Source organism: Pseudomonas sp., assembly GCF_033723075.1.
Classification (GTDB): domain Bacteria; phylum Pseudomonadota; class Gammaproteobacteria; order Pseudomonadales; family Pseudomonadaceae; genus Aquipseudomonas.
In genome coordinates this window covers 285,390-340,229 of sequence record NZ_JAWVXU010000003.1, presented here as the reverse complement: position 1 = coordinate 340,229, position 54,840 = coordinate 285,390, and the positions used below count along the sequence as shown (strand labels likewise).

The 54,840-nt window shown below is 64.5% G+C and carries 56 protein-coding genes and 1 riboswitch (2 of these 57 running past the window's edge); of the genes, 38 read left to right on the top strand and 18 right to left on the bottom strand.

Annotation, left to right across the window (positions count from 1 at the left end; all coding sequences use genetic code 11):
- From ttcA to R3355_RS05870, 3 genes are all read left to right on the top strand, one after another.
- Positions 1–676, top strand: partial view of a tRNA 2-thiocytidine(32) synthetase TtcA gene (ttcA, locus tag R3355_RS05880; protein WP_318960449.1) — the 3' portion only. It extends 149 nt beyond the left edge of the window; the window shows 676 of its 825 coding nt (coding positions 150–825); its start codon lies off the left edge, out of view; its stop codon occupies positions 674–676.
- A 170-nt stretch (positions 677–846) separates the two neighbouring features.
- Positions 847–1,518, top strand: coding sequence for a DNA-3-methyladenine glycosylase I (locus R3355_RS05875; protein WP_318947493.1), 672 nt, complete (start codon positions 847–849; stop codon positions 1,516–1,518).
- Positions 1,519–1,609: 91 nt separating this feature from the next.
- Positions 1,610–2,380 (top strand): NAD-dependent deacylase, encoded by a 771-nt coding sequence (locus R3355_RS05870; RefSeq protein WP_318960448.1) that lies wholly within the window; start codon positions 1,610–1,612, stop codon positions 2,378–2,380.
- 9 nt (positions 2,381–2,389) lie between these two features.
- Here the strand turns inward: R3355_RS05870 and R3355_RS05865 are convergent, their stop codons facing one another.
- From R3355_RS05865 to R3355_RS05850, 4 genes are all read right to left on the bottom strand, one after another.
- On the bottom strand, positions 2,390–4,144 hold the full coding sequence (locus R3355_RS05865; RefSeq protein ID WP_318960447.1) for a hypothetical protein: 1,755 nt from the start codon (positions 4,142–4,144) through the stop codon (positions 2,390–2,392).
- Positions 4,145–4,219: 75 nt separating this feature from the next.
- Complete coding sequence (locus tag R3355_RS05860) at positions 4,220–5,263, bottom strand: hypothetical protein (protein WP_318960446.1); 1,044 nt, start codon at positions 5,261–5,263, stop codon at positions 4,220–4,222.
- Between the two features lie 5 nt (positions 5,264–5,268).
- A complete protein-coding gene (locus R3355_RS05855; RefSeq protein ID WP_318960445.1) occupies positions 5,269–7,095 on the bottom strand; it encodes a hypothetical protein in 1,827 nt (608 codons plus the stop codon).
- A 13-nt stretch (positions 7,096–7,108) separates the two neighbouring features.
- Complete coding sequence (locus tag R3355_RS05850) at positions 7,109–7,981, bottom strand: SH3 domain-containing protein (RefSeq protein ID WP_318960444.1); 873 nt, start codon at positions 7,979–7,981, stop codon at positions 7,109–7,111.
- Between the two features lie 323 nt (positions 7,982–8,304).
- Between R3355_RS05850 and R3355_RS05845 the strand changes: the two genes are divergently transcribed.
- From R3355_RS05845 to R3355_RS05835, 3 genes are all read left to right on the top strand, one after another.
- Positions 8,305–8,919 (top strand): C40 family peptidase, encoded by a 615-nt coding sequence (locus R3355_RS05845; RefSeq protein ID WP_318960443.1) that lies wholly within the window; start codon positions 8,305–8,307, stop codon positions 8,917–8,919.
- 133 nt (positions 8,920–9,052) lie between these two features.
- Positions 9,053–9,571, top strand: coding sequence for a C40 family peptidase (locus tag R3355_RS05840; RefSeq protein WP_318947496.1), 519 nt, complete (start codon positions 9,053–9,055; stop codon positions 9,569–9,571).
- A gap of 33 nt (positions 9,572–9,604) precedes the next feature.
- On the top strand, positions 9,605–10,267 hold the full coding sequence (locus R3355_RS05835) for an O-methyltransferase (protein WP_318960442.1): 663 nt from the start codon (positions 9,605–9,607) through the stop codon (positions 10,265–10,267).
- A 239-nt stretch (positions 10,268–10,506) separates the two neighbouring features.
- On the opposite strand, the gene R3355_RS05830 is transcribed toward R3355_RS05835, so the two are convergent.
- Positions 10,507–10,854 carry a GFA family protein gene (locus tag R3355_RS05830; RefSeq protein WP_318960441.1) on the bottom strand — a complete coding sequence of 116 codons (348 nt, stop codon included), beginning with the start codon at positions 10,852–10,854 and terminating at the stop codon, positions 10,507–10,509.
- A 215-nt stretch (positions 10,855–11,069) separates the two neighbouring features.
- Positions 11,070–11,310, top strand: a riboswitch (cobalamin riboswitch).
- 204 nt (positions 11,311–11,514) lie between these two features.
- Here R3355_RS05830 and cobO point away from each other — a divergent pair.
- From cobO to R3355_RS05745, 17 genes are all read left to right on the top strand, one after another.
- A complete protein-coding gene (gene cobO, locus R3355_RS05825; protein ID WP_318960440.1) occupies positions 11,515–12,126 on the top strand; it encodes a cob(I)yrinic acid a,c-diamide adenosyltransferase in 612 nt (203 codons plus the stop codon).
- Between the two features lie 124 nt (positions 12,127–12,250).
- Positions 12,251–13,558, top strand: coding sequence for a cobyrinate a,c-diamide synthase (locus R3355_RS05820; RefSeq protein ID WP_318960439.1), 1,308 nt, complete (start codon positions 12,251–12,253; stop codon positions 13,556–13,558).
- Positions 13,555–14,208 (top strand): 5,6-dimethylbenzimidazole synthase, encoded by a 654-nt coding sequence (gene bluB, locus R3355_RS05815; protein ID WP_318960438.1) that lies wholly within the window; start codon positions 13,555–13,557, stop codon positions 14,206–14,208. The genes R3355_RS05820 and bluB overlap by 4 nt, the downstream gene beginning before the upstream one ends.
- Before the next feature lie 18 nt (positions 14,209–14,226).
- Positions 14,227–15,135, top strand: a complete 909-nt coding sequence (gene cbiB, locus R3355_RS05810; RefSeq protein ID WP_318960437.1) for an adenosylcobinamide-phosphate synthase CbiB — start codon at positions 14,227–14,229, stop codon at positions 15,133–15,135.
- Positions 15,128–16,144, top strand: coding sequence for a threonine-phosphate decarboxylase CobD (gene cobD, locus R3355_RS05805; RefSeq protein ID WP_318960436.1), 1,017 nt, complete (start codon positions 15,128–15,130; stop codon positions 16,142–16,144). Before cbiB ends, cobD begins: the two co-directional genes overlap by 8 nt.
- Positions 16,132–17,583: a cobyric acid synthase gene (locus R3355_RS05800; RefSeq protein ID WP_318960435.1), complete on the top strand. Its 1,452-nt coding sequence runs from the start codon at positions 16,132–16,134 to the stop codon at positions 17,581–17,583. The genes cobD and R3355_RS05800 overlap by 13 nt, the downstream gene beginning before the upstream one ends.
- 107 nt (positions 17,584–17,690) lie before the next feature.
- A complete protein-coding gene (cobU, locus tag R3355_RS05795; RefSeq protein WP_318960434.1) occupies positions 17,691–18,212 on the top strand; it encodes a bifunctional adenosylcobinamide kinase/adenosylcobinamide-phosphate guanylyltransferase in 522 nt (173 codons plus the stop codon).
- On the top strand, positions 18,209–19,264 hold the full coding sequence (gene cobT / locus R3355_RS05790) for a nicotinate-nucleotide--dimethylbenzimidazole phosphoribosyltransferase (protein WP_318960433.1): 1,056 nt from the start codon (positions 18,209–18,211) through the stop codon (positions 19,262–19,264). The genes cobU and cobT overlap by 4 nt, the downstream gene beginning before the upstream one ends.
- A gap of 13 nt (positions 19,265–19,277) precedes the next feature.
- Positions 19,278–19,853, top strand: a complete 576-nt coding sequence (gene cobC / locus R3355_RS05785; RefSeq protein ID WP_318960432.1) for an alpha-ribazole phosphatase family protein — start codon at positions 19,278–19,280, stop codon at positions 19,851–19,853.
- Positions 19,850–20,587, top strand: a complete 738-nt coding sequence (locus tag R3355_RS05780) for an adenosylcobinamide-GDP ribazoletransferase (protein ID WP_318960431.1) — start codon at positions 19,850–19,852, stop codon at positions 20,585–20,587. The genes cobC and R3355_RS05780 overlap by 4 nt, the downstream gene beginning before the upstream one ends.
- A 297-nt stretch (positions 20,588–20,884) precedes the next feature.
- On the top strand, positions 20,885–21,181 hold the full coding sequence (locus tag R3355_RS05775; RefSeq protein ID WP_318960430.1) for a MarR family transcriptional regulator: 297 nt from the start codon (positions 20,885–20,887) through the stop codon (positions 21,179–21,181).
- A gap of 43 nt (positions 21,182–21,224) precedes the next feature.
- Entirely contained in the window at positions 21,225–22,433 is a 1,209-nt protein-coding gene (locus tag R3355_RS05770; protein ID WP_318960429.1) for an MFS transporter, read from the top strand.
- The gene (locus R3355_RS05765; RefSeq protein WP_280140427.1) at positions 22,430–22,555 is read left to right on the top strand and encodes a hypothetical protein; all 126 of its coding nucleotides are present in this window, start codon (positions 22,430–22,432) and stop codon (positions 22,553–22,555) included. The genes R3355_RS05770 and R3355_RS05765 overlap by 4 nt, the downstream gene beginning before the upstream one ends.
- Before the next feature lie 94 nt (positions 22,556–22,649).
- Positions 22,650–23,201, top strand: coding sequence for a glutathione peroxidase (locus R3355_RS05760; protein ID WP_318960428.1), 552 nt, complete (start codon positions 22,650–22,652; stop codon positions 23,199–23,201).
- Between the two features lie 122 nt (positions 23,202–23,323).
- Positions 23,324–24,250, top strand: a complete 927-nt coding sequence (locus tag R3355_RS05755) for a triacylglycerol lipase (protein ID WP_318960427.1) — start codon at positions 23,324–23,326, stop codon at positions 24,248–24,250.
- 48 nt (positions 24,251–24,298) lie between these two features.
- A complete protein-coding gene (locus R3355_RS05750; protein ID WP_318960426.1) occupies positions 24,299–25,363 on the top strand; it encodes a lipase secretion chaperone in 1,065 nt (354 codons plus the stop codon).
- 48 nt (positions 25,364–25,411) lie between these two features.
- A complete protein-coding gene (locus R3355_RS05745; RefSeq protein ID WP_318960425.1) occupies positions 25,412–27,169 on the top strand; it encodes a hybrid sensor histidine kinase/response regulator in 1,758 nt (585 codons plus the stop codon).
- Between the two features lie 65 nt (positions 27,170–27,234).
- On the opposite strand, the gene R3355_RS05740 is transcribed toward R3355_RS05745, so the two are convergent.
- The 3 genes from R3355_RS05740 to R3355_RS05730 all read right to left on the bottom strand — a co-directional run bounded on the left by R3355_RS05740 (position 27,235) and on the right by R3355_RS05730 (position 29,636).
- Positions 27,235–27,852, bottom strand: coding sequence for a response regulator transcription factor (locus tag R3355_RS05740; RefSeq protein WP_318960424.1), 618 nt, complete (start codon positions 27,850–27,852; stop codon positions 27,235–27,237).
- Positions 27,853–28,039: 187 nt separating this feature from the next.
- Positions 28,040–28,519, bottom strand: coding sequence for a hypothetical protein (locus R3355_RS05735; RefSeq protein ID WP_318960423.1), 480 nt, complete (start codon positions 28,517–28,519; stop codon positions 28,040–28,042).
- A gap of 262 nt (positions 28,520–28,781) precedes the next feature.
- Entirely contained in the window at positions 28,782–29,636 is an 855-nt protein-coding gene (locus tag R3355_RS05730) for a sulfurtransferase (protein WP_318960422.1), read from the bottom strand.
- A gap of 195 nt (positions 29,637–29,831) precedes the next feature.
- Between R3355_RS05730 and R3355_RS05725 the strand changes: the two genes are divergently transcribed.
- Both R3355_RS05725 and R3355_RS05720 read left to right on the top strand, forming a co-directional pair.
- Positions 29,832–30,548, top strand: a complete 717-nt coding sequence (locus R3355_RS05725; RefSeq protein ID WP_318960421.1) for a divalent cation transporter — start codon at positions 29,832–29,834, stop codon at positions 30,546–30,548.
- Between the two features lie 52 nt (positions 30,549–30,600).
- On the top strand, positions 30,601–31,281 hold the full coding sequence (locus R3355_RS05720) for a hypothetical protein (protein WP_318960420.1): 681 nt from the start codon (positions 30,601–30,603) through the stop codon (positions 31,279–31,281).
- Positions 31,282–31,325: 44 nt separating this feature from the next.
- Here the strand turns inward: R3355_RS05720 and R3355_RS05715 are convergent, their stop codons facing one another.
- Together R3355_RS05715 and R3355_RS05710 are read right to left on the bottom strand one after the other, a co-directional pair.
- Positions 31,326–32,387 carry an SMP-30/gluconolactonase/LRE family protein gene (locus tag R3355_RS05715; RefSeq protein WP_318960419.1) on the bottom strand — a complete coding sequence of 354 codons (1,062 nt, stop codon included), beginning with the start codon at positions 32,385–32,387 and terminating at the stop codon, positions 31,326–31,328.
- 82 nt (positions 32,388–32,469) lie between these two features.
- Entirely contained in the window at positions 32,470–33,366 is an 897-nt protein-coding gene (locus R3355_RS05710) for a LysR family transcriptional regulator (protein WP_318960418.1), read from the bottom strand.
- A 169-nt stretch (positions 33,367–33,535) separates the two neighbouring features.
- On the opposite strand from R3355_RS05710, the gene R3355_RS05705 reads away from it, so the two are divergent.
- The 9 genes from R3355_RS05705 to R3355_RS05665 all read left to right on the top strand — a co-directional run bounded on the left by R3355_RS05705 (position 33,536) and on the right by R3355_RS05665 (position 42,091).
- Entirely contained in the window at positions 33,536–34,279 is a 744-nt protein-coding gene (locus tag R3355_RS05705; protein WP_318946728.1) for an SDR family oxidoreductase, read from the top strand.
- 70 nt (positions 34,280–34,349) lie between these two features.
- Positions 34,350–35,483 carry a ribonuclease D gene (gene rnd, locus R3355_RS05700; protein WP_318960417.1) on the top strand — a complete coding sequence of 378 codons (1,134 nt, stop codon included), beginning with the start codon at positions 34,350–34,352 and terminating at the stop codon, positions 35,481–35,483.
- Positions 35,480–35,773, top strand: a complete 294-nt coding sequence (locus R3355_RS05695) for a YcgL domain-containing protein (protein WP_318946731.1) — start codon at positions 35,480–35,482, stop codon at positions 35,771–35,773. The genes rnd and R3355_RS05695 overlap by 4 nt, the downstream gene beginning before the upstream one ends.
- A gap of 5 nt (positions 35,774–35,778) precedes the next feature.
- The gene (locus tag R3355_RS05690) at positions 35,779–36,711 is read left to right on the top strand and encodes a D-2-hydroxyacid dehydrogenase (RefSeq protein WP_318960462.1); all 933 of its coding nucleotides are present in this window, start codon (positions 35,779–35,781) and stop codon (positions 36,709–36,711) included.
- 235 nt (positions 36,712–36,946) lie between these two features.
- Positions 36,947–37,396, top strand: a complete 450-nt coding sequence (locus tag R3355_RS05685; RefSeq protein WP_318960416.1) for a YcgN family cysteine cluster protein — start codon at positions 36,947–36,949, stop codon at positions 37,394–37,396.
- Between the two features lie 213 nt (positions 37,397–37,609).
- Complete coding sequence (locus R3355_RS05680) at positions 37,610–38,842, top strand: hypothetical protein (RefSeq protein WP_318960415.1); 1,233 nt, start codon at positions 37,610–37,612, stop codon at positions 38,840–38,842.
- A gap of 49 nt (positions 38,843–38,891) precedes the next feature.
- The gene (locus R3355_RS05675) at positions 38,892–39,776 is read left to right on the top strand and encodes a LysR substrate-binding domain-containing protein (RefSeq protein ID WP_318960414.1); all 885 of its coding nucleotides are present in this window, start codon (positions 38,892–38,894) and stop codon (positions 39,774–39,776) included.
- A 99-nt stretch (positions 39,777–39,875) separates the two neighbouring features.
- A complete protein-coding gene (aguA, locus tag R3355_RS05670; protein ID WP_318960413.1) occupies positions 39,876–40,985 on the top strand; it encodes an agmatine deiminase in 1,110 nt (369 codons plus the stop codon).
- Positions 40,986–40,996: 11 nt separating this feature from the next.
- Positions 40,997–42,091 (top strand): extracellular solute-binding protein, encoded by a 1,095-nt coding sequence (locus R3355_RS05665; RefSeq protein WP_318960412.1) that lies wholly within the window; start codon positions 40,997–40,999, stop codon positions 42,089–42,091.
- Positions 42,092–42,285: 194 nt separating this feature from the next.
- Here the strand turns inward: R3355_RS05665 and R3355_RS05660 are convergent, their stop codons facing one another.
- The gene (locus R3355_RS05660) at positions 42,286–42,756 is read right to left on the bottom strand and encodes an RNA methyltransferase (protein ID WP_318960411.1); all 471 of its coding nucleotides are present in this window, start codon (positions 42,754–42,756) and stop codon (positions 42,286–42,288) included.
- A gap of 263 nt (positions 42,757–43,019) precedes the next feature.
- Positions 43,020–43,394, bottom strand: coding sequence for a YajD family HNH nuclease (locus R3355_RS05655; protein WP_318946739.1), 375 nt, complete (start codon positions 43,392–43,394; stop codon positions 43,020–43,022).
- Positions 43,395–43,526: 132 nt separating this feature from the next.
- On the opposite strand from R3355_RS05655, the gene R3355_RS05650 reads away from it, so the two are divergent.
- Positions 43,527–43,853, top strand: a complete 327-nt coding sequence (locus R3355_RS05650; RefSeq protein WP_318960410.1) for a hypothetical protein — start codon at positions 43,527–43,529, stop codon at positions 43,851–43,853.
- A gap of 120 nt (positions 43,854–43,973) precedes the next feature.
- Here R3355_RS05650 and R3355_RS05645 read toward each other — a convergent pair whose 3' ends face one another.
- Together R3355_RS05645 and R3355_RS05640 are read right to left on the bottom strand one after the other, a co-directional pair.
- A complete protein-coding gene (locus R3355_RS05645) occupies positions 43,974–44,447 on the bottom strand; it encodes a cyclic nucleotide-binding domain-containing protein (protein WP_318946741.1) in 474 nt (157 codons plus the stop codon).
- A gap of 221 nt (positions 44,448–44,668) precedes the next feature.
- The gene (locus tag R3355_RS05640) at positions 44,669–46,714 is read right to left on the bottom strand and encodes a S9 family peptidase (protein ID WP_318960409.1); all 2,046 of its coding nucleotides are present in this window, start codon (positions 46,712–46,714) and stop codon (positions 44,669–44,671) included.
- Between the two features lie 153 nt (positions 46,715–46,867).
- Between R3355_RS05640 and R3355_RS05635 the strand changes: the two genes are divergently transcribed.
- The 3 genes from R3355_RS05635 to R3355_RS05625 all read left to right on the top strand — a co-directional run bounded on the left by R3355_RS05635 (position 46,868) and on the right by R3355_RS05625 (position 48,968).
- Positions 46,868–47,356: an MFS transporter gene (locus tag R3355_RS05635; protein ID WP_318960408.1), complete on the top strand. Its 489-nt coding sequence runs from the start codon at positions 46,868–46,870 to the stop codon at positions 47,354–47,356.
- A 275-nt stretch (positions 47,357–47,631) separates the two neighbouring features.
- Complete coding sequence (locus R3355_RS05630; RefSeq protein WP_318960407.1) at positions 47,632–48,405, top strand: class II glutamine amidotransferase; 774 nt, start codon at positions 47,632–47,634, stop codon at positions 48,403–48,405.
- A 38-nt stretch (positions 48,406–48,443) separates the two neighbouring features.
- Positions 48,444–48,968: a DUF2937 family protein gene (locus R3355_RS05625; protein WP_318960406.1), complete on the top strand. Its 525-nt coding sequence runs from the start codon at positions 48,444–48,446 to the stop codon at positions 48,966–48,968.
- Positions 48,969–49,364: 396 nt separating this feature from the next.
- On the opposite strand, the gene R3355_RS05620 is transcribed toward R3355_RS05625, so the two are convergent.
- From R3355_RS05620 to R3355_RS05605, 4 genes are all read right to left on the bottom strand, one after another.
- The gene (locus tag R3355_RS05620) at positions 49,365–50,708 is read right to left on the bottom strand and encodes a TolC family outer membrane protein (RefSeq protein WP_318960405.1); all 1,344 of its coding nucleotides are present in this window, start codon (positions 50,706–50,708) and stop codon (positions 49,365–49,367) included.
- 1 nt (position 50,709) lies between these two features.
- Entirely contained in the window at positions 50,710–52,056 is a 1,347-nt protein-coding gene (locus R3355_RS05615; protein ID WP_318960404.1) for an HlyD family type I secretion periplasmic adaptor subunit, read from the bottom strand.
- A gap of 6 nt (positions 52,057–52,062) precedes the next feature.
- Entirely contained in the window at positions 52,063–53,802 is a 1,740-nt protein-coding gene (locus R3355_RS05610; RefSeq protein ID WP_318960403.1) for a type I secretion system permease/ATPase, read from the bottom strand.
- Positions 53,803–54,493: 691 nt separating this feature from the next.
- Positions 54,494–54,840: the 3' end of a VWA domain-containing protein gene (locus R3355_RS05605; protein ID WP_318946749.1), read on the bottom strand. 832 nt of this gene lie beyond the right edge of the window; 347 of the gene's 1,179 nt are visible here — the last part of the coding sequence; its start codon lies off the right edge, out of view — the gene reads right to left on this strand; it ends in the stop codon at positions 54,494–54,496.

The window sequence follows — 54,840 nt, the reverse complement described above, 5'->3', positions numbered from 1 at the left end:
TGTGCTGCTGCATATGCAGAAGGTCGCGCCGATCGAGTTCGAGATAGTCGCGGTCAACATGGACCAGAAGCAGCCGGGCTTCCCCGAGCATGTGCTGCCGGCCTACCTGGAAGCCATCGGCGTGCCCTACCACATCGTCGAAAAAGACACCTACTCGGTGGTCAAGGAGATGATCCCGGAAGGCAAGACCACCTGTTCGCTGTGTTCACGCCTGCGCCGCGGCACCCTCTACACCTTCGCCGACGAAATCGGCGCGACCAAGATGGCCCTGGGGCATCATCGCGACGACATCCTGGAAACCTTTTTCCTCAACATGTTCTACGGCGGCACGCTCAAGGCCATGCCACCGAAGCTGCGCGCCGACGATGGGCGCAATGTGGTGATCCGCCCGCTGGCCTACTGCAGTGAGGCGGATATCGAGGCCTACAGCCAGCTCAAGCAGTTTCCGATCATTCCGTGCAACCTCTGCGGCTCGCAGGAAAACCTGCAGCGTCAGGTGGTCAAGGAGATGCTCCAGGACTGGGAGCGCAAATCGCCGGGGCGCATCGAGATCATGTTCCGCGCGTTGCAGAACGTCGTGCCTTCACAGCTGGCCGACCGCAACCTGTTCGACTTCAAGAACCTGAAAATTGACGAAAGCGCCGCATCGCGTTTCGTCAATGTAATGAACCTCTGATCGCCTGACCTGTAGTCCGCATGCAATCCGGGGGCGATTTAGAGAGTTCCCGGATTTCATCCGGGCTACAAACTCTCGCCTCCTGCGGGAGCGGCCTTGGCCGCGATGGTTGCTCCCACGCTCCAGCGTGGGCACGAAATGATCTGCGAAAGATTCCGTAAGGACAGCCCATGCGCGACTACAAATGGCTCCATGAGTATTGCCTGAATCGCTTCGGCTCGGCCGCCGCCCTCGAGGCGCGCTTGCCGCAGCCGCGCAGCGATGCCGAGTTGCGCGCGCTGGGCGATGATCGTTATCTCTCCACCATCAGCCTGCGCATTTTCCGTGCCGGCCTCAAGCACAGCCTGGTCGATGCCAAATGGCCGGTTTTCGAGCAGGTGTTCTTCGGCTTCGATCCGGAAAAAGTCGTGCTGATGGGCGCCGAACACCTGGAGAATCTGATGCAGGATGCGCGCATCATTCGCCATCTGGGCAAGCTCAAGAGCGTGCCGCGCAATGCCCAGTTCGTCCTTGATGTGCGCAGGGAGAAGGGCAGTTTCGGCGCGCTGATCGCCGACTGGCCGGTGACCGATATCGTTGGCCTGTGGAGGTACCTGGCCAAGCATGGCAGCCAGCTGGGCGGCTTGTCCGCGCCGCGCTTCCTGCGCATGGTCGGCAAGGACACTTTCATCCCCAGCGACGACATGGTTGCCGCACTCAAGGCGCAGAAGATCATCGACAAGGTGCCGACCAGCCTGAAAGACCGCGCTGCGGTACAGGCGGCGTTCAACCAGTGGCACGCGCAGAGCGGTCGGCCACTGTGCCAGTTGTCGATGATGCTGGCGTATACGGTCAATCATTGAACAGGTAGGGTGGATGACGCTTTCTCCATCCACCTGTTGATTTGGTGGTGGACGAAAAGAGCGTCGTCCACCCTACGCGGGAGAGCTTGAGATGGACGAGGTCATTGCCCGTATCGCCCAGGCCATTGAAACGGCCGAGCGCATCCTGATCATCACCGGCGCCGGCCTGTCCGCTGACTCCGGCTTGCCGACCTACCGCGGTATCGGCGGCCTGTACAACGGCCAGACCGCCGAAGGCCTGCCGATCGAGACGGCGCTTTCCGGCCCCATGCTGCAGCGCGACCCGGCGCTGTGCTGGAAGTACCTGGCCGAACTGGGCAAGGCCTGTCTCGGCGCCCAGGCCAATGCCGGGCATTACGCCATCGCCGAGCTGCAGCGTTTGAAACCCCAGTGCTGGGTGCTGACCCAGAATATTGACGGCTATCATCGCGCCGCCGGCAGCCCGCCCGAGCGTCTGATCGAGATCCATGGTGAGCTGGCGCCGCTGTATTGCCAGTCCTGCGGCGCCATCGACCCGCAGCTGGCCGAGCACCTGAGCCGGCCGCTCCCGCCCAAGTGCCGGCAGTGCGGCGGCATCCTGCGTCCGCCGGTAGTGCTGTTCGAGGAAATGCTGCCGGAACGGGCGATCAACAGCCTCTATACAGAAGTGGGCAAGGGCTTCGCGGTGGTCATCAGTATCGGCACCAGCGCCAGCTTTCCCTATATCGTCGAACCACTGCTGCGCACCCGTCAGGCAGGTGGCTTCACCGCCGAGATCAATCCAGCCCGCGGCGACCTTAGCGATGTCGTCGATGTGCATGTGCAGATGGGCGCAGCCCAGGCGCTGACCCAGCTGCAGCAGCTGTGGTCGGCGCCGGAGTAGGTTGCTCCTTCAGGTGGCTGTGCCTTGTTGCTCTTCTGCGCGGGCGATCAAGCCGGCGGCCTGTTCGGCTGGTACCGCGAGGGTTGCCGGCTGGGCGGGTATGGCGCGGGTCTGCTCGTTCATCTGGTAGATCTGGCTGGCCGATTGCAGATCCACCTCGTTGATGCCGGCGATGGTCTGGCGGCTGGCGAAGAATTCCTCCAGTTCACCGAGCACCGCGTCCAGGGCTTCGTCGGCCTTGTCCAGCGAGAGAATGCAGCGTTCCTGTTCGAGGTTCATGTTGCCGGTGATGGCGAAGGTGCTGGTGAGCAGGTCGCTGACCAGGAACCAGGGCGTGATGGTCGAACGCACCACGGTGTTCTCCGAACGGGTGCTGTCATAGATGCCGGTGCCGGTGGAGAGTTTCGACTCGGTGTAGGTGCCTTCGACGCTCAACTCGAGGAGCAGGGAACGGAATTGCATCTCGGCCCAGAAGGCATTGCCCATGCGGCTTAGTACCCTGCCGAAGATCAGCAGCAGGCCCGGCATGATCAGGCCGCTCAACAGCGCGGGCTGTTGCGCCACGCGCGCCAGGTCGGCGCTTAGGCCGATCAGGCTCAGGGCGCCTATTGCCAGCAACGCTTGGCCAAGCACGCTGGTGACTACGCGTACGGTGCGGAAGCCATTGCCATAGGCTATTTCGCTGAGAATCGGTTGGGTTTCCACCAGGGTGCGGCCGCCGAAGGTACCTTTTTCGCTACCGCCTTCCTGGCATAGCGTGGGTTCGAATTTCTGATAGATCCGGTTGGGGATTTCCTGATGGCGGCGGTTGGCCAGGATGTGCGACTCCAAGTGGATGAACAGTTCGCGCGGCATCAGGTTCTTCTGCCAGTTGTTGCGGTGTTCGGATACCTCGGTGCTCGGCTCGGCCAGCTTGAGACGTTGCGCCAGCAGATACAGGCCCAGTCCGGTGGTGATTGCGCCGAGCAGTAGCAGGGTCAGCAGATGAGGCAGGGTGTTGATGGGCAGGCGCGGGATGGCCTGCACATGGCGGTGGGCATATGCCAGCGCGACCGGTAGGAGGATCGCTAGGGCCAGGGTCAGGCCGATCCGCAGCAGGCTGATGTCCATGGCGCCGCGGCTGAAGTGACGGAATGGATCACGCATGCCCAGCCACAGCTTGAGCAGGTAGAGGGTCAGCAGCAGCCCCAGCCAGGCCATTACCGGCGTGTTGTCCAGGTGCGCCAGTCCGGTGGCGTTGGCGAACCAGACGAGGCCGAAGGCGAGCAGCATGAACAGCGAGATGCTGAGGCTGAACAGCAGGTTTTCCGCCAGTGCTCGATACACCGGGGGCATGAACAGCAGGCGTGGCAGCAGGCTGTGAATCAGGCGGGAGAACAGGCTCTGCGGTTCTTTGAAGGTGGTGTTCTTGCGTGCCATCAGCATGTCGCGCAGTTCTTCGCTGCGATAGGCATTGTGATCGCGATTGCCGCTGTCGGCCTGGTTTGGCGCCAGGCTGGCCGGCACACTGCGGCCGACGTAGAAGCGGAATACCTTGAGCAGGCCTTGGCCTAATGCGGTCAAGCCCCAGATAACCAGCAGCAGGCCGAGGCCCGCGCAGATCCAGCCCTCGAGGTCGCGGCCACGGTTCACCAGGCCGGCGACCTGGAACAGGCCATAAAACCCGCCGAGTGCGACCAGGGCGCCGCGAGTTGCAATCAGGCTGCCTTCGAAACGGAACGGGTTGCGAATTCCCAGAGTCTGGGAGCCATAGTCATAAGACATGCTGTTTCTCTCGTGAGTCGAGCGGGTTTGTCTGCAGTGCAAAGACCCTCTGCACGAAGCACAGAGGGCTTGGGTTTAGAGGCTCTCGATCCGCAGGTTGAGACGCGTCAGCAAGCGCTCGGCCCGGTCCGGGCGCTGCGCCGCATTGAGCAAGTCGGACACGCGCACACGCTCCTCCGGCGAACTGCTCAGACGGATCCCGTCGCTCTGGCCGTTGAGGGTGGCCAGCCAGCTCGCACAGGCCTGCTCGGCATCGCGATAGAGCGGCGCCAAGTTTTCTTCGCAGCTCTTCTGCTTGTTGCGCATCTGGCGTTCAAACGCAGCCTGGCGCTGGGTTTCGGCGTCATCCTGGCTGGTTGGGTCGAGGCTCAGTGCATAACGCTGGTGCAGCGCGTTGCTGCGCTTGAAGTAGCCGAGGTCACGCAGGCTGAAGGCGCTGTCGCCCAGCTCGACGCTGAGCAGACGTTTGAGCGCGGTGTCGAGGTCGCCCTCCAGGTGGTTGCTGATGCCAGAGCGGGCCAGCGCAGAACTGTGCCTGGATGCCTGGGCGACGGCGCCGCTGAACACGCTGTCGAGGTCACGCACCTTGTCGATGGTCTGGCTGCTTTCGATCTCCAGCAATTCCGGCAGCGTCAGCGACAGGCTGTAGCTGGCCTGTTGCTCATCATTGTCGTAACGCCCCTGCAGTTTCAGGTCGAAGGGTTGCAGTTCGCTGCGGCCACTGTCGAGCAGCAGGTTGCCGAAGACTTCCGCGTTGAGCTGTTGGCCCAGGCCCTTTTCGCTGCTCGGGAAGCTGATGCCCTGGATGTCGAGGCTCAGGCTCTTGTACTCACGGTCATTGGCAAGGTCGCTGATCTGCAGGCGCTGGATACTCAGGTCCAGACCTTTGAGTGCGCCCTCGGAGCCCATGACTTCGACGCCCTTGAGCAGCACAGTGCCGCCAAACGGGCTGGAGGACACCGACTGCCAGCTCACCTGACCGTCCAGTTCGTTGTCGTAGAGCCAGTCTTCGATCCGGCTTTCGGCGCTGTTCGCGGCAACTTGGCTGAGGCCGAAATAGCCGCCGAGCAGCAGCACCAGTGCTGCCCCGGGAACGATGAATTTCAGTTGCTGTTGCATGCTGCTCACTCCTGTACCTGAGCCTGGGGATAACGATCCGGCCAGGCGGCACGGACTTGGTTCTTGGCTTCTTCGGGCGTCCACTCGGGGTTGTTCAGGCGCTGGCGCGTGAGCTTGAGTGGGTCACGCAGATCGGCGCAGCCCGGGTCTGTGCAGGCCAGCAACGAATTGGCCGCGATTTGCGTCAGCGGCAGATCCTGGCCGTCGCGCTGGTGCGTATCCAGGCTGACCTTGCCCTGGATCAGGTACCAGCCTTTTTCCGGCTCCTGCTCGGCGTCGTCGATCGTGAGCCGGGCTTCATAGGGGTAGTCCAGAGTCCAGGCGCCATCCTGGCTGCCGTCGATATGCGCGACCTGGCGGATGTCGCGCGTTTCGCCGCGCATCAGGGCGCGATAACCAGAGCCCTGGCCGACATCATCGATCAGGCTTTCCATCAGCTTGCGCGGGTTGCGGCTCTGCTCCTGCATGGCCTGGAACAGGCGTAGTTGCTCTTCTGCCTGGTAGGCTACCTGCTCGCGCAGGCGTTGTTGTTCGCGGGCCTTCTGCTCGGCTTCGCGGCTGGCGATCGCTGCCTGCTTGCGTTCAAATGCGAAGAGATGGTTGTTGGCGCGGTTGGGGTCGAAGTCCCAGAGTTTGCTGCGGTAGTTGCGCTGTAATCCGACCTCGTACAGCCAGGCGTCGCGGTCACCCTTGAGCAGTCCCTTGGTCAGGTCGCGCATGGCGATGGCGCTGATCCAGTTTTCCTTGGGCCGCTGCTTGTTGAGCTGGGCAAGCGGGGCGAACAGGCTGGTGCGGATGCTGTCGGCCTGGCGGAATAGCTCGACGTTTTCGGTCAAGACCAGTAGCAGTGGCTGTTCCAGGTGCCAGGCACCGGTGTAGCGGTTGTGCTTGGCACGCAGCAGGTAGTGCACGCGGCTGACCGGGTCGCTGCTCAGCCACAGCAGCATGTTCTGTTCTTCGTCGAAGCCGACCACCGGTAGGTCGAGAGTGCCGTCGGTGATTGGCAGGCCACGATGGAAGCTGGCCTTGATCCGCTTGAGTTCGACGCCGTCGCTACGCTTGAGCAGCAGTTGTCCAGTACCGCTGGCAAAACCGTCCGGGCCACAGCTGGTGCCGGTGGATTCGGCCTGGATGAACTGGCTGTCGCCCTCCGGTTTGTAGCTGGTGCGGAAACGGCAGCCGCTCTGATCCGGGATGATGTTCAGGAAGCTGGCCTGGGCGAGCACATCGCTCTCCAGGGGCGGCTTCCAGTCGGCCACGCTGAAGTCATTGGTCAGAATCGCTGGCGCAATAACGGCGGCTGCCGGTGGCTCGACTAATGGCGCGACAATTGGCTCCGCAGTTGGCGCTGCGGCGGCGACGCTGACGGGCGCTGCAGCAGGCTGTGGTGCGGGATCGGCCGCTACGCTGACTGGCGCAGTGGCGGCGGGTGCTGGGGGCGGTGCGTTGCTTGCCAGCGCTGGAGGCGCGGCACTGGCAGGGGCGCTTTGCGTCACCTGGGCGATCCAGGCGCCGCTCTTGGTGGCGGTGCCTTGGGCCTGCTGCTGGCCGTTCTGGTCTAGGCTCTGCCAGCTCAGGCTTTCAGCTTGTGGGCATTGGGTGGTGAGCAGCCCACCCAGTTTTGGCAGCAGGCGCTCGAGGGTGTTCTGGTTGGCAGCGCCGGCAAAGGCAAAGCGCATGTTCAGGGCGCTGCTGCACCAGGGCTGGCCGCTGGCATGGTCGACGAATACCTCGACATTCTCTGCCTTCGAATACGCCAGCCTGTGGCTGTTATCGGCCGCCTGAGCGACCACGCTCAGCGCCATGAGGCTGAGGGCTGCAAAGTTATTCATGTTGATTTCCCGGTCAGATCAGTTCCCACGCACCATCGGCGGCCTGGCAGGCTTGAACGGTTTGCTGGTCGTTGGTGCCCTTGCTGGTCATGTTGTAATTCACCGTGCGGCAAGTGGTCTGGGCGGTGACTTGTTCTTCCACCAGGCTCAGGCTGTCCAGGTCGAAGCCTTGCTCCTTGGCGCTGGCAACATCTAGAGCATCCAGGTCAGTAGCGGGCGCGACAGGCTGAGCGGTGCTAGCCGTGGTTCGGCTGCTGACGGCGGCGACCAGCGGGGCGTAGACATAACCGATGCTGATACCCTGACGTCCGACCATGATCCAGTCGTTGTCGGTACGGCCGATGGCGGTGAAGGTGCTGCCGCTGGCCAGGCCGCCGACTTTTTCGGCGCTGGTGCTCGGCGCGCTGCGCACGTTGGCGGATTTCAACGCGCGGTAGGGCCTGTTCAGCAGTTGCATGTTGGGCACCGGCTGGACCTGCGCGGTGCGCTTTACCGCGACAGAGCGCGAGCGAGTCTCGGTGCTGACCGGGGTGATTTGTGCGCTGGCGCCGCTGTGGCTGGAGGTCCAGGTGCTGGCCTGGCCATCGAGGCTGTTGTTCAGCACCTGCTGGGTTTGCAGGGCCAGGGCCTGGCGATCACGTTCGTCCAGCTTGGCACCGATGGATTTGCCGAGCATGCCACCCGCCAGGGCGCCTACCATCATGGCAGCGGTGCGGCCGCTGCCACCGCCGACCTGGCTGCCGATCAGCACGCCCGCGGCGACACCGGCAAGAGTGCCGATGTTCTCTTTATTCATCCACTCGTTCTGCGCCATGTTGGCGCAACCTGCGGAAAGACCAATGCAGGCACCCAGAGCGATGGCGCCGGTTTTTTTGAGCATGCGCATGGGGAAAACTCCTTGTCGACTCGATGAGGGTCTCGAGGGAATTGGCTTTTCACGCAGGCAGGAAATCAAAAAAAGCGGCAGCAGAAACGGCTGAAGATTCTCATTCCCTTGAGCGAAAAAAATCGATCCGACGATCCGGACGGATTAGAGCGTAAAGCTACTGGCAATTCAATGGCATGTTGCTTTCTTGCGGCATGACAGCTGAAGCTTGCGCTTAGATGTTTTGCCTGAGCTACTGAGTCACATCAAGAGCCATAGAATTTGCAAATGAGGCGCATGGAAGGCATAGTCGCGCCCTTGTGAAACTACGACACGTTGTGCCCATGTTCAGAAACTTCGCACCTCTTGTGCCTCTCGCACTCACTCTGGTTCTGGCCGCTTGTGCCAGTCATACGCCGCAAACGCCGGCGACCACTGCAGTGGCGAAGGCCAAGACAGCTGAACATGCGGTTTTTCTTGACGAGGCGGAAGCCGAAGCAGTCCTCGATTTCGCTGACGATGAACCCTACGAGCTTCCCCAGTTGGCCGACAGCATCCTGTCCCATGGCCTGTCGCTGGTTGGTACCCGTTACCGCTACGGCGGCAGCACGGTGAAGTCTGGATTCGATTGCAGCGGCTTTATCGGCTACCTGTTCAAGGAAGAGCTGGGCATGCAACTGCCACGCTCGACCCGTGAAATGATCAAGATCGACGCACCCCTGGTCGAGCGCGAAGCGCTGGAGCCGGGCGACCTGCTGTTCTTCAGCACCAACGGTGGTGGCCGTGTCAGCCACGCCGGGATCTATTTGGGTGACGATCAGTTCATCCATTCCTCCAGCAGCCGTAGCGGTGGTGTGCGGGTCGATAGCCTGGAAGACCGCTATTGGAATCGCACCTTTATCGAGGCCAAACGGGCCCTGGCCCTGGCGTCGACCGATCAGCTCGCTCGCCATCCCTGATTGCGCGGCGCAGCGAACACCCGGTGCAGCCACAGAACACCCGGCGCAGCGAACCCGGCGTAGCCACAAAGGTTGCGCTGTATGGCCTGAGTAGGCAGAGTAGAGCGCATTCAGGCTCTGGATCGCTTCGCTGATGAACGTTACGACCCCTGTTGCCCTGCTCCTGCTCGCCGCGCTGCTGACTGGCTGCGCTGGTCGTACTCCTGCTCCACGGCCAATCATCCATGTGCCCGCCGCCAGCTTTCACAGTGGTGCAGAAGACGTGTTGTTTCGCGCCCTGGGGCTGGTCGGTACGCCTTATCGCTACGGCGGCAATACCCCAGCGGGCGGTTTCGACTGCAGCGGCCTGATCGGCTACGTCTACCGTGATGCGGCCGGCGTCAGCCTGCCGCGTACGACCCGTGAGCTGATCGGCATGCGTGCGCCAGCCGTTGGCCGTAAGGCGCTGCAAAGCGGTGACCTGGTGTTTTTTGCCACCAGCGGTGGCAGCCAGGTCAGCCACGCCGGCATCTACGTCGGCGACGGGCGCTTCGTGCATGCCCCCTCCAGTGGCGGCACCGTGCGCCTGGACAGCCTCAGCAACAGATACTGGCAGCGCACCTATCTGGATGCCCGGCGCGTTTTCAGCCCCGAGCTGGCGCGCAATCCCTGACGAGCGGATCTGCGCTAACCCATGGAGAGCCCCATGACCAACCGCACCCTCACCCTCGACGACAGCCTCTACCAATACCTGCTCGACGTCTCCCTGCGCGAGACGCCGCTGCTCAAGCGTCTGCGCGATGAGACGGCGCAACTGGCCAGCGCCCAGTGGCAGATCGCCCCCGAGCAGGGCCAGTTCATGGCGCTGCTGGTGCAATTGACCGGCGCCAGGCGGATTCTCGAGGTCGGAACCTTCACCGGCTATAGCGCCCTGTGCATGGCCCAGGCGATGCCTGAGGAGGGGCGGATGATCTGCTGCGATATCCCCGGCGACTACAACGCAACCGCCGAGCGTTACTGGCGCGAAGCCGGCCTCGCCGGGCGTATCGAGCAACGCCTGGCGCCAGCCCTGGATACCCTGGCCGCGCTCGAGCGCGCAGGACAGGCGGGCAGCTTCGACCTGGTCTTCATCGACGCCGACAAGGCCAACTACCCGGCCTATCTGGAGCATGCCCTGCGGCTGGTGCGCCAGGGCGGCCTGATTCTGTTCGACAACACCCTGTGGAGCGGTCGGGTGCTGGAGCAGCACCCGGACAGCGCCGACACCCGCGCCATTCAGGCCCTCAACCTGGCCCTGAAAGACGATCAGCGCCTCGACCTGTCGCTGCTGCCGCTGGGCGACGGCCTGAGCCTGTGCCGCAAGCGCTGAGCCTCGGCCCTCATTGTTGAGCTAGCGGGAGCGGACTAGATTTAGGCGTATATCGGGCCGATAGCTCGGCGGGGAGAGCGCCGCGTTCGCAATGCGGAGCGGTCGGTCCCGCAGATCGGCAGTCAGGCCCTTGTTGCCTGGCTGTTCATTTTTCCAGTGCGGATCACCGCGCGTCCGCAGCCCGGATGAAAGCCGGGCTACTGGGCTGGCATTCGTCTTACAACGGCCGCATCGTTCACCTAGAGCGCACGCCCATCGAAATGCTTGACGGGCACGGCCTCCAGGTCGATGCCTTCCAGGCAGCGGACATTGATCGCCGCCATGCGGTTGCCCTTGGGGTCTCTGCCTTCGCCGAAGGGGTGGATGCCGCAGGTCGGGCAGAAATGGTGCTGGATCACGTGCTTGTTGAAGGTGTAGGTGGCCATCTGGCTTTCCGGCGTGAGCAGGGTCAGCTGGTCGCGCGGGACGAACCACAGCAGCGAGCCCTTGCGCTGGCAGATCGAGCAATTGCACGCCATCGCGCCGTCGAGCTGGCCGTCCACCTCGAAGGCCACCCGACCGCAGTGGCAGCTGCCTCGGTATTTCATGGGATGTTCTCCTGTGGGGGGGCACGAGATAGAAGCTTAGACCCGCTTTCGCCGGACGCGGACTCATGTCGGTGATTCGGGATTAGGCGGGGCCGCCTGTGGGCCTGCGGGGATCCCGGGGCGGTTCATATGGCGGCCAATAGGGGCAATAAGCCAATGGGCCGCAGGCGCGCGCGGCGCATCCTCTGTTTGACGCTCCAGCAGCAAGCCTCTAATCTGCGCGCCTTGCAACAGGTGCCCCCAGCGCTGTGCGTCCGAGGGGTGAAACAGGGAAGTCGGTGCGATGTGCGTGTTCACGCCAACAATTCCGACGCTGCCCCCGCAACGGTAGACGAGTGAAACCAGCGCTTTTCAACCACTGTGCTCCTCGCATGGGAAGGTGCGTTTTGGTCGCGTTCTGAATCTTCAGTTCGCCGCTCGTAAGCCCGGAGACCGGCCTGCTGCAGTCCACGGCATCGCGGAGGGCGTTGTCTGGCGTGTGGGCTGCGCCGTTCCTGCAGTTCATGCGTCCGCGCTCTCCGTCTGCCTTTTCCCGCCTGGGTCGCACGGGTGAGCGCGACGGAGCTAGATCGAGATGAGCAAACCACTTCCCCCCATGACAGCCGCCGTGTCGTGCCGCCGTTCCTCTAGCAGGCCGTCATGGCCGCGGGAGTGCGGGCGATGAGCGAGTCGGCAGAACGCGACGCCCGGCACAAGGCGCGCATGGCGCGCAAGAAGGCGTCGATCGACGAGAAGATCGCCCAGGCCCAGGACGAGTACGGCCTGCTGCTGGTGCACAGCGGCAATGGCAAGGGCAAGAGCAGCAGCGCCTTCGGCATGGTCGCCCGCACCCTGGGGCATGGGATGAAGGTTGGCGTGGTGCAGTTCATCAAGGGCGCGGCCAGCACCGGCGAGGAAAGCTTCTTCCGCCGCTTCCCCGACGAGGTCAGCTACCACGTGATGGGCGAAGGCTTCACCTGGGAAACCCAGGACCGCCAGCGCGATATCGACAAGGCCCACGAAGCCTGGCGGGTCGCCGCGCAGCTGCTGAGCGACCCGGCCATTGGCCTGGTGGTGCTCGACGAGCTGAATATCGCCCTGAAATATGGCTACCTGGAGCTGCAGGCGGTGCTCGCCGACATCGAGGCCCGGCCGCTGCTGCAACACGTGGTGGTGACCGGCCGTGGCGCCTTGCCGGGGCTGGTCGAGGCGGCGGACACCGTCACCGAGATGAGCCTGGTCAAGCATGCGTTCAAGGCCGGGGTCAAGGCGCAGAAAGGGGTGGAGTTCTGATGGCATCGCTCAGGCCATGCAGAGTCCATAGCCCGGATGCAATCCGGGACATGCGTCGGCACGCCATCCCCGGATTGCATCCGGGCTACGCCCAGGTGTCATCCGCGGGTCGCGGGGTGCCAGCATGAACGGCCCCCGTCACTGCCCGGCGCTGCTGATCGCCGCACCCGCCTCGGGGCAGGGCAAGACCACGGTCACCGCCGCCCTGGCGCGCTTGCATAGCCGTCAGGGCAAGCGGGTGCGGGTGTTCAAATGCGGGCCGGATTTTCTCGACCCGATGATCCTCGCCCGCGCCAGCAGCGCGCCGGTGTATCAGCTCGACCTGTGGATGGTCGGCGAGGCCGAGAGCCGCCGGCTGTTGTGGGAAGCGGCGGGCGATGCCGACTTGATCCTGATCGAAGGGGTGATGGGCCTGTTCGACGGCACCCCTTCGGCGGCCGACCTGGCCCGGCGCTTCGGCGTGCCGGTATTGGCGGTGATCGATGCTTCGGCCATGGCCCAGACCTTCGCCGCCTTGGCCCATGGCCTGGCGACCTTCCAGCCGGACTTGCCGTTTTCCGGGGTGCTCGGCAACCGGGTCGGCAGTAGCCGGCATGGCGAAATTCTGCGCGATGCCTTGCCCGAATCGATCCGCTGGTACGGCGCCTTGCCGCGCAGCGCCGAAATGGGCTTGCCGAGTCGCCATCTGGGGCTGGTGCAGGCCGCGGAGTTGGCCGATCTGGATGCCCGTCTGGATGCCGCCGCCGATGCCCTGGCCGCCAGCGCCGATGTGGCCTTGCCGCCGCCGGTCGAGTTCGCCGCAGCCGCGCCACGTGATATCCCGGCCTTGCTCGCCGGCATGCGCATCGGCGTGGCCCGTGACAGCGCCTTCGCCTTTCTCTACCAGGCCAATCTGGACCTGCTGGGCGAGCTGGGCGCCGAGTTGTGTTTCTTCTCGCCGCTGGCAGATCAGGCGCTGCCCGAGGTCGACAGCCTCTACCTGCCCGGTGGTTACCCCGAGCTGCACCTGGCGCGGCTCGAGGCCAATCAGGCCATGGCCCAGGCGATTCGCGACCATCACGCCGCCGGCAAGCCGATCCATGCCGAGTGCGGCGGCATGCTCTATCTGTTCGACAGGCTGACCGACAAGCAGGGCGCCAGTGGCCGCATGCTCGGCTTGCTGGCGGGCGAGGCGACCCTGCAGCCACGCATGACGGCCATGGCCCTGCAGCACGCCGATTTGCCCGAGGGCCGGCTGCGTGGTCACAGTTTCCATTACTCCGCGTTGACCAGCGCGCTTGCGCCACTCACCCGCGGCGAGTGCCCGAACTACAAGCGCACCGCCGAGGCGGTCTATCGGCAGGGGCGGCTGACGGCGTCCTATATCCACTTCTATCTGCCGTCCGATCCGCTGGCGGCTGCGGCGCTGTTTCGCCCGGACCCGCGCCAATGAACCCGCACGCCTTCAGTCCGGAGGAGCGCGCGGCGGTCTATCGCGCAATCGCCGAACGCCGCGACATGCGTCACTTTGCTGGTGGGCGGGTCGCCCCGGAGTTGCTCGCGCGTCTGCTCGAGGCGGCGCACCAGGCGCCCAGCGTCGGCCTGATGCAACCCTGGCGCTTTATCCGCATCGGCCGCCCGGCGTTGCGCGAGGCGATCCATGGCCTGGTGGACGAGGAGCGGCTGCGTACCGCCAAGGCTTTGGGCGAGCGCTCCGGCGAATTCATGCGGCTCAAGGTCGAGGGTATTCGTGACTGCGCCGAACTGCTGGTGGTGGCCCTGATGGACGGCCGCGAGGCCCATGTGTTCGGCCGGCGCACCCTGCCGGAGATGGACCTGGCTTCCATGGCCTGCGCGATCCAGAACCTCTGGCTGGCCGCCCGCGCCGAAGGCCTGGGCATGGGCTGGGTGTCGCTGTTCGAGCCGCAGGCATTGGCCGAGTTGCTGGGCATGCCGCCCGGCAGCAAGCCGTTGGCGGTGCTCTGCCTGGGGCCGGTGACGGAGTTCTATGAGGCGCCGATGCTGGTCCAGCAGGGCTGGGCCGAGCCGCGGCCGCTGCACGAACTGCTGTTCGAGGATCAATGGGGTACGCATGCACAGTAAATTCGGCGAGGTGCGGACATGAGCCTGGTATTCAGCGCCCTGGCCGGCGTGGTCCTGGACGGACTGCTCGGCGAGCCTAAGCGCTGGCATCCGTTGGTGGCCTTCGGCCGGCTGGCCGAGCGCATCGAGCAGCGCTGCAACCCCGGGGGCAGTGGCTGGCGCAGCCATGGCGTCAGCGCCTGGTGTCTGGCGGTGTTGCCCCTGACCCTGCTGGTCGGCGTGCTGGCGCAGCTGCCGCTATTCGGCTGGGCGGTGGAAGTCCTTGCCCTGTATGCCGCCCTCGGCTTGAAGAGCCTCGGCGAACATGCTTTGCCGGTGGCCCAGGCCCTGCGTCTGGGCGATCTGCAGCTGGCGCGTGAGCGGGTTGGCTATCTGGTCAGCCGCAACACCGCCGCGCTGGATGCCACGGGCGTCGCCCGCGCCGGCACCGAATCGGTGCTGGAGAACGGCTCGGATGCGGTATTCGCCGCACTGTTCTGGTTCCTCGTCGCCGGTGCGCCGGGGGTGGTGCTGTATCGCCTGAGCAATACCCTGGACGCCATGTGGGGCTACCGCACTGCGCGTTTCGAGCGCTTCGGCTGGGCCGCGGCGAAGATCGACGACGGGCTCAACTACCTGCCAGCGCGCCTGGTGGCGCTGACCTATGCACTGCTCGGCAAGACTGCCCAGGCACTGCGCTGCTGGCGGCAGCAGGCGCCGCAGTGGGATAGCCCCAATGCCGGGCCGGTGATGGCCGCCGGTGCCGGTGCCCTGGGCGTCAGCCTGGGCGGCGCGGCCGAGTATCACGGCGAACTGCATCAGCGCCCGCAACTGGGCGAAGGCCCGCCGCCCAAGGCGCGGGACATCGAGCGGGCGCTCAACCTGGTCTACGCCGGGGTGCTGCTGTGGTTGGCGCTGTTGCTGCTCTGGGGGCTGTACCGTGTTTAAGCCGGGCGGGCTTGAACATGGCGGCCGTCTGCGCGCGGCGTCGTTGCGCTTCGGCATCCCCCTGGCCGACTGGCTGGACCTGTCCACCGGCATCGCGCCTTATGGCTGGGCGCTGCCGGATATTCCGGCCACGGCCTGGACGCGTTTGCCCGAGCAGAATGACGGTCTGGAAATCGCCGCCCGTGACTACTACGGCGTCGCCAGCCTGCTGCCGGTGGCTGGCTCGCAGGCGGCGATCCAGGCACTGCCGCGGTTGCGCCGCAATGCCCGGGTCGGCATCGTCTCGCCGGCCTATGCCGAGCACGCCGCGGCCTGGCGACGCGAAGGCCATCGCTTGCTGGAGCTCAGCGAGGCCGGGGTCAATCGCGCCCTGGAACGCCTCGACGTGCTGCTGCTGATCAACCCGAACAACCCCACCGGCCGTCGCTTCGCATCCGAGCAGCTGCTGGCTTGGCACGCGCGCCTGGCCGAGCGCGGCGGCTGGCTGGTGGTCGACGAGGCCTTTATCGATTGCACCCCGCAGCACAGCCTGGCGCTGCAAGGCGAGCGGCCGGGGCTGATCGTGCTGCGCTCGTTCGGCAAGTTCTTCGGTCTGGCCGGCATCCGCCTGGGTTTCGTCCTGGCGCCGTCTGCGTTGCTCGAACGGTTGGCCGAGTTGCTGGGGCCCTGGGCGGTCAGCGGGCCAAGTCGGGCTGTGGCCACTGCGCTGTTGCAGGATTACGCCGGGCAGCAGTTGCAGCGTCAGCGCTTGCGCGTCGACAGCGAGCGCTTGACGGCGCTGCTCTGCGGCAACGGGTTGGCCCCGACTGGTGGCTGTGCATTGTTTCAGTGGCTGGTTGCTGCGCAAGCGCCGCTGCTGCACGAGTTTCTCGCCGGCAACGGCATCCTCACCCGCCTGTTCGACAACCCGCCCAGCCTGCGTTTCGGCCTGCCGCCGGACGAGCCGGGCTGGTTGCGCCTGGAACAGGCTCTACAGATATTTGCCAAGGAGTCCGCATGGGCACCCTAATGGTTCAAGGTACGACTTCGGACGCCGGCAAGAGCACCCTGGTAACCGCGCTGTGTCGCTGGCTCAAGCGCCAGGGTATCGGCGTGGTGCCGTTCAAGCCGCAGAACATGGCGCTCAACAGCGCGGTGACCGCCGACGGCGGCGAGATCGGCCGCGCCCAGGCGGTACAGGCCCAGGCCGCCGGGCTGGCGCCGCACCGCGACATGAACCCGGTGCTGCTCAAGCCCAACAGCGACATCGGTGCCCAGGTGATCATCCACGGCCGTGCCCTGACCAACATGGATGCCGTGGCTTACCACGATTACAAGAAGGTGGCGATGCAGGCGGTGCTGCAGTCGCACCAGCGCCTGTCGGCAGCCTATTCGGTGGTGATGGTCGAGGGTGCCGGCTCGCCGGCAGAGATCAACCTGCGTGCCGGCGATATCGCCAACATGGGCTTTGCCGAGGCGGTGGACTGCCCGGTGATCCTGATCGCCGACATCGACAAGGGCGGGGTGTTTGCCCATATGGTCGGCACCCTGGCGTTGCTCTCAGAGAGCGAGCAGGCGCGGATCAAGGGTTTCGTGATCAACCGTTTTCGCGGCGACATCGCCCTGCTGCAACCGGGCCTGGACTGGCTGGAGCAGCGCACCGGCAAGCCGGTGCTAGGCGTACTGCCGTACCTGATGGACTTCCACCTGGAAGCCGAGGACGCCATCGACACCCGGCAGATCGCCAAGGCGGTCGAGACGCTCAGGGTGGTGGTGCCGGTGCTGCCGCGGATAAGCAACCACACCGATTTCGATCCGCTGCGTCTGCACCCGCAGGTCGAACTGGTTTTCGTCGGCCCCGGTCAACCGATCCCTTCCGCCGACCTGATCATCCTGCCTGGCTCGAAAAGTGTGCGCGCCGACCTGGCCTTCCTCCGTGAGCAGGGCTGGGACCTGGCCATCGCCAAGCACCTGCGCTATGGCGGCAAGCTGCTCGGCATCTGCGGCGGCCTGCAGATGCTCGGTCAGCAGATTCACGATCCGCTGGGCCTGGAAGGCGCAGCCGGCAGCAGCCAGGGCCTGGGCCTGCTGGATTTCGCCACCGTGCTGGAGCCCGATAAACAGCTGCGCAACGTCAGTGGCCGTCTGTGTCTGGAGAACGCGCCGGTATCCGGTTACGAGATCCATGCCGGGGTCTGCAGCGGTATTGGCCTGGAAACGGTCGCCGTACGCCTCGACGACGGTCGCTGCGACGGTGCGCTCAGCGCCGATGGCCAGGTGCTCGGCACCTACCTGCACGGGCTGTTCGAGTCGAGCGCGGCCTGCAGCGCGTTGCTGCGCTGGGCCGGGCTGCGCGAGGTGCAGGCTGTCGACTACCAGGCCCTGCGCGAACGCGATATCGAGCGCCTGGCCGATATGGTCGAGGCGCATCTGGATACGCAGAAATTGCGTGAACTGTGCGGTCTGTAGGGTGGATGTCGCTTTTTACATCCACCTTGGTGGCGCTGTTACAGGAATGGTGGATCGGTGGAGCGTGATCCACCCTACGTTGGCCCGAACCCTGGAAGAGTCGAAATATGCTTGAACTGATTTTGGGCGGCGCCCGTTCCGGCAAGAGCCGCCTGGCCGAGAAACTGGCGAGCGAATCGGGCCTGGCGGTGAGCTATATCGCCACCAGCCAGGCGCTGGATGGCGAGATGAGTGCGCGCATCGAGCAGCACCGCCAGCGCCGCCCCGCGAGCTGGGCGCTGGTCGAGGAACCGCTGGCGCTGGCCCGGGTGCTGCTTGAGTTGGCCGAACCAGGCCGCTGCCTGCTGGTCGACTGCCTGACCCTGTGGCTGAGCAACCTGCTGCTGCTGGATGACCAGGCGCGCCTGGCGGCCGAGCGCGATGCCTTGCTCGACTGCCTGGATCGATTGCCGGGGCGGATCATTCTGGTCAGCAATGAAACCGGGCTGGGTGTGGTACCAATGGGCGCACTGAGCCGGCGTTTTGTCGATGAAGCCGGCTGGCTGCACCAGGCCCTGGCCGAGTGCTGTCAGCGCGTGGTGTTTACCGTGGCGGGTTTGCCGATGGTTCTGAAAGGAGAGGCACTTTGAGCGAGCAATGGTGGCAACAGGGCTGTCAGACCCCGGATATGCTGGTGCGCAACAAGGCCCGGGCCCGTCAACAGCAACTGACCAAGCCGGCCGGCTCGCTCGGCCAGCTGGAGCAACTGGCTATTCAACTGGCGGCGCTGCAGGGCAATCAACGCCCGAGCGTCGAGCGCATTTCGATCGCCATCTTCGCCGGTGACCATGGCGTGGTCGCCGAAGGGATCTCGGCCTTTCCCCAGGCAGTCACCGGGCAGATGCTGCGCAACTTCGTTGCCGGCGGCGCGGCGATCAGCGTATTGGCGCGGCAACTGGGCGCGACCCTGGAAGTGATCGACCTGGGCACCGCCACGCCGCTGGAGCCACTGCGCGGCGTGCGTCACCTGCATATAGGCGCGGGCACGGAGAATTTCCTGCACGGGCCGGCGATGAGCACCGCCCAGCTGCTGCTTGCCCTGGACGCCGGCCAGGCCAGCGCCTTTCGTGCCCGCGAGGCCGACTGCCAGCTGTTTATCGGCGGCGAGATGGGCATCGGCAACACCACCGCGGCCACGGCCCTGGCCTGCCTGCTGCTGGACTGCGCCGCGGTCGATCTGGTCGGTCCTGGCACCGGCCTGGATAGCGCCGGGGTGGCGCACAAGGCCGAAATCATCGAGCAGGCGCTGGAATTGCACCGCCCGGCCATCGGCGAACCCATGGAGGCGCTGCAACGCCTGGGCGGCTTCGAGATAGCGGCGCTGACCGGCGCCTACCTGGCCTGCGCGCAGCAGGGCATCGCGGTGCTGGTGGACGGTTTTATCTGCAGCGTCGCCGCGCTCCTGGCGGTGCGTCTGAATCCGGATTGCCGCGACTGGCTGCTGTTCGCCCATTGCGGCGCCGAACCAGGGCACAGGCGTGTGCTCAAGGAATTGCAGGGCGAACCGCTGCTCGACCTCGGCCTGCGCCTGGGCGAGGGCAGCGGCGCCGCCCTGGCCGTACCCCTGCTGCAACTGGCCTGCAGCCTGCACAACCAGATGGCCACCTTTGCCGAAGCCGCCGTCGCCGAGCGTGCGCCATGAGGCGTACTCGGCCATGACACTTTATCTGGAGCTGTTGCGCCACGGCGAAACCGAGCAGGGCGGCGGCCTGCGCGGCAGCCTCGACGATGCCTTGACCGCCTCGGGCTGGGCGCAATTGCGCGCGGCGGTGGTCGGTGCCGGGCCCTGGGATCGGCTGGTCAGTTCGCCGTTGCAGCGCTGCGCGCGTTTCGCCGAGGAACTGGGCGAGCGGCGCGGCCTGCCGCTGAGCCTGGAGGCCGATCTGCAGGAGCTGCATTTCGGCGCCTGGGAAGGGCGCAGCGCCGCCGAATTGATGCACACCGACGCCGATGCCCTCGGCCGATTCTGGGCCGATCCCTACGCCTTCACCCCACCTGATGGCGAGCCGTTGCTGGCGTTCGAGACGCGGGTGCTGGGCGCCGTGCAACGCTTGCAGGCGCGGCATGCCGGCGAACGCCTGCTGTTGATAACCCATGGCGGGGTCATGCGTCTGCTATTGGCTGCTGCCCGCGACTTGCCACCAGCGCACCTGCTGCAGGTCAATGTGGCGCATGCCCAGCGTATCCGCCTGCAGCTGGACAGCTTTGGTCGGCTGCGGGAATTGCCATGACCGCGCTATTGATCGCCCTGCAATTTCTTACCCGCGTGCCGGTGCGTCTGGGCGGGATGCCTGCGCCCGAGCAGATCGGTCGTTCGCTGCTGTGGTACCCGTTGCTGGGGCTGCTGATCGGCGGGTTGCTGCTCGGCCTGCACCTGCTGCTGGGCGCTACGCCGATGCTGTTGCAGGCGGCGCTGCTATTGGCCGCCTGGGTCGCCGTCACTGGCGGTCTGCACCTGGATGGCCTGGCCGACAGCGCCGACGCCTGGGCCGGTGGCTTTGGCGATAGACAACGCACCCTGGCGATCATGCAGGATCCGCGCAGCGGGCCGATTGCCGTGGTGCTGCTGGTGCTGGTTTTACTGCTCAAGTTTGCCGCGCTGGTCACCCTGCTCGACGCCGGTGCTGGCCTGTTGCTGCTGTTGGCGCCATGGCTGGCGCGCGGATTGCTGCCGCTGCTGTTTCTCAGCACGCCCTACGTGCGCGCCGGCGGCCTGGGCCAGGCGCTGGCCGAACACCTGCCGCGCCGGCAGTTGCCCTGGGTGTTGGCGGCCCATGGCGTGGCTATCCTGCTGTTCGGCTGGGCGGGGCTGCTGGCGCTGCTGGTGACGGGGCTGATGTTCGTCTGCTTGCGCTGGCTCATGCTGCAGCGCCTGGGTGGCACCACAGGGGATACCGCTGGCGCGCTGCTTGAGTTGGCGGAGTGCGCGGTGCTGGTGACACTGGCATTGCAGGTCCAGTCCTGAGAGCTTGTGAAAAAACTCTCGCCTACTGCGGCCGCCTCCAAACGCCCGCTGCGGCGTTGCGCTACGTGAAAAGCAGGGGCATTTAGCTCACTAAACTCCCCTGCTTTTCACGTGGCGCGCCTTGCCGCGAACGCCTGGAGACGGCCTCGCTACGGCGCTCGGTTTTTTCACAAGCTCTGAGCGCAATCTGTAGCGCTGGATTGTCGGGTAACTGTAGCTGCCGCTCCGCCGGATGGGGGTATATACAGCTGTTCATGGTGCCGACCCCGTAGCCAATTGCGCCGTGTCAGCCGCGGCGTGAGCACGCTCTACGACGATGCGCTTATAGCTGCCGGGTTAAATGTCGCTCAGTATCCACTGCTGAAAAACCTGCAAGGGCTGAATCAACCGTGCATCGCCAGTCTGGCCGAAGCCGTGGGGCTGGGGCGCAGCACGCTCAGGCGTAAACCTGCGGGTGTTCGAGGGCCAGGATTGCTTCGGCCGGGCCTGCGGGCTTGGCAACAGGAGCAACAGGAGCAACTGACGCGACGCATCGGCCCGCAGCAGAACGCCGCAGCGATGGCGTTGCTCGATGACCTGGAAACGCTTGACTGATTTTCTCGATAAAGCGGGTGCCTGCCCGCGAAAGGACGCTTTTATGACTGCCGTTTGGCGCAAGAGTGGTTGGATTCTCCTCGGCGCTTCCCTGATCCTGGCGCTGTCCCTGGGCATTCGCCACGGTTTCGGCCTGTTCCTGCCGCCGATGAGCAGCGAGTTCGGCTGGGGGCGCGAGGTATTCGCCTTCGCCATCGCCTTGCAGAACCTGATCTGGGGCCTGACCCAGCCGTTCACCGGCGCCTTGGCCGATCGCTTCGGCGCGCAGCGTACGGTGATCGTCGGCGGCCTCCTCTATGCCGTTGGCCTGGTATGCATGGGCCTGGCCGACTCGCCCTGGACGTTGTCCTTGAGTGCCGGTCTGTTGATCGGCATGGGCCTGTCCTGCACATCGTTCTCGGTGATCCTCGGCGTGGTCGGCCGTGCAGTTCCCGCGGAGAAGCGCAGCATGGCCATGGGCATTGCCGCAGCGGCTGGCTCGCTCGGTCAGTTCGCCATGCTGCCGGGCACCCTGGGCCTGATCAGTTGGCTCGGTTGGTCGGTTGCCTTGCTCGCCCTAGGCCTGCTGGTAGCCCTGATCGTGCCGCTGGCGGCAATGATCAAGGATAGCCCGTCACCAGTCCTGGCCCATGAACAAAGCCTGGGCGAGGCGTTGCGCGAAGCCTGCGCCCATTCGGGGTTCTGGTTGCTGGGGCTGGGTTTTTTCGTCTGCGGATTCCAGGTGGTATTTATCGGCGTGCACCTGCCGGCTTATCTGGTCGATCAGCATCTGCCGGCGCTGGTCGGCACTACGGTATTGGCCCTGGTCGGCCTGTTTAACGTGTTAGGCACCTACACCGCCGGCTGGCTCGGCGGGCGCATGTCCAAGCCGCGCCTGCTGACCGGCCTGTACCTGGCCCGGGCAGTGGTGATCACGGCCTTTATCCTGACTCCGCTGACCACCTGGAGCGCCTATGCCTTCGGCATCGCCATGGGGCTACTGTGGTTGTCCACGGTGCCGTTGACCAATGGGACGGTGGCGACTGTGTTCGGCGTGCGCAACCTGTCGATGCTCAGTGGTATCGTGTTTCTGTTCCATCAACTCGGCGCGTTCCTGGGCGGCTGGTTGGGTGGCTACCTGTACGACCGCACCGGCAGCTATGATCTGGTCTGGCAGATCGCGATTCTGCTCAGCTTGCTGGCCGCCGCCCTCAATTGGCCGGTACGCGAACAGCCGGTGGCGCGTCTACAGAACCTGGAGGCTGGCCTATGAATACCCACAACCTGTTGAGTGTCGGCCTGGCATTGCTCGGCTCTCTGGCTCTCGGGCTGATCTGGTGGGGCTGGCAGCAGAGTGGCCTGGCATTCCTGCAACTGGGTATGGCGGTATGTTGAGCGCGGCGCTTGGCACAGACTGCCAGTCGCTGCCGATTGCCCTTGACCTGACTTGGGCGTAGGGTCCGATCGATCTGTTATCGAGGGGTTTGCCATGCTGCTGCGGAGCGCTGTCGTGTCCTTGTTGCTCGTCACCTGTGCGGCCCCAACGCTGGCCGCCGAGTGCCCGACCCTGCTGCAAGGCGAGTTGCCCAAGCTGCGCAGCAAGGACAGCATCGACCTGTGCGAGCAATTCGCCGGCAAGCCGCTGGTGGTGGTCAATACCGCCAGCTTCTGCGGCTTTACCCCGCAGTTCAAAGGCCTCGAGGCGCTGTATCAGCGCTACAAGGGCCAGGGCCTGGAAGTGCTCGGCGTGCCGTCCGACGACTTCAAGCAGGAGTCGGACGACGCCGAGGAAACCGCCAAGATCTGTTACGTCAATTACGGCGTGACCTTCAGCATGAGCGAAACCCAACCGGTCACCGGTGCCCAGGCTATTCCTCTGTTCAAGGACCTGGCGGCGCAGAGCCAGGCGCCGCGCTGGAACTTCGCCAAATATGTGGTGGATCGTCAGGGCCGAGTGGTTGCCAGCTTCTCCAGCCGTACCCTGCCGGACGATCCCGCGTTGATCGCCTCGGTGGAAAAGGCCATCGCTTCGGCGCCTTGAACTGCAGCCAAGCGCGCCCTTCACCCATCTGGGCGATGGGCGGGTCATTCCCGCTTCCTTAGAGTGTGGGCACGCCGGACGCAGTCTCCCGGCGTGCCCACAAGAACAATAAGGAGGCACCCATGCGTCGCGTTATCTGCACTGCTTTAGCTGCCGTTGCCCTGGTCGGCGCGGTCGAGGTCCAGGCCGGTTATACCCAGACCAAGTACCCGATCGTGCTGGTGCACGGCATCACCGGCTTCAATACCATCGGCGGCCTGGTCAACTACTTCCACACCATTCCCTGGAATCTCGAGCGCGATGGCGCCAAGGTCTACGTTGCCAGCGTCGCCGCGTTCAACGACAGCGAGCAGCGCGGCGCCGAACTGGCCCGGCAGATCGTGCCCTGGGCCGGTGCCAACGGCGGCAAGGTCAACCTGATCGGCCATAGCCAGGGCTCGCCGACCGCGCGGGTAGCCGCTTCCCTGCGCCCGGATCTGGTGGCCTCGGTGACCTCGATCAACGGCGTCAACAAGGGCTCCAAGGTCGCCGACGTGGTGCGCGGCGTGGTGCCGCCGAACAGCGCCATCGAAGGCGGCGCCGGCGCCATCGCCAATGCCCTGGGCGCGGTGATCAACCTGCTGTCCGGCAGCAGCAACCCGCAGGACGGCCTGGCCGCCCTGGAAACCCTGACCACCCCCGGCACCGCGGCCCTCAACAGCCGCCATCCGTGGGGGGTGAACAATGCCAGCTACTGCGCCAAATCCACCGAAATGCACAATGTGCGCGGCTACAACATCCGCTACTTCTCCTGGACCGGCAAGTCGTCCTACACCAACATCTTCGATGCGGTCGATCCGTTCCTGGCCATCACCGGGCTGGCCTTCGGCAGCGAGAAGAACGACGGTCTGGTCGGCGTCTGTGCGACCTACCTGGGCCAGGTGCTCGGCGACAGCTACCACATGAACCACGTCGATGCGATCAATCACCTGTTTGGCATCCGCGGCTGGACCGAGCCGGTTTCGCTGTATCGCCAGCATGCCAATCGCCTGAAGAACAAAGGCGTCTGATCCTTGCCCAGCTTGCGGGCTGCCAGACAGCCCGCCGTGGAGGTCGCCTTGGCGCTCCGTTCCCTTGTTTCGCTGGCGGTGATGGCCATCGGCGCTGCTGCATTGACGCTCTACTGGCAATGGCCGGAGCCGGTCGTGGTCCAGGCCGGGTCAGCCAGTAAGGCCGAACCTGTCGCTCCGGTCATTGCCAGCCCCGCGATGCGTCAGCCGGCGCCAACGGCTGACGCCCAGGCCACGCCGCCGGCATTGCTGCCGGGCATGAGCGGTACCGAGGTCGACGGCGCACTGCGGACCGACAGCGCCGGCAATCTGCAGCTCGACCTGGCGCTGCGCGACTATTTCGATTACTTCCTCAGTGCTGTCGACCAGGCCGGGCTCGATGCTTCGGTCGAGGCGTTGCTGGCCGACGCCGGCGGGCGCTTGCAGGAGCCGGCGCTGGGTCAGCTGATCGGCCTGCTTGGCGACTATCTGGAGTACAAGCGCGCCAGCCTGGCGCTGCTGCAGCAACCGCTGAGCGCCCACCAGCAAGCCCAGCCGCAGGCGCAGCTGGTGGCGTTGCAGCAGGCTTTCGACAACCTGGCCCAGCTACGCCGCAGCCACTTTTCCCCTGGGGCGGTGGAAGCCCTGTTCGGTGCCGAGGAGGCCTACTCGCGTTACATCCTCGGCAGTCTGGCCGTACTCGCTCGCGAAGATCTGAGCGAACAGGGCAAAGCCGCCGCCCAGCAACGCTTGCGCGAGCAATTGCCCGCCGCCATGCGCGCCAGTGAGGCGCGGCAGAGTCAGGCGCAGATGCAGCAGGCGCAAAGCGAGCGGCTGTGGCGCGAAGGGGCGAGCGAGGAGCAGGTGCGCCAGTCACTGGCTTTGACCTATGATCCGTCAACCGTCGAACGCCTGCTGCTCGAACAACGCAACGAGCGCGCCTGGCAGCAGCGCTACAGCGCTTATCGCGAGCAACTGGCCACGCTGCGCAGCACCGGCCTGAGTCCAGCGGATCAGCAGCATGAGCAGGAGCGTTTGCGCCAGCGTTTGTTCGACGCCGCCGATCAACACCGAGTCGACACCTATGATGCGATTGCCGCCAAACAGCAGGTCAGCGAGACAGCCGGGCCTTGAGCCTGGGCCAAGGTTGGTGCCGGCACTAGCGCAGGCCGGCGACGGCCAATGAACCTGGAGCAGGAAGAACGCCTGCTACTGGCGCAACAGCGCCGTGGCTACCGGCGTTTATGTTTTGTTCCTGAGCTGGAGCAGGGCTTTGTCGAGCACCGGGTACAGCGCATCGGCCGCCGCTTGCTGTTGATAGTGGGCACCGCGATTGTCTTCCAGCTGCTCTACACCGTCCTCGATCTGCTGCTGATGCCGCTGGCGGTGAGCCTGTCGGTAGTGCCCCTGCGGGTGCTGGGTATCCTGGGCGTGCTGGCGGGTTTCGTCTACTGCCGTCGCCCGCAGAGCCCGCCACGCCGGGCGTTGTTCGCCTATACCGGCGCCTATGCGCTGAACGGCGCCTGCGTGGCGGTGATCATTCACCTGTGCTGGGTTCAGGGCGAGGCCATGCCCTACGACGGGCTGTTTCTGATCCTGTTGTTCGGTTACGTGCTGCTCGGCGTCTCGTTTCGCTCCGTGAGCCTGGCGGCCTGGGGCTTTTGCCTGCTGTTCCTGGCGCTGGGATTGCTGCTGACCGAGCCGGGTAGCCAGTTGGCCTATCAGGGCTTGTTCCTGATCTGTGCCAACCTGATCGGCAGTGTCGGTGCCTACCTGCAGGAGCACGGGCAGCGCGGTGCCTGGCTCAACCTGCGCCTGCTCGATCTGGCGCGGCAGCGCGCCGAAGCCGATGACGCACGCAAGCTGCGCCTGCTCGCGGCGGCCAGCCATGACCTGCGCCAACCGCTGAATGCCATGGGGCTGTATGCCCAGCACCTGCTCGAGCAAAGCCAGGAACCGGACATTCGCCGGGTCAGCGGTCGTCTGGCAACCTCGGTGGAGCAACTCAGCCGCCTGCTGCAATCGTTGCTCGACTACACCCGTCTGACCTTGCCCGGCGGGGTGCAGGCCAAGCTTGAAGTGTTCGCCCTGCGTCCGCTGCTCGAACGCCTGAGCGGCGAAACCCGCCGCGAAGCCGAATTGCAGGGGGTCGAACTGGACCTGCAATGCGCGGACCTGTGGGTGCGCAGCGACCCGCTGCTGCTCGAGCGGGTGCTGCGCAACCTGCTCAACAACGCCCTGCGCCATGCCCAGGCACGGCGCGTGACGCTAAGCGCCCGGGAGGATGCGGGCAGCGTGCTGCTGCAAGTCGCCGACGACGGTCGTGGTCTCAGCGCGGCAGAGCAGGCGCAGGTCTTCGAGGAGTTCCGCCAACTGGACAACCCCGGGCGCAATGCCGAGCGCGGCCTGGGCCTCGGTCTGGCCATCGTCCAGCAGCTGGCCGCGCTGCTGGAGCATCCGCTGCAGCTGGATTCCAGCCCGGGCCGGGGCACCTGCTTCGCTTTGCGCCTGCCGCGCGCCGCCGTGGGCGAGTGGCAGCCAGCCAGGCCGGCCGGCGCCGCGTTGAGTGGCCGGGTCCTGTTGCTGGAGGACGATGAAGCCGGGCGCGAGGCGTTGTCCGGGCTGTTGCGTCGCTGGGGCTGCGAGGTCTGGGCCTGTGCCGACCTGCAGGCGGCCCTGGCATGCCTGGCAGAGGCCGCGCCGCAGCTGTTGATCAGCGATTATCGCCTGGCTGCCAGCGAAGACGGTCTGCGCGCCATCGAGCGCTTGCGCGAGGAGGCCGGGCGCATGCTCCCGGCCCTGCTGGTCAGTGCCGATATCAGCCCCGAGCTGCAGGAGCGCTGCATGCCCGCACACGTCACCCTGCTCGGCAAACCCCTGCTGCCGGCACGTTTGCGCCAGGCTGTGGCGGTGCTCTTGCCGGTTGTGGAAAAAGCCTAGAAGCAGAGCGAAGGCAGCGCGTGAGACGGTCGCAGTAGGCGGAGTTTTTTCACAAGCTCTCAGTTCTATAACCATCCACGCTGGCGCGCGGCGCTGACGCAGGCGGTGCGGGTGTGCACGTCGAGTTCCTGGAACAGGGTTTTCAGGTGGGTTTTTATCGTGTCTTCGGACACCCCCAGTTGCCTGCTGATGGCCTTGTTCGGCAAGCCGTCTGCCAGCAGCAGGAGAATCTGCAGTTGCCGGGGTGTGAGCTGTGGTTTTTCGCCGCCTGCCGGCGCCGGCAGGGTTTCCCCGAGCAGCACGCGGGTCACCGCCTGGCGCAGATCCTCGCTATTGGCGCTTTTCGGGATAAAACCCAGGGCACCTGCGGCCAGCGCCGTCTGAACATCCAGATTGGAGTCGCTGGCGCTGAGAATCGCCACCGGGGTCATGCGTCCTTGCTGCTGCCAGCGCTGCAGCAGTTCGAGGCCGGCTACGTCCGGCAGGCGCAAATCCAGCAGAATCAGGTCGAAATCGTGCCGGCTCAAACAGGCCTCGGCTTCGGCGGCGTTCTGCGCGGTCTGGATCTGCAGATTCGCGCAGAGCGGCGCCAGGGCCAGGCTGAGGCCGTCGAGAAAGATCCGGTGGTCATCCACCAGCAATAGGCGAAGTTGATCGGGCAAGGCAGTACAGAGTGCGGTCATGGCAGTTTCACGCGGTTTTTTGTGGTTATGGTCGCCACCCGAGTGTAACGCAAAGCGCTGGCTGGTTTAGGCGCTGGGTCACTAATGGGGGAGGGCAGGGGGGCTGGAATTGTAGGGGCCAGGGGGACGCCTAGTTCTTGCAGGCGATCCGGCGCTCTGGAATGCCTGCGCACAGCTGGCTGCCGGGTTAGGCGACCTGACTGAAGTTGCCGATGCAGCGTTGCCAGGCTTCGATGAAGTCGCGCGGGTGACCCTGTGGACGAAATACCCGGCACCATACCCGGGCCAGGGCGAACAGGTCGTCGGCAGCGGGCAATTCGCGCTGTTCCACCTCGATCAGCATCCAGGCAATGGCGGTGGCATAACGCAGGTTGACCGTCAGTTCCAGGTGCGGCGCCGCCAGAAAGGCGTGCTGACTGGCCAACCCGCGGATCTGGCTGGCCAGGTCCGGATCAAGTGCCAGGTGCTGGTCCCACAGCTGTTGATGGCGCAGTTCGGCGATGCGGTAGAGACCATGGCCACCCTGATCGTCCAGCGCCGAACCCAGCGCCGACTGGCAGGCGGCGGCGCCTAGGAGCAGGGCTTCGGCAGCAGGTGAGTGACGCCCCAGATAGATCAGAGTAGGGCGTATGACGTGCTGGATTAACTCGCAGGCTGCAATTCCCATATAGCCCTCGCGAAAAATGACCGGTGGGGCCGGGGCGCGTGGCAGCTTGTGGTCATTCTTGGAAAGGCCCCACCGGAAGCGGACTTAGCCGCTTGATTTGAAGTCTAGTGCGACCTTTCGTTTGTAAAAGACTGTTTTTAAATTGTTTTATGCTTTCGGTTATTACCTATATATCTCTTGGTACTTAGGGCGCTTTTGGCGGCGATCCGCTCGGAGCGTAGCGACAGCCCGCCAGTTTGTGCCGCGTCGTCTCGGATATCCCCTAGTCGCCCGTTGCCACGGGCCGTGCCGGGTCGGTAATCCACTCGCTCCAGGAGCCGGCATACAGCGGCGCCAGCGGGTAGCCGGCGAGGCACAGGGCGAACAGGTTGTGGCAGGCGGTGACGCCGGAGCCGCAGTAGGCCACCAGCTCGCTGGTCGGGCGCTCGCCGAGTTGCGCGGCGAAGCGCTGGCGCAGTTGGGCCGCCGGCAGGAAGCGCCCAGTGCTGTCCAGGTTGTCGGTGCAGGGCGCACACCGGGCGCCGGGGATATGCCCGGCAACCGGGTCGAGCGGCTCCACCTCGCCGCGAAAACGCGGCAGGGCGCGGGCGTCGAGCAGGGTCAGTTGCGGATGGGTGAGGCGTTGTTGCAACTGGTCGGCATCGACCAGCAGGCTGGCGTCGGCCTGGCCGTCGAAGTCGCCGGGTGCGGGGTTCGACAGCGCCGGGGTCAAGTCGAAACCGGCCTGACTCCAGGCCTGCAGGCCGCCGTCGAGCAGGTAGACGCCCTTCCGCTTGCCCAGCCAGGCGAGCAACCACCAGGCGCGGGCGGCGAAGGTGCCGGGGCCGTCGTCGTACAGCACCACCGTGCTGCTGTCGTTCAGGCCCCATGCGCGCAGGCGCGCCAGCAATTGGACTGGCTCCGGCAAGGGGTGGCGGCCGCTGATACCCTTATGGATCGGCCCGGACAGGTCACGTTCGAGATCGGCGAACTGGGCCCCGGCGATATGCCCGGCGCTGTAACTGCGCTGACCGTAGGCCGGATCATCCAGGGCGAAGCGGCAGTCGAGGATGAGCAGATCGGGTTGGCCCAGGCGGGCCTGGAGTTGGTCGGCGTTGAGCAGTTGGGCGAGGGGCATGGCGGGCGTCCTGGGCAAGAGCGGATTGGAGGCATGATAAACCGCAGCATGGGCTATGCCGTATCTGTCTGTTGATCCGGCAAGTCGGGAATATTGTCATTGGCCGATTTTGTCCAGCGTTGATGCACCAGATGGCTGGCGGTTTGGGCTAAAGTCGGCCGCCCTATTGTATGTTTCCCATTGAACGAGGTGTCTGTGCCCCCGCTGATCATGGTTGCGGCTTTTACCCTGCTGGCCGGCATTGCCATGCCGCTGGGGGCGGCGCTGGCCAGTGTCGAGCGAATTCGACCGCGCTGGCTGGAGACCGAGTTCAGGCACGGCGTAGTCGCTTTCGGCGGTGGCGCGCTGCTGGCCGCGGTGGCGTTGGTGCTGGTGCCGCAAGCCATTGTCGAAATGCAGCCGTTGCCGGCTGCGCTGTGGTTCTTCGCCGGCGGTGGTGCGTTTATGGCGCTGGATATTCTGCTGTACCGAATGAGTGCCTCGGGCAGTCAGTTGGCCGCCATGTTGACGGACTTTATTCCGGAGTCGCTGGCGTTGGGTGCCACTTTTGCCCTCGGTGGTCGGGGTGCATTCCTGCTGGCCGGCTTGATGGCGCTGCAGAACTTGCCGGAAGGCTTTAACGCCTATCGGGAGTTACGTGGTTCGACGGACTACAGCCGCGCCAAAATAGTATTCATGTTCAGCGTCATGGCGCTGCTTGGGCCGCTGGCAGGCGTATCGGGCTATTTGTGGTTGGCGAATTCGCCTCAGTGGGTGGCGGCAATCATGCTGTTCGCCGCAGGCGGCATCCTCTACTCGGTGTTTCAGGATATCGCGCCCCAGGCCCAGTTGAAGAAGCATTGGGCACCGGCGCTGGGTGCCTTGCTGGGGTTTATGCTGGGGATGGTCGGGCACATGCTTACGGTGCTGTGAGGGCTGCTGTATGGTTCAGCCCCTTTCGAACTCAACGGGTCATGAGACTGCCATGAAGCGCTTTGTATTGCTGGATACCGCCCCGATTCCCGATGGCTCCGGGGCGCTCTGCCTGTTCGAGTACGGCGAGGACTTCGTGATCAAGATTGCCGGTGGCGATGGCGGTCAGCTGATGAACACGCGCATGCACGGTTCAGAAGATGCCCTGGCGGCGATTCCCTGCAAAAAAGTCGCCGGCCGTCCGGATTCGCGGGTATTGATCGGTGGTCTGGGCATGGGCTTCACCCTGGCGGCGGCCCTGCAGAACCTGGGCAAGACCGCCGAAGTGGAAGTCGCCGAGCTGGTGCCGGGCGTGGTCGAGTGGAACCGTGGCCCGCTGGGGGCCAAGGCCGGTTACCCGCTGCTCGATCCGCGCACGCGGGTGTTGCAGGCGGATGTGGCCAACAGCCTGAAGACGGCGGACAAGCGTTACGACGCGATCATGCTGGATGTCGACAACGGCCCCGAGGGCCTGACCCAGAAACGCAACAGCTGGCTGTATTCCGCGCAAGGCTTGCTGCGTTGTCACCAGGCGTTGCGCGCCAAGGGCGTACTGGCCGTATGGTCGGCCAGCGCCGACAGCAAGTTCGCCGACAAGGTGCGCAAGGCCGGCTTCAAGGTCGAAGAGGTGCAGGTCTACGCCCATGGCAACAAGGGCATGCGCCACACCATCTGGATCGCCGAGAAGCTGTAGGCGGGTGCGGGCTACGAAGTCGATACCGCGTAGCGTTGGCGCGCTCAGCGAATCTTCAGCCGGCCGATGCGGTCGTTATCCAGGCTGCCGAAGTACAGGTAATCGCCCACCGGCTTGACCGAGGTGACCATGCGCAGGTGGGTGCCGCTGGTGTCGTGCAGGCTGCGCACGATCTCGCCCTGTTCGTTGAGGGCGATGGCGAAGCCGTAGGGAATCGCCTTGGGCCAGAGTGCGCGCGGCAGTTTGGCCAACTGCGCCTTGAGCCAGGGGTGGCGATGGAGGAAGTCCGCATCGGCCTTGCGTGGTGTCGGCAGGGCGACCCAGAAGGTGCCGGCGCGGTCGCCTTGCAGGTTGTCCGGCAGGCCCGGCAGGTTGTCGATGAACACGTCCTGGGTGCCGGCTTTCTCGCCCTTGAGCCAGTAGCGGCTGATGCGGTAGCGGTAGGTTTCGTTGACCAGCACGAAGTCCTCATTGGCCGACAGCGCCACGCCGTTGGCGAAATACAGGTCCTTGAGCAGCACGCGGGTCTCGCCGCTATTCGGGTTGTAGCTGAGCAGGCGGCCGTGGGGGCGGGCTTCGAGCAGATCGAGCAAGTAATCCGGTTGCGCGAAACGCGAGGAGGCGTCGCTGAAATAGATGGTGCCGTCGCTGGCGATGTCCAGGTCGTCGGTGAACTTGAAGGGCAGGCCTTCGGCTTCGCTGGTCAGTACCTGGATCTGCCCTTGCGGGTCGATGGACAGCAGGCCCTTGTAGGCGTCGGCGACGATCAGGTTACCGGCGGCGTCGAAGTCCATGCCCAGCGGCCGGCCCCGGGTGTCGGCGAAGGGCGTGACACTGCCGTCGGCCTCGAGGCGCACGATGCGGCCGTCATGCTGGCCGCTGTAGACCCGGCCCTGGGTGTCCACTGCGGTGTCTTCCGGGCCGTGCAGCTGGCCGCGGCCGAGCAGTTCGGCCTTCATCAGGGTGTCGTTGGGTTCCAGTACGCCGGTCATAGCCGGGGCGGGCGGCGCCTGCCAGGCCAGCGGGTCGATGGGACTGGGGGTGATGGCCAGGTAGATCGCCACGGCGGCGATCAGCAGGACGAGTAGGCCAAGCAGTTTCTTCATTGCGCGTATTCCTTGTGCTGAAGCGTGCGAGCGGTCGCCAGATTACACAGTAAGCAGGCCGCAAGGCGAGATTGGCCGGCGCTCAGGGTGTGCTGGGCACCAGGGTCGGGTCAGCCAGACATTCGCTCAGGCGGTCGTAGACCAGGCGCACACGCGGCGCTACCGGGCCGCGCTGCGGGCGGTAGATGAACAGCTCCCAGGGCGGTGGCCGGTGTTCGTCGAGCAGGCTGAGCAACGTGCCGTTGTGCAGCGCCGGCAGTACCAGATAGCTGGGCAGTTGGCCGATCGCCAGACCGCCCAGTACGGCGTCCAGTTCGACCTCCTGATCGTCGGTGGTGAAACTCGGTTTGGCCGGCTGCAGATGACGGTCACCCGCGAAATACCAGGGCCAGGGGCGGCCGCTGCCGCGGTCAACCAGGGTGCTGGTAGGCAGTGCGTGCAGGGCTTCCAGACTGTCCGGCGTACCGCTCCTGGCCAGCAGTTCAGGGGTGGCAACGACGAACAGGGGGATATGCGCCACGGCGCGGGCAATGTAGCGGCGATCGCGGATGAAGCCGATGCGCACGCCGATGTCTACTTGTGCATCCACGGCATCGGTTATCGCGTCCGACAGGCGCAGGTCGAAGTCGATCTGCGGGTATTCGCTCATCAGTTCGCCGAGCACCGGCATGACGAACCGTCGACCCACGGCCTGGGGCGCGGTGATGCGCACTCGCCCGGCCAGGTCGCTGACTGGTTGCTGAACGTTGTTCTGGAACAGCTCATCGAAACTGTTCAGGGTTTGCTGCGCCTGGCCAGCCAGTTGGGCGCCGAACGCGGTGATCTGCACCTGGCGGGTGCTGCGGTGAAACAGCAGTTCGCCGAACAGTTGCTCCAGTTCCTTGATCGCCCGCGTCACGCTTTGCGGAGAAACCCCGAGGCGGCTGGCGGCCTCGCGGAAGTTGTTGGTGTGCGCGGCGACCGTGAAGATCCGCAGCATTTCCATTCGATTGAGCACGCTATGGGCCTTGCTGGAGGGGTGGGAGGCTGTCGGTTTATTTGTTCCAGTATATGGAATTCCTAAATCCAGACTATTCCATTAATCGGATGGAAAGGGCCCGGCATACTCTGGCCGTATTAGTCCTTGTGCAACCAGAGAGGAAATTCCCATGAGCAACAATATCGCCGGCAAAGTTATCGTGATTACCGGAGCCAGCAGCGGCCTCGGCGAAACCACCGCACGCCACCTGGCTGCCCTGGGTGCTTCGCTGGTACTGGGGGCACGGCGCCAGGAAAACCTCGACCGGATTGTCAGCGAGATCACCGCAGCAGGCGGCAAGGCCGTGGCCTTTGCCACCGATGTCACAGTGGCAAGTGACGTCAATGCGCTGGTTCAGGGGGCGCTGGACACCTTTGGCCGCATCGATGTGCTGGTCAACAACGCCGGGCTCATGGCCATTGCGCCCATGGCCCAGGGGCGCACCGACGAGTGGGATCGGATGATCGACATCAACATCAAGGGCGTGCTCTACGGCATCGCCGCCGCCTTGCCGCACATGCAGAAGCAGGAGAGCGGGCACATCATCAATATCGCCTCGGTAGCGGGGATCAAGGTATTCGCCCCGGGCGGTACGGTATACAGCGGCACCAAATACGCGGTGCGCGCCATCACCGAAGGCCTGCGCATGGAAGTGGGGGCGAAGATCCGCACCACCATCATTTCCCCCGGTGCGGTGGATTCGGAACTCAAGCACGGTAGCTCCGACGAAGCCTCGAGCCAGGCAGTCAAGGATTTCTATCAGCAGGCCATCCCGTCCGACTCGGTGGCCCGCGCCATTGCCTATGCCATCGAGCAGCCAGCCGAGGTGGAAATCAATGAAGTGGTGCTGCGCCCGACCGTTCAGGACTTCTGATTCCGGACGCAATACCCGGCAATGGGTCGGGGCGATATATACTGCGCGGCATTCTTGATGGGAGCGCCGCGTGGCTATTGATATTCACTGGATTCGTGACAACGCCAGTCTGGCGCAGCACTGCGCCAGCTGGCGCAACCTGCCATTCGTGGCGGTAGACACCGAATTTATGCGGGTCGACACCTTTTATCCGATTGCCGGCCTGCTGCAGGTCAGCGAAGGCGAGCGTGCCTACCTGATCGATCCGCTGCTGATCGACGACTGGGCGCCGTTCGCCGAGTTGCTGCAGGACCCGGCCGTGGTCAAGGTGTTGCATGCCTGCAGCGAGGACCTGGAAGTCTTCCTGCGTCTGACCGGCAGCCTGCCCGTGGCCCTGTTCGACACCCAGCTGGCCGCCGCCTACCTCAATCTCGGTTTCTCCATGGGCTATTCGCGCCTGGTCCAGGCGGTGCTGAACATCGAACTGCCCAAGGGCGAAACCCGCTCGGATTGGTTGCAACGCCCGCTCACCGAGACCCAGGTCAGCTACGCCGCCGAGGACGTGCTGCACCTGGCGGAGGTCTATAACCTGCTGCAGCAACAGCTGTCGGCCGAGAAAAACGCCTGGGTGCTGGAAGACGGCGCCGAGCTGGTGGCCAACCTGGGCCGTGAAATCGCTCCGGAAGATGCCTACCGCGAGGCCAAGCTGGCCTGGAAGCTGTCCCGCGCGCAACTGGCGGTGCTGCGCGAACTCTGCGCCTGGCGCGAGCGCGAGGCCAGAGCGCGCAACCAGCCGCGCAACCGCATCATCCGCGAGCATTCGCTGTGGCCGTTGGCCCGTACCCAGCCGAACAACCTGGTGGCGCTGGCGCGGATCGAGGACATGCACCCGAAAACAGTGCGTCAGGACGGCGAGTTCCTCCTCCAGCTGATCAAGGACGCAGCCGCCACGCCGCCGGAAGACTGGCCCGAGGCGCTGCCCGAACCCTTGCCGCTGGAAGCCTCGACGCTGCTGAAGAAACTGCGCGCCATCGGCCAGCGCGAAGGCGAACGGCTGAACATCGCCCCGGAGCTGATGCTACGCAAGAAAACCCTCGAAGCCCTGCTGAAGACCGGCTACCCCAATGGCCCCTACCAGTTGCCGGACTCGCTGCGTGGCTGGCGCCGTGAATTGATGGGCCAGGTCCTGCTCGATTGCCTGGCCGGCGAAGGAGAATCCGCGTGAAACGCATCTGTTCGATCTACAAAAGCCCGCGCAAGAACGAGATGTACCTCTACGTGCTGAAAAGCGATGCCCTGGAGCGCGTACCGGAAAGCCTGCTGGCGGCGTTCGGCCCACCGACCCTGGCCTTCAGCATGGTGCTCACCCCGGAGCGCACGCTGGCTCGCGAGGATATTCACGCGGTTCTGGATAACCTCGAGAAGCAGGGCTACCACCTGCAGATGCCGCCGCCGGAAGATGAATACATCGAGCACCTGCCGGACGAACTGTTGCGGCGCAACGATCCGATATGACTGTCATGCGCGTCCTGATCGGCGAAACCGAACATCTCCGCTATGCCGAGCTGCTGCGCCAGGCGGTGCCCGAGCTCGAGCTGCACGGCAGCGCCGACCCGCTCGAACTGGCGCACTGGGCGGGTAGCTGCCCGCTCTGGCTCGGTCAGCCGGATCTGCTCGCGACCCTGCTGGCTCAGGGGCACAAGCCGCAGTGGCTGCAATCGACCTGGGCCGGCATCACGCCACTGCTGGCCGCCGATCTGCCGCGCGATTACCAGCTGAGCCGCGCGGTCGGTATCTTCGGCCAGGTGATGGCCGAGTACGTGCTGTGTCACCTGCTGGCCCACGAGCGCCAGCTGTTCGCCCGCCTGGCCGCCCAGGTCGAACAGCGCTGGGACAGCCGCCTGCCGCAGAGCCTGGCCGGGCGCCGGGCGCTGATCGTCGGCTGCGGCGACATCGGCCTGAGCGTGGCACGCTTTCTCGCCCCCTTCGGCATCGAGCTGTACGGCGTGGCCAGTCGCGCGCGCGCGTTGGCGCCTTTTGTCGAAGTGGCCGGGGTCGATCAGCTGCCGCGCCTGGCCAGCCAGGCCGACTACCTGATCAACCTGTTGCCGGACACCCCGGCCACCCGCGACATCTACGACGCCGTGCTGTTCTCCCGGCTCAAGCCCGGCGCGCTGCTGATCAACGCCGGGCGTGGCGTGGCGGTGGTCGATGCCGATCTGGTCGCGGCGCTGCAGCACGGCCAATTGGCCGGCGCGGTGATCGACGTCTGCCGCCAGGAGCCGCTACCCGCCGGGCATCCGTTCTGGAGCGCGCCGCGCCTGTTGCTCACCGGGCACAGCTCCGCACCGACCGAGCCGCGGCTGATGGCCCAGTTGTTCGTCGACAATCTGCGCCGTTACCAGGCCGGCAGCGAGTTGCGCGGCGCAGTGGATTTTGCCCGCGGCTATTGAGTCGCAGCCTTGCAGTCTTCCCCGGATTGCATCCCCGGGCCATGCAACCATCTCGATGATGCCGGCGGGTAGGGTGCGTCTTGCGCACCAGCGATTGATTGAAGGCACCTGGTGCGCACGGCGCACCCTACGCTGGCGTGTTGCTGCATTGCCTGCCATTCGGCCCGGCGGCCTTGGACTTGGGCAGGCGGCGCGCTAGACTGCCGACCTTTTCGCCAGTCACCGTACCCTCGCCATGGCCGCCAAAGTCGAACCCTTCTGGAAACGCAAAACCCTCGAGCAACTCGACCAGGACGAGTGGGAGTCGCTGTGCGACGGCTGCGGCCTGTGCTGCCTGCAAAAACTCGAGGATGACGATGACGGCAGCGTTTATTACACGCGCATCGCCTGCAAGCTGCTCGACCTGAAGAGCTGTCGTTGCACGGACTACAGCAACCGCCGGCAATTCGTGGCCGATTGTATCCAGCTCACCCCGGCCCAGGCCGACCAGTTCCAGTGGCTACCGCCGACCTGTGCCTATCGCCTGGTCAGCGAGGGCAAGGATCTGCTGTTGTGGCATCACCTGGTCTGCGGCGATCCGGATCAGGTGCATCAGCAGCGCATTTCCCAGTCGGGGCGTATGCTCAGCGAAAACAGCGTGGCCGAAGAGGATTGGGAAGAGCACCTTATTTTCCGCGCCGGCTGAGGCCGGGCGCGGTGTAAATAGGCTATGTCTGCACTAGTGGTTGAGATGCACTTCTTGACAGCAAATCTGCGCGCCCGGCCCATGAAATTGCTCTTCAACCAATAACGGCTACATCGCCTTTAAATAGCTATAACGATCAGCTGGTATTGAATTGCATGACCTCTATACGGTCTATGCAAGGCCCCACCCCGTCCCGCCAAGGAACTGCCCCTCATGTCGATTCGCCGCAGCTTGTTGCCCGCCCTGTTGTTGAGTCTGTGCGCCACGCCCCTCTGGGCGGCGCAGAAGGTCGACCTGGATTACCACGTGCGCTTTCTGCCGGAGAGCGATCAGGCCGAAGTCAGCCTGACCCTGGAGGATGGCGAGCGAGTCCGCAGCCTGGCGTTCAATCTGGGCGACAAGGGCTATTACAGCGACTTCAGCGGCGACGGCGAGTGGACCCAGGAAAGCCCCGAGCGCGGCGTCTGGGAGCCGGGCAAAGGCGTGGCGAAGCTGACCTACCGCGTGCGGATCAATCGGCCGCGTGCGAAGGACGGTTTCGACGCCCGCATGACCGAGGACTGGGCCTTGCTGCGCGGCGACGACCTGGTACCCAGCGCCAAACTGCGTCAACAGGGCAAGACCGAGCTGGTCGCGCGCCTGCAGTTCGAACTGCCCAAGGGCTGGCGCGGCGTCGAAACCGGCTGGCCGCGGATCGGCAAGGACAAGTTTCGCATCGACAACTCGCAGCGCAAGTTCGATCGCCCGACCGGCTGGATCGTCGCCGGCAAGATAGGCACCCGCCGGGCCAAACTCGGCGAGACCGACGTGACCGTCGCCGCGCCGATCGGCGAGGGCATGCGCCGCATGGACATCCTCACCCTGTTGACCTTCGTCTGGCCGGAAGCCCAGGCGGTGTTCCCGCGTGACCCGGCCAAGCTGCTGATCGTTGGTGCCGGCGATCCGATGTGGCGCGGTGGCCTGTCGGCGCCCAATTCCTATTACATGCACGCCGATCGCCCACTGGTCAGTGAAAACGGTACCAGCTCACTGGTGCATGAACTGGTGCACGTGTTCGGCCGCATTCAGGCGCGCGATCGCAGCGACTGGATCGCCGAAGGGCTGGCCGAGTACTACGCCATCGAACTGGTGCGCCGCGCGGGAGGCCTGAGCGAAGAGCGCTACCAGAAGGTTCGCGAGCAGCAAGTTGAGTGGAGTAAATCGGTGAAGAGCCTGCGCAGCGCCAATGCCAGCGGTGCGGTGACCGCCCGCGCGGTCCTGCTGTTGCAGGAGCTGGATCGGGAAATCCGCCAGAAGACCAAGGGCAGTACCGAGCCGCGTTCGCTGGACGATGTCACCCGTGGCCTGATGCGCCTGGACAAGGTCAGTACCAAGGACTTTATCGAGATCAGCGAGAACGTGATGGGCGGCGCTTCCAAGGTGCTCGACAGCAAGCTGTTGCGTTAAACCCGCCCCTCGGTAAGCATGCGCGCAGTTGCCCGAATCAGGAGCCCGCATGCGCCGTCTGCCATCCCTTACCGCGCTGCGCACTTTCGAGTGCGCGGCGCGCCATGCCCATTTCGGCCGCGCAGCCAGTGAGCTGTGCGTCACCGACAGCGCCGTCAGCCACCAGATTCGCCAGCTGGAAGAACAGCTGGGCACGCCCTTGTTCGTCCGCGAAGGTCGCCAGATCAGCCCCACGCCGGCGGCGCAGCGTCTGTTGCAGCGTGTGCAACAGGCCTTCGAGCTGATCCTGGATGCCTGCGACGAGTTGCGCGACCCCGGCTCCCAGGCTGTGGTGCGGGTCGCGGTCACCGCCGAACTGGCGCAGAAATGGCTGGTCAGCCGCCTGGCCGACTTCAGCGCGCGCCACCCGCAGATCACCCTGCACCTGCACGAGCAACCGCTGGAAGCCTGCATACCGGGGCCGGAGATCGATCTGGCGATTACCTATGGCACCGGCCCCGAGGATGCCAGCGCCTATTTCGTACGGCCGCTGCCGACCCTGCAGTTTTTTCCGGTATGCAGCCCGAGGCTGTTCAATCAGGGCACGCTCAAGCATCCCCGGGATCTGGCCCGCCACTGCCTGCTGCACGACGATCAGGACGGCAAGACCTGGACCGCCTGGTTGACCAGCCATGCCGGCGATATCCAGCCGACGCGCCACCTCTATCTGGGCCATGCCGGGCTGACCCTGGAGGCAGCCGCGCAAGGCCAGGGGGTGGCCATGGGCGATAACCTGACTGCCGCCGAGGACCTCGCCGCCGGCCGCCTGGTACGCCCCTTCAGCGCCAGCGTGGCGTCCCTCGGCCAGTACGCCCTGGTTTGCGAGCGGCTGCGTCTGGACAAGCCCGCGGTGGTGAACTTCTTAGATTGGTTGAGTGATCACTTGGCTGATTGATGAATTTAATTCATTGATTCCGTAAAAATCGTCGTTGGCAGCCCGCCGGAAACGCCGCGTACTGTGCGCACATCTCTCCAGCACAAACGAGGTGTAGCTATGGCGCGTTCCCTGACTTCCATCCCCAAGGCCGACGGCTTCCGCCTGCCCGGCGAGTTCGAGCCCAAGGCCGGTTGCTGGCTCGGCTGGCCGGAGCGCACGGACGTGTGGCGCAATGGCGCCAAGCCGGCGCAGAAGGTCTGGGTCGATATCGTCACGGCCATTGCCAGCAGCGAGCCGGTCACCGTGTGCGCCTCGGCCAGCCAGTACGCCAACGCCCGACGCCAGCTGCCGCCCCAGGTGCGGGTGGTGGAAATGACCTGCAACGACACCTGGTTCCGCGACAGCGGCCCGGCCTTCCTGGTCAATGACGACAGCGGTGAGGTGCGCGGCGTGGACTTCGAGTTCAACGCCTACGGCGGCCTCGATGGCGGTCTCTACTACCCCTGGGACAAGGACGACCAGATCGCCCAGAAGATCCTCGAGATCGAAGGCTTCGATCGCTACCGCGCGCCCTTTATCGCCGAGATGGGCGGTATCCAGAGCGATGGCCAGCGCACCCTGCTGACCACCGAACAGTGCCTGCTTAACCGCAACCGCAACGCTCACGTGGGCAAGGCCGAGATGACCCGCAGGCTCTCCGATTACCTGGGCGCCGAGCAGGTGATCTGGCTGCCGCGCGGCTGCAAGTTCGATGAAACCGACGGCCATATCGACGACCTGGCCTGCTTCGTGCGCCCCGGCGTGGTGGTGCAGCAGTGGACGGACGACCGTAGCGATCCGCAGTGGGAAATCTACCAGGAGGCCTACGACATCCTGCGCAGCACCCGCGACGCACGGGGCCGCGAACTCGTGGTGCACAAGCTGGCGCAACCACGGCTGCTGGAGTGGACGGCGGAGGAGGCCGCCGGGCTGGATCAGAACGACGGCACCCACCTGCGCCAGGCCGGCACGCAGATCTGCGCCTCCTATATCAACTATTACGCCGGCAACTCGGCCATCGTCGTGCCGCTGTTCAATGACCCCAATGATCGCGTGGCCCAGGCCACCCTGGCCGAGCTGTTCCCCAGGCAGCGCATCATCGGTATCGAGAACTCGCGGGAAATCCTCCTCGGTGGCGGCAACGTCGCCTGCATCACCATGCCGCAATACGCCGCGCCACGTGCCTAAGGAGATTCGCCATGTCCGTGCATCCTCTGCTTGTCGCCATGGGCCTTGGGCTCGCCAGTCTGGCCGCCCAGGCCGAAACCGGCAAAGCCCGGGTCAACCTGTATATCTGGAGCGAGTATATGGCTCCCGATACCTTGAGCCGCTTCGAGGAACAGAGCGGTGTGCGTGTGGTGGTCGATCACTTCGACTCGCTGGAAACCGTTGAAACCAAGTTGCTGACCGGGGGCAGTGGCTACGATCTGGTGCTGACCGCCGGCCAGCACCTCAGCCGGGCCATCGCCAGCGGTGCCCTGCAGCCGCTGGATAAAACCCGACTGGCGCATTTCGCCGGGCTGGATGCCGAGTTCGTCGAGCATATGGCCGCCTTCGATCCGGGCAACCGCTATGCCGGCATCTATGTCTGGGGCACCACCGGTATCGGCTACCAACAGCAGGCCATAGCCACGCGCATGGTGGATGCGCCGACCGACAGTTGGGCGATGTTGCTCGATCCCCAGGTGGTGTCGCGCTTCGCCGATTGCGGGGTGAGTTACCTCAACGACCCCAACGAGGTGTTCGCCGCGGCCTTCCGCTATCTGGGGCTGGATATCAACCGGCAGAGCCTGGATGACTTGAAACTGGCCGAAGCGCACCTGGCCAAGGTGCGTCCTTCTATTCGTTACTTTGACAACGATCGCAATATCAGCGACCTGGCCAATGGCAATACCTGCCTGGCGATGTCCTGGAACGGCAACGTGTCGATCGCTGCGGCTCAGGCCGCCGAGGCGGGCAAGACGTACAGCCTGCGCTACCGCATCCCCAAGGAGGGCACCCTGCTCTGGTTCGACGCCATGGTCATCCCCAAGGACGCGCCCAACCCGCAGGCGGCCCATGCGCTGATGGACCACCTGATGCAGCCCGAGATCATCGCCGCCGTCACCAACAGCATCTACTACGCCAGCGCGGTGCCGGCGGCCAATTCCAGCGTCGATCCGGCCATCCTCAACGACCCCGGCACCTATCCGCCACAGGAGGTGCGCGCCGGGCTCTATACCAAGAACGACAACGCCAAGGCCTTCAACCGCGCCCTGACCCGGGCCTTTAGCCGGCTTAAGTCCGGGACCTAGGGTGCGCTGCGCGCACCGCGGCCTTTGTGGTTCCTCGCGACATATCCCCGCCGTCCAGCGACAGCAGTTTGATCGGCCGCGGACTGGAAGATCGGCGTTTAATCCCGGTGCGCACGGCCTAGGCGGCCCCGCGCCCTACGGAACCGTCGCCAGCCCAGCGCGGTGCTGTATTTCGGGGATGCCGTCCCGAAGGCCTATTTGAATTTGGGCCCGGACTTGGTGTTGTTGCCCTTGGCCATGCGGTCGTAGAGCACGACGTTGACCGTGGCCGCCAGGTTCATGCAGCCCTGGGTGGGGATATAGATCACGTCCTCGCACCAGGCGCGGATCTCCTTGTCCAGCGAGCCGTCTTCCGGGCCGAAGATGTAGATCGCGCGATCCGGGTGGGTGTACTGCGGCAGTGCCCGCGCGCCTTCGACCAATTCCACCGCGACCGGCGTGCAGCCCAGCGGGATGATCTGCTGCAGATCCTCGACGCCGATCAACGGAATATCCATATAGATGCGCTTGGTGTCGGTGACGAAGTCGCGGGCGCGCTCATAGCGCTTGCCGGTGTAGAACACCGAGGCCGCCCCATAGCAACCGGCGGCGCGCATTACCGCACCGACGTTCTCCGGGGATTTGGGGTTGAATAAACCAATGCAGCTGTATCGTTTGTTCGCCACGAAGCCAGGCCTATACGCAAAGGGCGGCAGTATAAGGCCTGGCGGCATTGCTGCCAGGGCAATCGGATGAAGCTGCATGCTGGGGCTGATGGGATTACGGCATCGATTGGCCGAGCGCCCGCCGGATTTGTGCCGCGCTGCCGAACCAATGGTGCACTGCCTGCGGCGAGTGACACCCTACGGGGCGCGGTTCGCTCGAGGTCATTGGTCGGAGCAGCGGGCGTTTGGAGGCGGCCGCAGTCGGCGGGGGTTGTCCCAATCGCTCAGTCTTTGCTTTTCAGCAGGGCGGCCAGGTCGGCGAATGCCTTGTGGGTCGATTTCGGCCCCTGCGGGCTGGCGGTCGAGCCTTCGCTGAAGTACTGCTGGTCGGTGTAGCGCGCGTGCTCGTTATCGTGGCAATACAGGCACAGCAACTCCCAGTTGGAGCCGTCTTGCGGGTTGTTGTCGTGGTTGTGATCGCGGTGGTGCACGGTCAATTCGCTCAGGCGCTTGCCGGCAAACTCCCGGGCACAACGGCCGCAGACATGCGGGTACATCTTCAGGGCTTTATCCCGGTAGCCTTCCTCGCGACTGCGCTGGGCATCGGCGAGGATGCGGTCGAGCTTGGCGGTAGGCGAGGGTGATTTGTCCGTGCTCATGGCTTGTCTCGTGGCGGTATGCTGATGCCGACAGTGTAGCCCTGCCGGTGGTCGGCGAAAACAGCCGGGCGGGCACTTATCGGCGGTGTGCGCAGCCCAATGCCCAAGAGTCTCATTAAAGGGAGGTGGATGATGCGCCTGACCAGCGTGCTACTGCTGTGCCTGACGGTTCTGTACGGTGCGGCGATTCAGGCCCGGGACTATCCCCCGTCGACGCCCCGGGAACGGCCGGCCGGCTCGCCCGGCACTGCCACGCCGCAGCCCTTCGTCCAGCCGCAGCCGCGCAATCTGCCGACTCCTGCGCCGAATACGCCACCTCTGCTCAACGACGGTACGGGTTACAAGGCCAAGCCACCTGGCGGTACCCTGGCTCCGCCGGATGGCGAGTTGCCGCTGCTGGAACAGCAACGCCAGCGCAACAGCCAGGGCTTGCCGGGTAGCCGCAAGGGCGGCGACTGAACTGGCCAGGTCGGCGTAGGGTGGATCGGGGCGCGTAGCTGACGCTTTACCCATCCACCACCACCAACGATGGTGGATGAAAAAGGCGTCATCCACCCTACCTGGCTGCATCAGGTCTGCCTAGATCTGATGCTCGACCAGTTGCCCGTCGACCATGCGCAGGCGCTTGGACATGGCCACTGCGATGGCGCGGATGACCTGGGCGGCGGACTTGGGGGCCTCGTGCAGCATCTTCTCCAGCGAGTCCCGGGCCAGGACCAGCAAGGTGCAGTCGCTGGCGGCGATGCAACTGGCCGAGCGTCTTTCGCCGTCCAGTACCGCCATTTCGCCGAAGGCACGACCCTTGCGCAGCTTGGCGATCTCGACCGTTTCGCCGCTGGAGTTGGTCTTGCGGATCGACACCGCGCCGAAGTGGATGATGCACATGAAGGTGCCGGCATCGCCCTCGTGGCAGATGATTGCATCCGGCTCATATCTACTGATGTTGAAATAACCAGCCGCGCTGAGTATTTCGCTGGGTTGCAGGCCATTGAACAGGCCGCAATCGAGCAGCATGTTGCGGATTTCGTCGATCAGAAAAGAAGTGTCTGGCATGAGTGTTCTGCTGCGTCGGGCCGGTATCGGTTTGACGTTAGCCGGCCGGCTCAGGCTTGCCAACTGCCGTTTGCGCGAAGCTGTGAAGGCGTGCGCAGTTGGGTATCTTTTCAGCACGCTGGAGCGTGGCAACAAGCATAAACGCCTTCCCCGGTTGCGCTGGCGCTTATGCGGGCCACTCCTTTGAATGAGCGGCGATACCCATCAAGCCACTCTGCCGGTTATCCCCGCTTGAACACCTTGAGCAGGAAGGCGTACTCCAGCGCCACGTCCCTGAGCGCCTGGTAGCGCCCGCTCATGCCGCCATGGCCGGCATCGAGGTCGGTCTTGAGCAGCAGCAGGTGGTTATCGGTCTTGGTGGCCCGCAGTTTGGCCACCCACTTGGCCGCTTCCCAGTACTGCACGCGGCTGTCGTTGTAGCCGGCCACGGCGAGGATCGCCGGGTAGGCCTGGGCTTTGACGTTCTCGTAGGGCGCGTAGCCTTTGATCCGCTCGAACACTTCGGGATCGTGCGGGTCGCCCCATTCGTCGTACTCGGTGACGGTCAGCGGCAGGTCGGGGTTCTGCATGGTGTTGAGCACGTCGACGAAGGGCACCTCGGCGATGGCGGCGGCGAACAGCTCGGGGCGCTGGTTGAGCACCGCGCCGATCAGCAGGCCGCCGGCGCTGCCGCCGCTGATGGCGAGCTGGGCCGGGCTGGTGTAGCCGCTGGCGATCAGGTGCTCGGCGCAGGCGATGAAGTCGCCGAAGCTGTTGTGCTTGTGCTCCAGCTTGCCGGCTCGGTACCAGGCTTCGCCCAGCTCGCCGCCGCCGCGCACGTGGGCGATGGCAAAGACGAAGCCGCGCTCGAGCAGGCTCAGGCGCGCGTGGGAGAACCAGGGGTCGAGGCTTTCGCCGTAGGCACCGTAGCCATAGAGATAGAGCGGGGCAGGCTGGCCAAATACGTCACGCTTGGCCACCAGGCTGATGGGCACCTGGGTGCCGTCCGCTGCGCTGGCCCAGAGGCGTTGGCTGACATAATCGTCGGCGTCGAACGGGCCCAGCACCGGGGTTTCCTTGAGCACCTGCTGGGCGCCGTCGGCGAGGGTCAGTTGGCGGATCTGCGCCGGACGGTTGAGCGCCTCGTAGCGCAGGCGAATCACCGGGCTGGCGAACTCCAGGGTGTCCTGCACGTAGAGGCTGTAGGCCGCATCCGGCAGGTTGACCCGGTAGGCTTGCTGGCCCTGGGCGTGCACCTCGATGATCGGCAGGCCGCCTTCGCGCAGGCTTAGGGTCAGCGCGCTGTCGTTCAGACTCACGCCTTCGAGCATCACCTGCGGATCATGGCCGCGCAGTTCGCTCCAGCGCTCGCGGGTCGGCGTCTGCGCGGCGGCGCTGTCTTCCTTGACGCAGTACAGGGCGAAGTTGATCCCGCTCTGGTTGCTGCGGATCAGCCAGGCCCAGTCGCCCTCGACCTTGCCGTGGTCGACGTAATATTCGTGGCCTTCCTCGCGCGGCGCCAGGCAGCTGAACGTGGCGTCCGGCGTGTCGGCATCCAGCACCCAGGCCTCGCTGGTGGTCTTGCTGTTGAGCAGCAGCACCAGCTGGCGCTCGGAGCTGGCGCGGTAGCAGTTGAGGAAGAAGCGCCCGTCGGCCTCGTGGAACACCAGCTCGGCCGCATCGCTGCCGAGGCGATGACGGTACAGCTTGTGCGGGCGATGGCAGTCGTCCAGCTCGCCGAAGAACAGGGTCTGGCTGTCGTTGGCCCAGGTCATGCTGCCGTCGCAGTCGGCGAACGGCAGCTGGCTGATCGCGCCTGTGGCCAGTTCCTTGACGAACAGCTGGTAAACCTCGTCGCCGCTGGTGTCCAGGCTGTAGGCCAGGCGCCGGTGATCCTGGCTGACGCTGAAAGTGCCGAGCGAGAGAAAACCGCCGTCCGCCAGGGCATTGGGGTCGAGCAGCAGTTGCTCGGCGTCTTCGTCGACATCGAGCGAAGCATCGGCCGGGCGTGGGCAGCGGTAGTAACGCGGGTATTCGTCACCGGCGGTGGTGCGCTGATAGTACAGCCAGGAACCCCAGGGCGAAGGCAGCGACAGATCGGTCTCGCGGATTCGGCTCTTGATCTCCTGAAACAGCGCCTCGCGCAACTCGCGTTGCTCGGCCAGCTCGGACTCCAGGTAGGCGTTCTCCGCCTTGAGGTACTCGAGCACCTCCGCGGTGTCGCGCTTCTCCAGCCAGCTGTAAGGGTCGGCAGCGTTCTCGGTGCGGGCGATGGGGGCGAGGGACATCTGGTAACTCCAATTCGGTACGGTCGGCAGTCGGACCACGGAAAAGTCGTTATCATAAGCCGCACTGCGTCAGCAGGCCGTTGAAAATTGCAGCCTTCGCTCGCTGCGCGTTATCAACGGCCCAGCCCCGTCATGCTCAGAGATCCGCGCTTTATGACCGAGAACGACTATTTACTTGCCTGGGGCGTCTATACAGCCTCTGCCCTGGGTTGCCTGCTGGTGTGGTTCCGCATTACCCGCGGGATGTGGCGTTACCTGCGTGAACCCCTGCGCTTGCTGGCGGCGGTGCTGCTATTCAGCCCGACCGCCGTCGACCCGGGCAATGAAGCGGTGCTCGCCCCGGCGATTGCCATCACCGCGCTGGATCTACTGTTGGATGTGGGCACCAGTGTCTGGCGCGCAGTGGCCGATCTGGCCATGTACGGCCTGTTCGCGTTCGCCCTGTATGTGCTGTTCGTGGCCATTCGTTGGCCCTTGGAACGCTGGTGGAAGGGCCAGCGTGGCCTGCAAGCGGAAGCGGATGACGAGAACGCGCCGACCCTGCGCGAGATCATGCAACGCGAGAACGACGAACCTGCCGATGGCCATTATGGGCAGGCTGGCGATGGCAATCGCCGTTTTCGCGTCGAACCGCGGCTTTGAGCCGATTTCTCGTAGCTGACTGACTGGGCGCCCCCAGGCTCTTATAAAACTGAAAATAACCCTTTGTTTTATATGTACAAATTTAAATGTCAGCGAAGTCTTGCAGGCGCCAGTAATCGCAGGATGGTGCGGGCGGCGATCCGTCGGGCTGCGTAGGATGAGCGCAGCGATCCTGTCGCAGATCACCTGGGCGGCTAACCCGTCCTGCGGATCTGGAGTCGTTCTCGCGACGGCGCGCGATATTGTCTCAATCCCTGAGTCGAGAGTTTTTAACCATGTGTGAATTGCTCGGCATGAGCGCCAATGTGCCCACCGACATCGTCTTCAGCTTCACCGGCTTGATGCGTCGCGGCGGCGGCACCGGGCCGCACCGCGACGGTTGGGGTATCGGTTTCTATGAGGGGCGCGGCCTGCGCCTGTTTCAGGAGCCGCGCGCCAGCAGCGAATCGGAAGTGGCGCAACTGGTACAGCGTTATCCGATCAAGAGCGAAGTGGTGATCGGCCATATCCGCCAGGCCAATGTTGGCAAGGTCTGTCTGGCCAACACCCACCCGTTTGTGCGTGAGCTGTGGGGGCGCAACTGGTGTTTCGCGCACAACGGCCAGATGGCGGAGTATGCTCCGACGCCGAGCTTCTATCGACCGGTTGGCGACACCGACAGCGAGGCGGCCTTTTGCGATCTGCTCAACCGCCTGCGCAGCGCGTTCCCGGAGCCGGTAGCAGTTGAACTGTTCCTGCCCAGCCTGGTGGCTGCCTGTGCGACCTATCGCCAACACGGCGTGTTCAACTGCCTGCTCAGCGATGGCGACTGGCTTTTCAGTTTTTGCTCGACCAAGATGGCCCACATCACCCGGCGCGCGCCCTTTGGCCCGGCGCAGTTGAAAGATGCCGATGTGCGGGTGGATTTCCAGGCCGAGACCACACCCAATGACGTGGTGACGGTGCTGGCCACCGAGCCTTTGACCGATAACGAGTGCTGGACCCTTTATCGGCCGGGCGAGTGGCGTCTGTGGCGGCGTGGCGAGTGCGTGGCGCAGGGGCAGGCCTGAAGGAACGGTGCGCGAACCACAACGAATCAGGGGGCAGGATGTTTAGAAGCTATCTACGCTTGGCGCTGTTTGCCCTGGGCCTGTTGGTGGGCGTGCAGGTACCGGGTTTTATCGACGACTACAGCAAGCGGGTCGAAGCACACCGCCTGGAGTCCGAGCAGAGCCTGACGGGTTTTCGCGAAACCGCCACGCGCTTTTTCAACGGTGACCTGCAAGCGCTGGTGACCCACTACCAGGCCAGCAACGACCCGGTGATGCGCAGCGATGCGCAGAGCGTGGGTTATCTGGTCGAGCGCGCGAGCTTCCTCGAACTGGAATGGCAGGCCATGCAGGGGCCGTGGTACGGCCAGGTCTGGCACCTGGCGACGGCCGCCGACCGTGAATTGATGGATGAAACCTACAGCGCCTACCGTTATCAGGTGCTGCTCGAGCCGCAAGCCATCGCCTGGGGACTGGTCTGTGCCTTGCTGCTGGCCTGGCTGGTGGAGAGCCTGCTGCTGATGATCGGAGTGCTGCTGGGCGTCGGCCGCAGCCAGAAGGTGCAGCAGCGACATTGGCGTTAGCACCTGCTGGGCGTTGTTTTGGTTTTGCAGCATTCGCGGCTTAAGCGGTTCTGATCAAACTAAAGTCTCGATGGATACCAGGTCGAGGCGTCGAACCGTCCGTGTGGTAACCCAGCCCTGGGCGCTCTGCATCCGTCGTACTGAGACGCGGAGCGTCTCGGGCTGCGTGCCTACGCGGAGCGTGGGAACGATCAAACGATCAAGTCAAATTGATGCTCATCGTAGGAGCGGGCCCATGCCCGCGAAACTGCTGTCGCGGGCATGGCCCGCTCCTACGGGATTTGCAGTGGCCGGTAACATCGGCTGTACGCGGTTAGGCGAGTCGTCGCCCGGCGGGTCGCCGGCGTTTCTACGGTTGGGCTTCAAGCCGAGAACATCGCAACCCCGGCGCCCGCCTCAATAGCCCAGGACCAGTTCCGGCCCGAGGTAGGCATTGACCCGGCCTATATCGTCGTCGCCGAGCAGGCCCACGGCAGCCTCCAATTGCAGGCGCGACAGCAGGTAGCGCAACTTGGCTTCCAGCAGGTCGCGGCGGGCAAGAAACACCTGCTCTTCGGCATTGAGGATGTCGACGTTGGTGCTGGAGCCGGCGAGGAAGCCCTTCCTGGCCGAATCCTGGGCGCGTTCGCTGGAGGCGACGGCTCTTTGCAGGGCCCTGATGCGGGCCTGGCCGCTTTGTACACCACGAAACTCACGGGTAGTGGCTGAGAACACTTCTTCGCGGGCGGCATTCAACTCTTCGCCGGCCTGCTCGCGACTCGCCACGGCCTGACGCACCCTGGCGCTGACTGCGCCGCCGGAGAACAGCGGCATATTGAATTCCAGGCCGGCCGAGGCGTAGCGGTTTTGCTGGTTGATGGTGGAGATGGAATCGCTCTGACTGTCGGTATAACCCAGCACCAGGTCGAGGGTTGGCCAGTGCCCGCTGCTGGCCCGATTGACTTCCTCTTCCGCCACACCATGGCTGTAGTGACGAGCACGAAGGGCCGGGTTATTCGCCTGGGCCTTGCCTATCCACTCTTGCAGGGTTTCGGGGTACAAACTCGGGGTCGGGAAGTCGTGACGCAAGGTGGCGACGTGTTCGGGTACTTCGCCGAGCATTTCCTCGAGCAGACGCAGGGCTATCACGTGGTTGTCCTGCGCCTCGATCAGTTCGGCGGCAGCCAGGTCGCGCCGCGCCGTGGCCTGATCGACGTCGGTGATGGTGCCGTCGCCCAGATCGAAGCGCCGCTGTGAGGCCGCGACCTGCTGTTCGAATGCCTTCAGCTTGGCCTCTGCCAACTCAATGGTTTCCCGGGTCAGCAGCACATCGAAATAGCGGCCGGTCAGGCGTACCGCGGCATTCTGGCTCTTGGCGTCGAACACCGCCTCGCTGTAATCGGCGCGTTGTTTGCCCTGACGGTACTCGGCGAGCTTCTGGCGATTGAACAGTGGCTGGCGCAACTGCACCGCGAGGTTCTCCGAATCGTAATCCAGGTCGTTTTCGACCGTGCGGCCGAGCGCGTCGGGTTGCTCCTGGGTGCCGTCGATACGGTTCTTGCTGGCGCTGGCGTTGATCTGCGGCAGTAAGCCCGCCCGTCCCAGAGCACGGTTTTCCAGGCCGGCATCGCGTTCATGCATGGCTGCGCGGTAGGTGGGGCCTTGTAGTCGCAGAGTATCCCACGCGTCCTGCAAGTCCAGGGCGCTGACGGGCAGGCTGGCCAGGCTGGCCAGGCATACCAAGGTGAGGCGAGCTGCCATGTTATTGCTCCTTGAAGGCGCCATCGACTCGGTCAAGCATCGGTTTCATCAGGTAACTCATCAGGTTGCGCTCGCCGGTCTTGATGGTCACTGTGGCCGGCATTCCCGGACGTATCCGGTTGCTGCCGAGTTTGCTCATACCCTCTTCGGTCACCTCGATTTCGGCCAGGTAGTAGGGTTGCTGATTGGTTTCATCGATCAGGCGGTCGGCCGATACGGTGAGCACACGCCCCGGAATGTTCGGTGTTTGCGCATGGTTGAAGGCGGGGAAGGCAATGTCCACCGGCAACCCTGCAGACATCTTGTCGATGGCCTGCACCGGAATCATGGCGTCGACCTGTAGCGGTTCGTCTGCCGGCACTACATGCATGATAGTCGAGCCTGGCTGGATCACCCCGCCGATGGTGCTGACATTGAGCCCAAGCACAACCCCGTCGATGGGCGAGCGGATCACCGTGTTGGTGACTTCATAGTCCAGCGAGCGCAAACGGTCGGCCAGGGCCGTGGCTTCCTTCTGGGTCTCGGTCAGTTGAGACTGCACTTCCTTCTGGAAGTTTTGCTCGAGCTGGAGGATGCGTAACTTCAGCTCGGCGATCTGATTGCGCGCGCGGCCGATGTCGGCGATGTTCTGTGCCAGCGAGGCATTCAGTTCGGCCGCGTTGCGTTCCAGTTCGAGCATGCGGTTACGCGTGACATAGCCTTCGGCGGCGAGGCTGCGGATGCCTTCCAGCTCCTGCTTGAGAAACTTGATCTGCGCATAGCGTGAGCCCTGCACCTGGCGTAGCCCTTTGATTTGTTCCTCGGCGCCGCGAATGTTTTCCTGCAGGATTCCGGCTTCACCGATCAGGGCCGAACGGCGGGTGGCGAACAGGCGCTGCTGCAGGCGGGTTGCCGCATGCAGGCGCGGGTTGTCGGCGAACTGGGCGAGCAGTTCGGGATCGAAGGTCACTTCGTCGAGCCCATCACGTTCGGCCTGCAGACGGTTTTCAACGGTTCGCACCACTATGTACTGGGAGCTGACCACGCCTTGCTCGGCAAGCGCCTGGGTCGAGTCGAGCTCGATCAAGGCCTGGTTGTGTTTCACCAGGTCGCCTTCACGCACCAGGATCGCCTTGACCGAGCCACCGCTCAGGTGCTGGATGCTCTTGCGGTTGTCGGTCACGTTGACCGTGGCATTGGCTACTATCCCTGCATCCAGGGGGGCCATGATGGCCCAGAGGATGAACCCGCCAAAGCCGGCAAGCACCAGCCCCAGACCCCAGCGCCCGGGGCGGCGGTCATCGACGTCGATGCCTTGCTGATTGTTGGCCTGCGGCAGGTTTTTGCTTTCGAACTCGAGATTCGACATGATCCATCACTCCTTGGTCTTGACCGACGCCAGGGTCGGTGAACCCGCCGCGGCCGGCATCACGCTGGCCTGACGGAGTGCGCTGAAAACTTCATCGCGGCTGCCGAACATCTGCACCGCGCCCTCGCGCAGCACCAGCACCTTGTCGACTATGTTCATCACGGTCGGCCGATGCGAGATCAGCACCAGGGTCTTGCCGCGTTGTTTGAGGTCGACCAGGGCTTTGATCAAGGCCGCCTCGCCGACGTCATCGAGACTGGCGTTCGGTTCGTCCAGCACGATCAGCGAGGGTTCGCCATACAGGGCACGGGCCAGGCCGATGCGTTGCTTCTGGCCACCGGACAGCGAGCCGCCGTCAGCCCCCAATGGCGTGTCATAGCCTTGCGGCAAGCGCAGGATCATTTCGTGCACGCCGGCTTGCTGAGCCGCCAATATCACTGCCTCACCGTCTATCTCGCCGAAGCGGGCGATGTTCTCGGCGATGCTGCCATCGAACAGCTCGACATCCTGTGGCAGGTAGCCCAGCCAGGGGCCGAGTTCCTCCTTGTCCCAGAGGAATACATCGGCGCCGTCCAGGCGCACCTTGCCGGCCGTGGCCGGCCAGACGCCGACCAGCAGCCGCGCCAGGGTCGACTTGCCGGCGGCCGATGGACCGATGATGCCCAGCGCTTCGCCGGGGGCGACGTTGAGGGACACCCCGCGCAGAATTGTCACGGGGGAGCCTGGTGCCGTGGCGTAGGCGCCTTCCACCGCGACCATGCCCAGCGGCTTGGGCAATGGCATGCCCGGTTTGTGCGCGGGGAAGTCGCTCAGCAGGGTGCTGAGACGACCCCAGGCCGCGCGGCTGGTGAGCAGCTGCTTCCAGGTCGAGATTGCCAGTTCTACCGGAGCCAGAGCGCGCCCGGCCAGGATCGAACAGGCAATCATCATCCCCGGGGTGATCTTGCCTTCGATCGCCAGTAGCGCCCCGGTGCCGAGAATCAGTGATTGCAGGGTAATGCGCACGAAGCGCGTGGTGCCGTTGATATAAGCCGCGCGATCCGAGGCCAGGGTCTGCATTTCCAGCGTGCGCAGGTGATTGCCGAACCAGCGCTGACGGATGGACGGAAGCATGCCCATGGCCTCGATGACTTCGGCGTTGCGCAGGTTGTTATTGGCGAAGGTTCCGGAAGCCATGGCGGACTGGTTGGCTTCAGCCAGTGGCTTGCGGGTGCTGACCTCGGTCAGGTAGGCGAGGGCGATCAGCAGTATCGAACCGATCAGGGTAATCAGGCCGAGCAGCGGGTGCACCATGGCGATCACCAGCAGGAAAATCGGTGTCCAGGGCGCATCGAAGAAGGCGAACAGGCCGTTGCCGGTGAGAAATTGACGCACCTGGGACAGGTCTTGCAGCGCTTGGGCCGGGTTGCCGCCGGCGCGCCGCAGATTGCGCTCGAAGGCTGCGCCGAACACCCGTTTGTTGAGCATCATGTCGAGGCGGTTGCCGACCCGGATCAGCACGCTCGAGCGCACCACCTCCAGCAGGGCCATCAGTACGTACAGACCCACGACCAGCACCGTCAGCATCAGCAGGGTGGTGACGTTGCTGCTGACCAGTGCGCGGTCATACACCTGCAGCATGTACACCGCAGGCGTCAGCATCAGCACGTTGATCACACCGCTGAAGGCGGCCAGGGTGTAGAAGGTTCGGCGTAAGCGAAACAGCACCTCAGCCAACTCGGAACGGGGAGACGGCAACATATCCATATAGAACCTCCAGGACTGCAGATCTCTGAGTACTTAGCTGCGGCTAAAGCTATTCACCATCCGCACCAGGCAATCAAAGTGGAGGGCGATAGCAATGCTCCGCTCAGGTGCCAACGGCGGCTTTGCTAACTAGGTATAGAACGGGTTTTCGGCTTCACGCAAGGGCTGAAAATGCTGGATCAGCTGATCTGCGATCAAAAAGCGAAGGACTTATTCTCTAACGCTGGCAGTAGCTTATGATTTCTAAGGTTTTTTAGTAGTTGGCCCGACGATATCTTGACTAGGCTGAATTCAGCGACTTTGGTCTGATCGTGAGCGCTGTCTGAAATGCCGGAGATATTGAAGGGAGCGGCTGCACAGGCGATCAACGTCACGGATTTGATCCAGGCCACAGGTGCGTACCGGCGGTGCACCTACCGCGCTACCCGCAATGGGGACTGTTATGTACGGCCGCTGGCGATAGATACGCATCGTCGGCGCGGGGGGCGCCTGGTTGCCATGCCCGCGAACAGCGGTCGCGGCCATGGAGCAGGGCGTCCCCGCCGCTCCTGCAGGTACCTACAAGCCGATAGACGTAATTGCACCCCAAGTTTGCTGCGCGACAGCGCTCCGTCGAAGACGGCGAGCGAGCTCCTGCAGTGTCGACTTCATGCAACCAACAGGGACATAGCCACTTGTCGCCGGCATGTGCCTACTTGGAGAGGAACTTCATGCCATCTTCCAACCCCTGCAGCGTCAGCGGGTACATCTTGTCTTCCAGCAGTTCGCGCATGAGGTTGGTCGAGGCGGTGTAGCCCCAGGTGTCCTTGGGGTAGGGGTTGATCCAGATGAGCTTCTTGTACTTCTCCATGAAGCGCTTGATCCACACGTAGCCCGGCTCCTCGTTCCAGTGCTCGACGCTGCCGCCGGCCTGGGTGATTTCGTAGGGCGCCATGGCGGCGTCGCCGACGAACACCACCTTGTAGTCGGCGCCGTACTTGTTCAACAGATCCTGGGTGGAGAAGCGCTCCGAGCTGCGGCGCAGATTGTTCTTCCACA

What these genes read in the sequence shown, in the direction of transcription:
- R3355_RS05625 (WP_318960406.1), top strand. Translation starts at nt 48,444, where the DNA reads ATGTTTAGAAGCTATCTACGCTTGGCGCTGTTTGCCCTGGGCCTGTTG.
- R3355_RS05865 (WP_318960447.1), bottom strand. Translation starts at nt 4,144, where the DNA reads ATGTCTTATGACTATGGCTCCCAGACTCTGGGAATTCGCAACCCGTTC.
- cobC (WP_318960432.1), top strand. Translation starts at nt 19,278, where the DNA reads ATGACACTTTATCTGGAGCTGTTGCGCCACGGCGAAACCGAGCAGGGC.
- R3355_RS05870 (WP_318960448.1), top strand. Translation starts at nt 1,610, where the DNA reads ATGGACGAGGTCATTGCCCGTATCGCCCAGGCCATTGAAACGGCCGAG.
- R3355_RS05845 (WP_318960443.1), top strand. Translation starts at nt 8,305, where the DNA reads ATGTTCAGAAACTTCGCACCTCTTGTGCCTCTCGCACTCACTCTGGTT.
- bluB (WP_318960438.1), top strand. Translation starts at nt 13,555, where the DNA reads ATGAACCCGCACGCCTTCAGTCCGGAGGAGCGCGCGGCGGTCTATCGC.
- R3355_RS05835 (WP_318960442.1), top strand. Translation starts at nt 9,605, where the DNA reads ATGACCAACCGCACCCTCACCCTCGACGACAGCCTCTACCAATACCTG.
- R3355_RS05800 (WP_318960435.1), top strand. Translation starts at nt 16,132, where the DNA reads ATGGGCACCCTAATGGTTCAAGGTACGACTTCGGACGCCGGCAAGAGC.
- R3355_RS05860 (WP_318960446.1), bottom strand. Translation starts at nt 5,263, where the DNA reads ATGCAACAGCAACTGAAATTCATCGTTCCCGGGGCAGCACTGGTGCTG.
- R3355_RS05655 (WP_318946739.1), bottom strand. Translation starts at nt 43,394, where the DNA reads ATGAGCACGGACAAATCACCCTCGCCTACCGCCAAGCTCGACCGCATC.
- R3355_RS05760 (WP_318960428.1), top strand. Translation starts at nt 22,650, where the DNA reads ATGCTGCTGCGGAGCGCTGTCGTGTCCTTGTTGCTCGTCACCTGTGCG.
- R3355_RS05650 (WP_318960410.1), top strand. Translation starts at nt 43,527, where the DNA reads ATGCGCCTGACCAGCGTGCTACTGCTGTGCCTGACGGTTCTGTACGGT.
- R3355_RS05665 (WP_318960412.1), top strand. Translation starts at nt 40,997, where the DNA reads ATGTCCGTGCATCCTCTGCTTGTCGCCATGGGCCTTGGGCTCGCCAGT.
- R3355_RS05630 (WP_318960407.1), top strand. Translation starts at nt 47,632, where the DNA reads ATGTGTGAATTGCTCGGCATGAGCGCCAATGTGCCCACCGACATCGTC.
- R3355_RS05755 (WP_318960427.1), top strand. Translation starts at nt 23,324, where the DNA reads ATGCGTCGCGTTATCTGCACTGCTTTAGCTGCCGTTGCCCTGGTCGGC.
- R3355_RS05855 (WP_318960445.1), bottom strand. Translation starts at nt 7,095, where the DNA reads ATGAATAACTTTGCAGCCCTCAGCCTCATGGCGCTGAGCGTGGTCGCT.
- cobO (WP_318960440.1), top strand. Translation starts at nt 11,515, where the DNA reads ATGAGCGAGTCGGCAGAACGCGACGCCCGGCACAAGGCGCGCATGGCG.
- R3355_RS05740 (WP_318960424.1), bottom strand. Translation starts at nt 27,852, where the DNA reads ATGACCGCACTCTGTACTGCCTTGCCCGATCAACTTCGCCTATTGCTG.
- aguA (WP_318960413.1), top strand. Translation starts at nt 39,876, where the DNA reads ATGGCGCGTTCCCTGACTTCCATCCCCAAGGCCGACGGCTTCCGCCTG.
- R3355_RS05675 (WP_318960414.1), top strand. Translation starts at nt 38,892, where the DNA reads ATGCGCCGTCTGCCATCCCTTACCGCGCTGCGCACTTTCGAGTGCGCG.
- cbiB (WP_318960437.1), top strand. Translation starts at nt 14,227, where the DNA reads ATGAGCCTGGTATTCAGCGCCCTGGCCGGCGTGGTCCTGGACGGACTG.
- R3355_RS05635 (WP_318960408.1), top strand. Translation starts at nt 46,868, where the DNA reads ATGACCGAGAACGACTATTTACTTGCCTGGGGCGTCTATACAGCCTCT.
- R3355_RS05830 (WP_318960441.1), bottom strand. Translation starts at nt 10,854, where the DNA reads ATGAAATACCGAGGCAGCTGCCACTGCGGTCGGGTGGCCTTCGAGGTG.
- R3355_RS05620 (WP_318960405.1), bottom strand. Translation starts at nt 50,708, where the DNA reads ATGGCAGCTCGCCTCACCTTGGTATGCCTGGCCAGCCTGGCCAGCCTG.
- R3355_RS05850 (WP_318960444.1), bottom strand. Translation starts at nt 7,981, where the DNA reads ATGCGCATGCTCAAAAAAACCGGCGCCATCGCTCTGGGTGCCTGCATT.
- R3355_RS05770 (WP_318960429.1), top strand. Translation starts at nt 21,225, where the DNA reads ATGACTGCCGTTTGGCGCAAGAGTGGTTGGATTCTCCTCGGCGCTTCC.
- R3355_RS05730 (WP_318960422.1), bottom strand. Translation starts at nt 29,636, where the DNA reads ATGCCCCTCGCCCAACTGCTCAACGCCGACCAACTCCAGGCCCGCCTG.
- R3355_RS05705 (WP_318946728.1), top strand. Translation starts at nt 33,536, where the DNA reads ATGAGCAACAATATCGCCGGCAAAGTTATCGTGATTACCGGAGCCAGC.
- R3355_RS05735 (WP_318960423.1), bottom strand. Translation starts at nt 28,519, where the DNA reads ATGGGAATTGCAGCCTGCGAGTTAATCCAGCACGTCATACGCCCTACT.
- R3355_RS05820 (WP_318960439.1), top strand. Translation starts at nt 12,251, where the DNA reads ATGAACGGCCCCCGTCACTGCCCGGCGCTGCTGATCGCCGCACCCGCC.
- R3355_RS05840 (WP_318947496.1), top strand. Translation starts at nt 9,053, where the DNA reads ATGAACGTTACGACCCCTGTTGCCCTGCTCCTGCTCGCCGCGCTGCTG.
- R3355_RS05780 (WP_318960431.1), top strand. Translation starts at nt 19,850, where the DNA reads ATGACCGCGCTATTGATCGCCCTGCAATTTCTTACCCGCGTGCCGGTG.
- R3355_RS05875 (WP_318947493.1), top strand. Translation starts at nt 847, where the DNA reads ATGCGCGACTACAAATGGCTCCATGAGTATTGCCTGAATCGCTTCGGC.
- R3355_RS05610 (WP_318960403.1), bottom strand. Translation starts at nt 53,802, where the DNA reads ATGGATATGTTGCCGTCTCCCCGTTCCGAGTTGGCTGAGGTGCTGTTT.
- R3355_RS05765 (WP_280140427.1), top strand. Translation starts at nt 22,430, where the DNA reads ATGAATACCCACAACCTGTTGAGTGTCGGCCTGGCATTGCTCGGCTCT.
- R3355_RS05640 (WP_318960409.1), bottom strand. Translation starts at nt 46,714, where the DNA reads ATGTCCCTCGCCCCCATCGCCCGCACCGAGAACGCTGCCGACCCTTAC.
- R3355_RS05615 (WP_318960404.1), bottom strand. Translation starts at nt 52,056, where the DNA reads ATGTCGAATCTCGAGTTCGAAAGCAAAAACCTGCCGCAGGCCAACAAT.
- R3355_RS05715 (WP_318960419.1), bottom strand. Translation starts at nt 32,387, where the DNA reads ATGAAGAAACTGCTTGGCCTACTCGTCCTGCTGATCGCCGCCGTGGCG.
- R3355_RS05645 (WP_318946741.1), bottom strand. Translation starts at nt 44,447, where the DNA reads ATGCCAGACACTTCTTTTCTGATCGACGAAATCCGCAACATGCTGCTC.
- R3355_RS05690 (WP_318960462.1), top strand. Translation starts at nt 35,779, where the DNA reads ATGCGCGTCCTGATCGGCGAAACCGAACATCTCCGCTATGCCGAGCTG.
- cobU (WP_318960434.1), top strand. Translation starts at nt 17,691, where the DNA reads ATGCTTGAACTGATTTTGGGCGGCGCCCGTTCCGGCAAGAGCCGCCTG.
- R3355_RS05745 (WP_318960425.1), top strand. Translation starts at nt 25,412, where the DNA reads ATGAACCTGGAGCAGGAAGAACGCCTGCTACTGGCGCAACAGCGCCGT.
- R3355_RS05680 (WP_318960415.1), top strand. Translation starts at nt 37,610, where the DNA reads ATGTCGATTCGCCGCAGCTTGTTGCCCGCCCTGTTGTTGAGTCTGTGC.
- R3355_RS05685 (WP_318960416.1), top strand. Translation starts at nt 36,947, where the DNA reads ATGGCCGCCAAAGTCGAACCCTTCTGGAAACGCAAAACCCTCGAGCAA.
- R3355_RS05720 (WP_318960420.1), top strand. Translation starts at nt 30,601, where the DNA reads ATGAAGCGCTTTGTATTGCTGGATACCGCCCCGATTCCCGATGGCTCC.
- R3355_RS05710 (WP_318960418.1), bottom strand. Translation starts at nt 33,366, where the DNA reads ATGCTGCGGATCTTCACGGTCGCCGCGCACACCAACAACTTCCGCGAG.